General features: G+C 59.4%; 47 protein-coding genes (2 of these 47 running past the window's edge). 31 read left to right on the forward strand and 16 right to left on the reverse strand.

Annotation, left to right across the window (positions count from 1 at the left end; all coding sequences use genetic code 11):
• A protein-coding gene (locus tag ACRER8_RS17105) for a nitrite/sulfite reductase (RefSeq protein WP_431747403.1) crosses the window boundary here: on the forward strand, positions 1 to 766 show its final stretch. 893 nt of this gene lie to the left of the window's left edge; only the last 766 of its 1,659 coding nucleotides appear in the window; its start codon lies off the left edge, out of view; it ends in the stop codon at positions 764 to 766.
• Positions 750 to 1,244 carry a DUF934 domain-containing protein gene (locus tag ACRER8_RS17110; protein ID WP_431747404.1) on the forward strand — a complete coding sequence of 165 codons (495 nt, stop codon included), beginning with the start codon at positions 750 to 752 and terminating at the stop codon, positions 1,242 to 1,244. Before ACRER8_RS17105 ends, ACRER8_RS17110 begins: the two co-directional genes overlap by 17 nt.
• A 476-nt stretch (positions 1,245 to 1,720) precedes the next feature.
• Here the strand turns inward: ACRER8_RS17110 and sohB are convergent, their stop codons facing one another.
• The gene (gene sohB / locus ACRER8_RS17115) at positions 1,721 to 2,752 is read right to left on the reverse strand and encodes a protease SohB (protein ID WP_431747405.1); all 1,032 of its coding nucleotides are present in this window, start codon (positions 2,750 to 2,752) and stop codon (positions 1,721 to 1,723) included.
• Positions 2,753 to 2,956: 204 nt separating this feature from the next.
• Here sohB and ACRER8_RS17120 point away from each other — a divergent pair, with 204 nt between their 5' ends.
• From ACRER8_RS17120 to ACRER8_RS17145, 6 genes are all read left to right on the forward strand, one after another.
• Entirely contained in the window at positions 2,957 to 3,667 is a 711-nt protein-coding gene (locus ACRER8_RS17120) for a histidine phosphatase family protein (protein WP_431747406.1), read from the forward strand.
• A 57-nt stretch (positions 3,668 to 3,724) separates the two neighbouring features.
• On the forward strand, positions 3,725 to 4,039 hold the full coding sequence (locus ACRER8_RS17125; RefSeq protein ID WP_431747407.1) for an SCP2 sterol-binding domain-containing protein: 315 nt from the start codon (positions 3,725 to 3,727) through the stop codon (positions 4,037 to 4,039).
• A 314-nt stretch (positions 4,040 to 4,353) separates the two neighbouring features.
• Complete coding sequence (locus ACRER8_RS17130) at positions 4,354 to 5,421, forward strand: phosphotransferase family protein (protein WP_431747408.1); 1,068 nt, start codon at positions 4,354 to 4,356, stop codon at positions 5,419 to 5,421.
• A gap of 49 nt (positions 5,422 to 5,470) precedes the next feature.
• On the forward strand, positions 5,471 to 6,238 hold the full coding sequence (locus ACRER8_RS17135) for an SDR family oxidoreductase (RefSeq protein WP_431747409.1): 768 nt from the start codon (positions 5,471 to 5,473) through the stop codon (positions 6,236 to 6,238).
• A 226-nt stretch (positions 6,239 to 6,464) separates the two neighbouring features.
• A complete protein-coding gene (locus ACRER8_RS17140; RefSeq protein WP_431747410.1) occupies positions 6,465 to 7,604 on the forward strand; it encodes a Gfo/Idh/MocA family protein in 1,140 nt (379 codons plus the stop codon).
• A 437-nt stretch (positions 7,605 to 8,041) separates the two neighbouring features.
• Positions 8,042 to 8,821 carry a TSUP family transporter gene (locus ACRER8_RS17145; RefSeq protein ID WP_431747411.1) on the forward strand — a complete coding sequence of 260 codons (780 nt, stop codon included), beginning with the start codon at positions 8,042 to 8,044 and terminating at the stop codon, positions 8,819 to 8,821.
• On the opposite strand, the gene nudC is transcribed toward ACRER8_RS17145, so the two are convergent.
• Positions 8,777 to 9,625: an NAD(+) diphosphatase gene (gene nudC / locus ACRER8_RS17150; RefSeq protein WP_431747412.1), complete on the reverse strand. Its 849-nt coding sequence runs from the start codon at positions 9,623 to 9,625 to the stop codon at positions 8,777 to 8,779. The genes ACRER8_RS17145 and nudC overlap by 45 nt on opposite strands.
• A 105-nt stretch (positions 9,626 to 9,730) precedes the next feature.
• Complete coding sequence (locus ACRER8_RS17155) at positions 9,731 to 10,543, reverse strand: crotonase/enoyl-CoA hydratase family protein (protein WP_431747413.1); 813 nt, start codon at positions 10,541 to 10,543, stop codon at positions 9,731 to 9,733.
• Positions 10,544 to 10,839: 296 nt separating this feature from the next.
• On the opposite strand from ACRER8_RS17155, the gene ACRER8_RS17160 reads away from it, so the two are divergent.
• A complete protein-coding gene (locus ACRER8_RS17160; RefSeq protein ID WP_431747414.1) occupies positions 10,840 to 12,324 on the forward strand; it encodes an ATPase domain-containing protein in 1,485 nt (494 codons plus the stop codon).
• The gene (locus tag ACRER8_RS17165) at positions 12,321 to 14,351 is read left to right on the forward strand and encodes a response regulator (RefSeq protein WP_431747415.1); all 2,031 of its coding nucleotides are present in this window, start codon (positions 12,321 to 12,323) and stop codon (positions 14,349 to 14,351) included. Before ACRER8_RS17160 ends, ACRER8_RS17165 begins: the two co-directional genes overlap by 4 nt.
• 200 nt (positions 14,352 to 14,551) lie before the next feature.
• Here the strand turns inward: ACRER8_RS17165 and ACRER8_RS17170 are convergent, their stop codons facing one another.
• From ACRER8_RS17170 to ACRER8_RS17190, 5 genes are all read right to left on the reverse strand, one after another.
• Positions 14,552 to 14,929: a response regulator gene (locus tag ACRER8_RS17170; protein ID WP_431747416.1), complete on the reverse strand. Its 378-nt coding sequence runs from the start codon at positions 14,927 to 14,929 to the stop codon at positions 14,552 to 14,554.
• Between the two features lie 167 nt (positions 14,930 to 15,096).
• Positions 15,097 to 16,278, reverse strand: a complete 1,182-nt coding sequence (locus tag ACRER8_RS17175) for a hybrid sensor histidine kinase/response regulator (protein WP_431747417.1) — start codon at positions 16,276 to 16,278, stop codon at positions 15,097 to 15,099.
• The gene (locus ACRER8_RS17180) at positions 16,272 to 16,889 is read right to left on the reverse strand and encodes a chemotaxis protein CheB (RefSeq protein ID WP_431747418.1); all 618 of its coding nucleotides are present in this window, start codon (positions 16,887 to 16,889) and stop codon (positions 16,272 to 16,274) included. Before ACRER8_RS17180 ends, ACRER8_RS17175 begins: the two co-directional genes overlap by 7 nt.
• Positions 16,886 to 17,707, reverse strand: coding sequence for a CheR family methyltransferase (locus ACRER8_RS17185; protein ID WP_431747419.1), 822 nt, complete (start codon positions 17,705 to 17,707; stop codon positions 16,886 to 16,888). Before ACRER8_RS17185 ends, ACRER8_RS17180 begins: the two co-directional genes overlap by 4 nt.
• A 48-nt stretch (positions 17,708 to 17,755) precedes the next feature.
• Positions 17,756 to 21,262, reverse strand: a complete 3,507-nt coding sequence (locus ACRER8_RS17190) for a response regulator (RefSeq protein ID WP_431747420.1) — start codon at positions 21,260 to 21,262, stop codon at positions 17,756 to 17,758.
• A 273-nt stretch (positions 21,263 to 21,535) separates the two neighbouring features.
• Here ACRER8_RS17190 and ACRER8_RS17195 point away from each other — a divergent pair, with 273 nt between their 5' ends.
• Both ACRER8_RS17195 and ACRER8_RS17200 read left to right on the forward strand, forming a co-directional pair.
• A complete protein-coding gene (locus ACRER8_RS17195; protein WP_431747421.1) occupies positions 21,536 to 21,898 on the forward strand; it encodes a response regulator in 363 nt (120 codons plus the stop codon).
• Between the two features lie 79 nt (positions 21,899 to 21,977).
• Complete coding sequence (locus tag ACRER8_RS17200; protein WP_431747422.1) at positions 21,978 to 23,180, forward strand: glycosyltransferase; 1,203 nt, start codon at positions 21,978 to 21,980, stop codon at positions 23,178 to 23,180.
• A gap of 178 nt (positions 23,181 to 23,358) precedes the next feature.
• On the opposite strand, the gene cobF is transcribed toward ACRER8_RS17200, so the two are convergent.
• Positions 23,359 to 24,120, reverse strand: coding sequence for a precorrin-6A synthase (deacetylating) (cobF, locus tag ACRER8_RS17205; protein WP_431747423.1), 762 nt, complete (start codon positions 24,118 to 24,120; stop codon positions 23,359 to 23,361).
• A 115-nt stretch (positions 24,121 to 24,235) separates the two neighbouring features.
• Here cobF and ACRER8_RS17210 point away from each other — a divergent pair, with 115 nt between their 5' ends.
• The 10 genes from ACRER8_RS17210 to ACRER8_RS17255 all read left to right on the forward strand — a co-directional run bounded on the left by ACRER8_RS17210 (position 24,236) and on the right by ACRER8_RS17255 (position 34,570).
• On the forward strand, positions 24,236 to 24,604 hold the full coding sequence (locus ACRER8_RS17210; protein WP_431747424.1) for a type II toxin-antitoxin system RelE/ParE family toxin: 369 nt from the start codon (positions 24,236 to 24,238) through the stop codon (positions 24,602 to 24,604).
• Positions 24,597 to 24,917 (forward strand): helix-turn-helix domain-containing protein, encoded by a 321-nt coding sequence (locus ACRER8_RS17215; protein WP_431747425.1) that lies wholly within the window; start codon positions 24,597 to 24,599, stop codon positions 24,915 to 24,917. The genes ACRER8_RS17210 and ACRER8_RS17215 overlap by 8 nt, the downstream gene beginning before the upstream one ends.
• A gap of 72 nt (positions 24,918 to 24,989) precedes the next feature.
• Positions 24,990 to 25,895 (forward strand): AraC family transcriptional regulator, encoded by a 906-nt coding sequence (locus ACRER8_RS17220; RefSeq protein ID WP_431747426.1) that lies wholly within the window; start codon positions 24,990 to 24,992, stop codon positions 25,893 to 25,895.
• A 239-nt stretch (positions 25,896 to 26,134) separates the two neighbouring features.
• Positions 26,135 to 27,460 carry an ABC transporter substrate-binding protein gene (locus ACRER8_RS17225; RefSeq protein ID WP_110949755.1) on the forward strand — a complete coding sequence of 442 codons (1,326 nt, stop codon included), beginning with the start codon at positions 26,135 to 26,137 and terminating at the stop codon, positions 27,458 to 27,460.
• Positions 27,461 to 27,538: 78 nt separating this feature from the next.
• Positions 27,539 to 28,474, forward strand: a complete 936-nt coding sequence (locus tag ACRER8_RS17230; protein WP_431747427.1) for a carbohydrate ABC transporter permease — start codon at positions 27,539 to 27,541, stop codon at positions 28,472 to 28,474.
• 10 nt (positions 28,475 to 28,484) lie between these two features.
• Positions 28,485 to 29,318: a carbohydrate ABC transporter permease gene (locus ACRER8_RS17235; RefSeq protein ID WP_062381883.1), complete on the forward strand. Its 834-nt coding sequence runs from the start codon at positions 28,485 to 28,487 to the stop codon at positions 29,316 to 29,318.
• Between the two features lie 143 nt (positions 29,319 to 29,461).
• A complete protein-coding gene (locus ACRER8_RS17240; RefSeq protein WP_431747428.1) occupies positions 29,462 to 30,565 on the forward strand; it encodes an ABC transporter ATP-binding protein in 1,104 nt (367 codons plus the stop codon).
• A 33-nt stretch (positions 30,566 to 30,598) separates the two neighbouring features.
• The gene (locus tag ACRER8_RS17245) at positions 30,599 to 32,098 is read left to right on the forward strand and encodes a mannitol dehydrogenase family protein (RefSeq protein WP_431747429.1); all 1,500 of its coding nucleotides are present in this window, start codon (positions 30,599 to 30,601) and stop codon (positions 32,096 to 32,098) included.
• A gap of 7 nt (positions 32,099 to 32,105) precedes the next feature.
• A complete protein-coding gene (xylB, locus tag ACRER8_RS17250) occupies positions 32,106 to 33,587 on the forward strand; it encodes a xylulokinase (RefSeq protein ID WP_431747430.1) in 1,482 nt (493 codons plus the stop codon).
• 32 nt (positions 33,588 to 33,619) lie between these two features.
• Complete coding sequence (locus tag ACRER8_RS17255; RefSeq protein ID WP_431747431.1) at positions 33,620 to 34,570, forward strand: carbohydrate kinase family protein; 951 nt, start codon at positions 33,620 to 33,622, stop codon at positions 34,568 to 34,570.
• Between the two features lie 234 nt (positions 34,571 to 34,804).
• On the opposite strand, the gene ACRER8_RS17260 is transcribed toward ACRER8_RS17255, so the two are convergent.
• Both ACRER8_RS17260 and ACRER8_RS17265 read right to left on the reverse strand, forming a co-directional pair.
• Positions 34,805 to 35,164, reverse strand: coding sequence for a winged helix-turn-helix transcriptional regulator (locus ACRER8_RS17260; RefSeq protein ID WP_431747432.1), 360 nt, complete (start codon positions 35,162 to 35,164; stop codon positions 34,805 to 34,807).
• A gap of 67 nt (positions 35,165 to 35,231) precedes the next feature.
• Positions 35,232 to 38,021: a sensor domain-containing phosphodiesterase gene (locus ACRER8_RS17265; RefSeq protein ID WP_431747459.1), complete on the reverse strand. Its 2,790-nt coding sequence runs from the start codon at positions 38,019 to 38,021 to the stop codon at positions 35,232 to 35,234.
• A gap of 411 nt (positions 38,022 to 38,432) precedes the next feature.
• Here ACRER8_RS17265 and ACRER8_RS17270 point away from each other — a divergent pair, with 411 nt between their 5' ends.
• From ACRER8_RS17270 to ACRER8_RS17285, 4 genes are all read left to right on the forward strand, one after another.
• The gene (locus tag ACRER8_RS17270; RefSeq protein WP_431747433.1) at positions 38,433 to 39,497 is read left to right on the forward strand and encodes an NAD(P)-dependent alcohol dehydrogenase; all 1,065 of its coding nucleotides are present in this window, start codon (positions 38,433 to 38,435) and stop codon (positions 39,495 to 39,497) included.
• Positions 39,498 to 39,863: 366 nt separating this feature from the next.
• Positions 39,864 to 40,526 carry a 2Fe-2S iron-sulfur cluster-binding protein gene (locus ACRER8_RS17275; RefSeq protein WP_431747434.1) on the forward strand — a complete coding sequence of 221 codons (663 nt, stop codon included), beginning with the start codon at positions 39,864 to 39,866 and terminating at the stop codon, positions 40,524 to 40,526.
• The gene (locus tag ACRER8_RS17280; RefSeq protein ID WP_431747435.1) at positions 40,526 to 41,509 is read left to right on the forward strand and encodes an FAD binding domain-containing protein; all 984 of its coding nucleotides are present in this window, start codon (positions 40,526 to 40,528) and stop codon (positions 41,507 to 41,509) included. The genes ACRER8_RS17275 and ACRER8_RS17280 overlap by 1 nt, the downstream gene beginning before the upstream one ends.
• Positions 41,510 to 41,525: 16 nt before the next feature.
• Positions 41,526 to 43,760 (forward strand): xanthine dehydrogenase family protein molybdopterin-binding subunit, encoded by a 2,235-nt coding sequence (locus tag ACRER8_RS17285; RefSeq protein WP_431747436.1) that lies wholly within the window; start codon positions 41,526 to 41,528, stop codon positions 43,758 to 43,760.
• A 122-nt stretch (positions 43,761 to 43,882) separates the two neighbouring features.
• On the opposite strand, the gene ACRER8_RS17290 is transcribed toward ACRER8_RS17285, so the two are convergent.
• The gene (locus ACRER8_RS17290; RefSeq protein WP_431747437.1) at positions 43,883 to 45,886 is read right to left on the reverse strand and encodes a diguanylate cyclase; all 2,004 of its coding nucleotides are present in this window, start codon (positions 45,884 to 45,886) and stop codon (positions 43,883 to 43,885) included.
• A 159-nt stretch (positions 45,887 to 46,045) separates the two neighbouring features.
• Positions 46,046 to 48,316 (reverse strand): bifunctional 23S rRNA (guanine(2069)-N(7))-methyltransferase RlmK/23S rRNA (guanine(2445)-N(2))-methyltransferase RlmL, encoded by a 2,271-nt coding sequence (rlmKL, locus tag ACRER8_RS17295; protein WP_431747438.1) that lies wholly within the window; start codon positions 48,314 to 48,316, stop codon positions 46,046 to 46,048.
• 575 nt (positions 48,317 to 48,891) lie between these two features.
• On the opposite strand from rlmKL, the gene rmf reads away from it, so the two are divergent.
• On the forward strand, positions 48,892 to 49,107 hold the full coding sequence (rmf, locus tag ACRER8_RS17300; RefSeq protein ID WP_010223328.1) for a ribosome modulation factor: 216 nt from the start codon (positions 48,892 to 48,894) through the stop codon (positions 49,105 to 49,107).
• Between the two features lie 173 nt (positions 49,108 to 49,280).
• On the opposite strand, the gene ACRER8_RS17305 is transcribed toward rmf, so the two are convergent.
• Positions 49,281 to 50,303 (reverse strand): quinone-dependent dihydroorotate dehydrogenase, encoded by a 1,023-nt coding sequence (locus ACRER8_RS17305; RefSeq protein WP_431747439.1) that lies wholly within the window; start codon positions 50,301 to 50,303, stop codon positions 49,281 to 49,283.
• 276 nt (positions 50,304 to 50,579) lie between these two features.
• Between ACRER8_RS17305 and ACRER8_RS17310 the strand changes: the two genes are divergently transcribed.
• From ACRER8_RS17310 to ACRER8_RS17325, 4 genes are all read left to right on the forward strand, one after another.
• Positions 50,580 to 51,785, forward strand: coding sequence for a CmpA/NrtA family ABC transporter substrate-binding protein (locus ACRER8_RS17310; protein WP_431747440.1), 1,206 nt, complete (start codon positions 50,580 to 50,582; stop codon positions 51,783 to 51,785).
• A 16-nt stretch (positions 51,786 to 51,801) separates the two neighbouring features.
• On the forward strand, positions 51,802 to 52,377 hold the full coding sequence (locus tag ACRER8_RS17315; RefSeq protein ID WP_431747441.1) for an ANTAR domain-containing response regulator: 576 nt from the start codon (positions 51,802 to 51,804) through the stop codon (positions 52,375 to 52,377).
• 390 nt (positions 52,378 to 52,767) lie between these two features.
• Positions 52,768 to 53,979, forward strand: a complete 1,212-nt coding sequence (locus tag ACRER8_RS17320) for a nitrate/nitrite transporter (RefSeq protein WP_431747442.1) — start codon at positions 52,768 to 52,770, stop codon at positions 53,977 to 53,979.
• 18 nt (positions 53,980 to 53,997) lie between these two features.
• On the forward strand, positions 53,998 to 55,689 hold the full coding sequence (locus ACRER8_RS17325; protein ID WP_431747443.1) for a protein kinase domain-containing protein: 1,692 nt from the start codon (positions 53,998 to 54,000) through the stop codon (positions 55,687 to 55,689).
• A gap of 362 nt (positions 55,690 to 56,051) precedes the next feature.
• On the opposite strand, the gene ACRER8_RS17330 is transcribed toward ACRER8_RS17325, so the two are convergent.
• Together ACRER8_RS17330 and sigX are read right to left on the reverse strand one after the other, a co-directional pair.
• The gene (locus tag ACRER8_RS17330) at positions 56,052 to 57,086 is read right to left on the reverse strand and encodes an OmpA family protein (RefSeq protein ID WP_431747444.1); all 1,035 of its coding nucleotides are present in this window, start codon (positions 57,084 to 57,086) and stop codon (positions 56,052 to 56,054) included.
• Between the two features lie 106 nt (positions 57,087 to 57,192).
• On the reverse strand, positions 57,193 to 57,671 hold the 3' portion of the coding sequence (gene sigX / locus ACRER8_RS17335) for an RNA polymerase sigma factor SigX (RefSeq protein ID WP_431747445.1). The gene runs 112 nt beyond the window's last position; only the last 479 of its 591 coding nucleotides appear in the window; its start codon lies off the right edge, out of view; it ends in the stop codon at positions 57,193 to 57,195.

Consider the following 57,671-nt stretch of genomic DNA (forward strand, 5'->3'; position numbering starts at 1 on the left):
CAAGGTCCTGACTGACTACAGCGCAGAGCTGGCTCAGTTGGACAAGGAACATCCCGGTTTCGCCCGCTGGCGCGCGCGCAATGTGCTGGCTCACAAAAAGCCTGGTTATGCCGCTGTGACGCTGTCACTGAAACCGACCGGTGTTGCGCCGGGTGACGTCACTGACAAGCAACTGGACGGCATCGCCGATCTGGCCGAGCGCTACAGCTTCGGCCAGCTGCGCACGTCCCACGAGCAGAACGTGATCCTGGCTGACGTCGAGCAAAGCCTGTTGTTCACCCTGTGGGGTGAGTTGCGTGAACAAGGTTTCGCGACGCCGAACATTGGCCTGCTGACCGACATCATCTGCTGCCCTGGGGGTGATTTCTGCTCGCTGGCCAACGCCAAGTCGATTCCGATTGCCGAATCCATCCAGCGCCGCTTCGACGACCTGGATTACCTGTTCGACATCGGTGAGCTGGACCTGAACATCTCCGGCTGCATGAATGCCTGCGGTCACCACCACGTCGGCCATATCGGCATTCTGGGCGTGGACAAGAAAGGCGAAGAGTTCTATCAGGTTTCCCTGGGCGGCAGCGCCAGCCGGGATGCGAGCCTGGGCAAGATCCTTGGCCCGTCGTTCGCGCAGGACGCCATGCCGGATGTAATCGAGAAGCTGATCAACGTCTACGTCGAAACACGCAACGAAGACGAGCGCTTCATCGACACCTATCAGCGGATCGGCATCGACCCCTTCAAGGAGCGCGTCTATGCAGCGAATCATTAAGAACAACGAAGTCATCGACGAGACTTGGCACCTGCTGCCCAAGGACACTACCCTTGACGGCCTGTCCAACTGCGATGACCTGATCGTGCCGTTGGCTCTGTGGCGTGAACACGCCCACGCACTCAAGGCCCGCGACGGCGGTCTGGGCGTGTGGCTGGACAGCGACGAAGAAGCCGAGGAACTCGGTGATGACGCCAATCAATTCCAGGTCATTGCCCTGAACTTCCCGGCGTTCACCGATGGCCGCAGCTACTCCAATGCGCGCCTGCTGCGTGATCGCTATGGTTTCAAAGGCGAGTTGCGGGCAATTGGCGATGTATTGCGTGATCAGTTGTTCTACCTGCATCGCTGCGGTTTCGATGCCTTCGCGATCCGTGCCGACAAAGACCCGTACGAAGCACTGGAAAGCCTCAAGGATTTTTCGGTGACGTATCAGGCTGCAACCGACGAGCCACTGCCGTTGTTCCGTCGTCGTTGATTCGACACTGATCGACGCGCAACGAAAAGCCCCGGTTTCGTGAGAAGCCGGGGCTTTTTGTTTGGGCACTGTATATATCGCTGACGTCATACACACTGTAGGAACCGGCCTGCTGGCGAGCGCGGCAGACCAGCTACCTTGATGCTGGCTGACCCACCGCTTTCGCCAGCAAGCCGGCTCCTACAGAAACGCGGCAGAGCAGATACCTCGATGCTGGCTGATCCATCGCTTTCGCCAGCAACCCGGCTTCTACAGAAACGCGGCAGAGCAGATACCTCGATGGTGGCTGATCCACCGCTTTCGCCAGCAAGCCGGCTTCTACAGAAACGCGGCAGAGCAGATACCTCGATGGTGGCTGATCCACCGCTTTCGCCAGCAAGCCGGCTCCTACAGAAACGCGGCAGAGCAGATACCTCGATGTCGGCTGGCCCGCCGCATTCGCCAGCGTTCCTACAGCACGCCGCAGCGCGGGCGGGTCACCAAAAACGCTGCTGCATCAACTTGCTCCACCACCCTGTCACCAACCGATCCACCGAACTGCTGGCGGCCAACCCCACGCGCTCTTGCAGGCTCTTGCGCTCGGCATAGTGCAGGTGGAACACCTCGGCGGTCTTGGCTTTCTCGGACAGGTACTCATCGCTGGTCTTCAACTCGTCGACCAACTGTTTGTCCTTGGCCGCCATTCCCAGCCAGACCTCGCCGGTCGCCACTTCATCGATCTGCAACTGCGGCCGATAACTGGCGACGAAGTTCTTGAACAGTTCGTGGGTGATGTCCAGATCCTGCTGGAATTTCTCACGACCCTTTTCGGTGTTTTCACCAAACACGGTCAACGTGCGTTTGTATTCGCCGGCGGTCAACACTTCGAAATCGATATCGTGCTTTTTCAGCAGGCGATTGACGTTGGGCAGTTGCGCGACTACGCCGATAGAACCCAGCACGGCGAACGGCGCACTGATGATTCGCGTGCCAATGCAGGCCATCATGTATCCGCCGCTGGCTGCCACCTTGTCGATACAGATGGTCAGCGGAATGCCCGCCTGACGGATACGCGCCAGTTGCGAAGAGGCCAGCCCGTAGCTGTGCACCATGCCGCCGCCGCTCTCCAGGCGCAGTACCACCTCGTCCTTGTCCGTGGCCAGCGTCAGCAGCGCAGTGATCTCGTGCCGCATGCTCTCGGTGGCCGAGGCCTTGATATCACCGTCGAAATCCAGGACATAGACGCGAGGTTTGACCACCGCCTGGTTTTTGTCTTTCTTGTCCTTCTTCTGCTCCTTGGCCTGGGACTTGCGAAGGGCCTTTAGGCGCGCCTTGTCCAGCAGCGAACCCTCCAGACGATCACGCAGGCCCTTGTAGAAATCATTGAGCTTGGTCACGTGCAACTGACCGCCACCGCTGCGCCGGCCCCGACCACGCATCGAGGCGATGACCACCAGCACCACGACAATGGCGATCACCACGGTAACGGTTTTTGCCAGAAAGCTGGCGTAATCGAAAATAAACTCCACAGAAGCTCCTTACCTACACGTCAGATCCGAGACAGGATCGCGAATGGACCCAGCATACCGGCGCGCCTTGCGCCGAGCCAGCCAGACGACTGTCAAAGATCATGACAATCGAGCAATTCAAACAAGCGTATGTTTTTTTATTGACAGACCCTGCGCCGTCCTCATAACCTCGCATCACTTTCAACGTACCGGGATGACGTGGACGTGGGCAGCATCTACCTCATACGACATGGCCAAGCCTCCTTTGGTGCGGACGATTACGATGTCCTCTCGCCGACCGGTTATCGCCAGGCCGAAGTCCTCGGCGCACACCTGGCGCAACTGGGGTTGAGGTTCGATCGCTGCATCTGCGGCAGTCTATTTCGCCAGCGCCACACCGCCGAAACTGCCCTGGCGCAACTGGATGCCGCAGGCCTCGCGACGCCTATGCTCGAAACCGATTCCGCGTTCAACGAATTCGACGCCGAAGCCGTGATCCGCGCCCTGCTCCCGGCGATGTTGCCCGACGAGCCTGAAGCGCTGGAAGTCATGCGTAACGCCGCGCACAACCGCGCAGAATTTCAGCGTCTGTTCGCACTGATCATCGGACGCTGGCTGGGCGGGCAGCATGACACCCCGGCGCTGCAGAGCTGGCTCGCGTTCGTCGAGCAGGTACAAAGTGGCCTTGCGCGCATTCTGGACAGTGCCGGCCCGAGCGATCGCATCGCCGTGTTCACGTCGGGCGGCACCATCACCGCCCTGCTCCACCTCATCACTCAAATGCCAGCAACCCAGGCATTCGAACTCAACTGGCAAATCGTCAACACCTCGCTCAACCAACTGAAATTTCGTGGTCGTGAGGTGTCCCTGGCTTCCTTCAACAGTCACGCGCATCTGCAACTGATGAAGGCGCCGGAGCTCATCACCTACCGCTGAGCCCGGCCAACCGCACCCGCAAGGTGCCTGCAATCACTCATATAAAAGGATGACACCATGACCTCCGTAGCCGATGCCGTACAAGCGATGAAAGCCAAGTTCAACCCGGAAGCCGCTGCGGGCCTGGACCTGGTGTTCGGTTTCCGTATCGATGAAACCAAGAATTTCTCCCTGATCGTCAAGGACAAGACCTGCGAACTGCAGGAAGGCGAAAACCCGGATGCACAAGTCACCCTGGTGATGGACGGCGAAACCCTGGAAGGCATCGTCAGCGGCGAAACCGATGGCATGCAAGCGTTCATGAGCGGCAAGCTGCGCGCTGAAGGCGACATGATGCTGGCGATGAAATTGAGCGAGCTGTTTCCATCCTGATTTCACACCGCAGAGGCGTGAAGTTCGATCACCGATAACCTGTAGCAGTCCGGCTTGCCAGCGGCGGCGATTGAAAGTAAGCCAAAGCCGGCAGGTCATGCCGCGGCAGGCAAAGCAGTGTTTCGAACAGAAAAACCGAAGTCTTCAGGCTTCGGTTTTTTTTGCGCGATCGTCTGCCCGTTGCTTGAATCAAAGACGCTGATCGTTCCGTAACACGCTCGCCAATAAGGCAGCGCAACGCTTGTTCGACGTCCTGGACGCGCATTAGATTAGTCAATGATCGAGACCCACCAAAATAATCAGCAGGGATAAGCATGGCGCTAACCGACCAGTCCACCCAGGTTCGATCCGGCGAGGAACTCGATGCAGGGTTGATCGATCCTTACCTCAAAGCCCGGATTCCCGGCCTGAGCGGCACCGCGCAGATCAGCCAGTTTCCCGGCGGCGCCTCCAACCTCACGTACTTGCTCAAATATCCCGAGCAGGAACTGGTGCTGCGTCGGCCTCCATTCGGCCACAAAGCCAAAAGCGCCCACGACATGGGCCGTGAGTTTCGCATTCTCAACCAGCTCAGCGGTGCTTTCCCCTATTGCCCCAAAGCCTACGTGCACTGCACCGATGAATCGCTGATCGGCGCCGAGTTCTACGTCATGGAGCGGGTCAAGGGCATCATCCTGCGTTCCGAGCTGCCCACCGAGCTGAACTTCGATGTCGCGCAAACCGAAGCCCTGTGCAAAAGCTTCATCGACAAACTGGTCGACTTGCACCAGGTCGACTACAACGCCTGTGGTCTGGGCGATCTGGGCAAGCCGCAGGGCTATGTAGAGCGGCAGATTCGCGGCTGGACCGAGCGCTACGAGAAGGCGCGCACCCCGGACGCGCCAAGCTGGGAAAAAGTCGCGCGCTGGCTGGACGAGAAAAAACCGGCCGACCACCCGACCCCAAGCCTGGTGCACAACGACTATCGCTTCGACAACGTGATTCTGGACCCTGAAAATCCGATGCAGATCATCGGTGTGCTGGACTGGGAGCTCACCACGCTGGGCGACCCGCTGATGGACCTGGGCAACAGCCTGGCGTACTGGATACAGGCCGACGACCCAGCGCCCGTACAACTGATGCGCAGGCAGCCGAGCCATGCAACGGGCATGCTGACCCGCGAGCAGTTCGTGACCTATTACGCCGAACGCTCGGGCGTTCGCATCGACAACTTCGATTTTTACTACACCTACGGGCTGTTCCGCCTGGCCGGCATTGTTCAGCAGATCTACTACCGGTTCTTCCACGGACAGACTCGGGATAAGCGCTTCGCGCAGTTCATTCACATGAACAAACTGCTGGAACACATGGCTTTACAGGTGATCGACCGCTCCAGTCTCTGAGCTGTATGACCGCTGCTGACCCCGATTGCGACAGGATAAGGAAAACAACATGTCCAAGACTCAACTGTTCGACCTCGACGGCAAGATCGCCTTCGTTTCCGGCGCCAGCCGCGGCATCGGCGAGGCGATCGCCAGGCTCCTGGCCCAGCAAGGCGCTCACGTCATCGTGTCCAGCCGCAAGCTCGAAGGCTGCCAGCACGTTGCCGACGCGATCATTGCCGAGGGCGGCAAGGCCACCGCGATTGCTTGCCATATCGGCGAGATGGAGCAGATTACCGGCGTCTTTGCGCGCATCCGAGAAGAATTCGGTCGCCTCGACATTCTGGTGAACAACGCTGCGACCAATCCGCAGTTCTGCAATGTGCTGGACACTGACCTGGGGGCATTCCAGAAGACTGTGGACGTCAATATTCGCGGTTACTTTTTCATGTCCGTGGAAGCCGGCAAGCTGATGCGCGAACACGGCGGCGGCAGCATCATCAACGTGGCATCGATCAATGGTGTTTCACCGGGGATTTTTCAGGGCATTTACTCGGTGACCAAGGCGGCTGTGATCAACATGACCAAGGTGTTCGCCAAGGAGTGCGCGCAGTTCGGCATTCGCTGCAATGCACTGCTACCGGGCCTGACCGACACCAAGTTCGCCTCGGCGCTGGTCAGCAACGAGAAGATTCTCAACACCGCACTGGCACAGATTCCGCTCAACCGCGTCGCCGCGCCGGGCGAAATGGCTGGCACTGTGCTGTACCTGGCCAGCGATGCGTCGAGTTACACCACAGGTGTGGCGTTGAATGTGGATGGCGGTTTTTTGTCCTGAGCCACGCCCCTATCACTGTGGGAGCGAATTCATCCGCGAAAAATGGTTCAGGCGACATAGATACGTCGTCTGGAACGCCGTCTCGCGAATGAATTCGCTCCTACAGGTTTTGTATATACCTGAGGACTGAGGCGAATCTGAGGCTTATCTGATGGAATAAAAATTCCAACCAGATCACTCAGCGAATACATTTTCCGCACAACAACAATCCTTCAAGGACGCTGTCATGCGTGAATCATCGCTTCCTGATCTGGGTGTCGGCCTGATCGGCACAGGTTTCATGGGTCGGGCGCACGCTCTGGCTTTCCATAACGCGCGCACTGCCTTCGATCTCCCGGTCAACCTCAGACTCAGTGCGTTGGCCGACGCAGACTCCGCCCGCGCCGAGCACTGCGCGCGCGCCTGGGGTTTCGACCACAGCCACGACGACTGGGAACGCCTGATCAGCGATCCAACAGTCAATCTGGTCGCGATTACTACGCCCAATCACCTGCATTTCCCCATGGCGATGGCTGCCCTCGAGGCTGGCAAGGCGGTGTATTGCGAAAAGCCGCTTGCAGTCAGCCTTGAGCAAGCGCGGGCAATGCACAGCGCGGCCCTGAAAGCCGGCGTGGTGACCCGGGTTGGTTACAACTATCAGCACAATCCGATCATTGGCCTGGCCAGACAAATGATCGAAAGCGGTGAACTGGGACAGATCGTCAGTTTTCAGGGGGAGTTCAGCGAGGACTTCATGGCCGACCCGCAGTCGCCGTGGTGCTGGCGTTGCGAGCAGGCTCATGCCGGTGGCGCCTTGGCGGACCTCGGCAGTCACCTGCTGTCGATGGCTCGCTATCTGTTGGGCGATATCGAAGCGGTGTGCGCCGACTCGCAAACCGTGCATGGCCAGCGCCCGGCGTGCATCGGCAGTCAGGAGCAGCGCCAGATCGCCATCGATGACCAGACCTACGCACTGCTGCGTTTCGCCAATGGTACGCGCGGCACCTTCGGCAGCAGTTGGCTCAAGCATGGCTACAAGAATCATTTGAGCTTCGAGATCAGCGGCACCCAAGGCACGCTGTCGTTCGATCAGGAGCGCCTCAACGAGCTGCGCCTGTATCGTGCCGGTGCACCCGGTCGCGATGGCTTTCAGCGGATTCTGGCGGGACCGACGCAACCGGGTTATGCAGCGTTCTGCCCGGCGCCAGGGCATCAACTGGGGTACAACGAACTCAAGACCCTGGAAGTGCATGCGCTGATTCAGGCGCTGTGCGGAAAAAGCAGCGAAGGTCCGGACTTTGCCGAGGCGCTGGAAGTGGAGCGTCTGGCGACGGCGATTCGGGTGGCGGCCAAAGAGATGCGCTGGGTGAAGGTCTCGGATATTTGAACGGGGCGTTAATCGGCGCCACACCTGAATGATCCGCCGAATTTTATTTTCTGTGGGAGCGAATTCATTCGCAAAAAGTGGTTCAGGCGACATAGATACGTTGTCTGTAACGCCGCCTCGCGATTGAATTCGCTCCCACAGGGGGCGGGGTGATCTGAAGGCGTTGCGAAGAATCGAGACGGTCTCATTCGCGCGCCACCGAAGCTTCCGCCAGATCCGGAATCCAAAACTGTGAGAGCGAATTCATTCGCGAAAAATGGTTCAGGCGACATAGATACGTCGGCTGTAACCACGCTCCGCGAATGAGTTCGCTCACACAGGTACTTTGCTCTAACCGGCAAAGCCTTGGATTGGCCATGCAACGGTCTATGCCTTACAGGTAGAATGCCGCGCTTCCGGGCAGCCATTCTGCCTGTCTGCCAAGTAAGCCCTCTGCCATGCCGTTCGAACTCACCGTTGATCCCACCACGTTGGTAGTGCTCGCCCTTGTCGCTTTCGTTGCCGGTTTCATCGATGCCATTGCCGGTGGCGGCGGCCTGCTGACCACTCCTGCTTTGCTGACAGCCGGTCTGCCGCCGCATCTAGTGCTGGGCACCAACAAGCTCAGTTCGACCTTCGGCTCGGCTACCGCCGGCTTCACCTTCTACCGGCGCAAGCTGTTTCACCCAAGACACTGGACCCGCGCACTGGTCGGCACCGCTGTCGGCGCCCTGGTCGGGGCGGTGGTCGCGCACTACTTGCCCGCCGAGCTGCTGAACCAGATGCTCCCGGTGATCGTGTTCGGCTGCGGCCTGTACCTGCTGTTCGGCGGCACGCCCAAAGCGCCGCTGGACAGCGACGCGCCGATCAAGCGCAAATGGCAGCTGCCACAGGGACTCGCGCTGGGGTTTTACGACGGTGTGGCAGGCCCAGGCACTGGCGCGTTCTGGACGGTCAGCACCCTGCTGATGTATCCGGTCGATCTGGTCAAGGCCAGCGGCGTGGCGCGCAGCATGAATTTCGTCAGCAATGCGGCGGCCCTGACGATCTTTGCGATCAATGGCTCGGTGGACTGGGCTATCGGCCTGGCCATGGGCTCGGCGCTGATGGTGGGAGCGTTTCTGGGAGCGAGAACGGCGATTCAGGGCGGCGCCAAGTTCATCCGCCCTGTCTTTATCACCGTTGTTCTGGGCTTAACTGTCCGCCTGGCCTGGCAACACTGGTTCGGGGGCACCTGAGCGCTGGGCCAGATACAAGTCGATCAGATAACGTGCAATGGAGCGGCTGGCCGGTAACGGTGGCATGTCGTGGATGCTGAACCATTGCGCATCTTCGATCTCATCGGCCTGAGGCACGATCTCGCCACTTTCGTATTCCGCGTGAAAGCCCAGCATCATCGAGTGCGGGAACGGCCAGCACTGGCTGCCCTTGTACTGGATGTTTTTGACCTTGACCTGCACCTCCTCCATGACCTCGCGCCGTACGCAATCTTCGGCAGACTCGCCCGGCTCCGCGAACCCGGCCAGTGTGCTATAGACGCCGGTCACGAATCGCGGGGAACGGGCCAATAGCACTTCATCGCCGCGAGTGATGAGCACGATCATGCTCGGCGAGATGCGCGGATAGGCGCGCAGGTCGCAGTGCTTGCAATACATTGCCCGCTCACCCGGCACCTGCTGCATCGGCTGACCGCAGCTGCCGCAAAAACGATGCTCGCGCGCCCAGGTGCTAATCTGCGCGGCATAACCGAGCTTCTGAAAGATATCGGCATCGTTGTCCAGCATGAACTGGCGCAAGGTCTGCCAGCTCGCGCCCTCCAGGTCGACCGGATGCTTGAGGACTTGCACATAGACCGGCTCGCCATCGAAATGCCCGATGCCGTGCTCGCTGATCAGCGGCAAATCCTGCCGCTTGAGCCATTCCCGGGGGAACATCACTCCATTGCCGTCCAGCAAAAACCCCCGATCACTGTGTACCACGGCCCAGCCGCCGGATGCCTGGGTATCGAGCACGGCGGTGGTCCAACGCCTGGGGCGCGTCATGAAAGAACTCCTCTGGTGAGCGACCTGCGCCGCTCGACATCCCGGCGCCTCAAACGGGGCGCGGACACTCGGCGGCGCAAAGCGCGTGCGAAGCCAGCTTCGCAGTCAATTATCGAAGACCGGCTTCTGATTGCCCATGTGGGCGACCATTGCCAGCTTCAGGTCCGCCGATTGCAACATGGCAGCGTTCCAGGTGGCAACGTATTCAAGACCGTCGTCGACACTATGATCACGCATGTAAGCAATCATGCGCTTGCTGCCGCTAATGGCAATCGGGGATTTCGCAGCGATTTCACCAGCGATGGCGAACACACCTTCGAGCAACTGTTCATGACCGTCGAAAGTCCGGTTGACCAGACCGATGCGCTGCGCTTCATCCGCCTTGACGTTGCGGCCGGTGTAAGCCATCTCCCGCATCATGCCGTCGCCGATCAGCCTCGGCAGGCGTTGCAGCGTGCCGACGTCCGCCGCCATGCCCATATCGATTTCACGGATGGAAAACAGCGCATCGTCCGCCGCGTAACGCATGTCACAGGCGCTGATCAGGTCGATGGCGCCGCCGATGCAATAGCCCTGAACGGCCGCCAGTACCGGCTTGCTGCAACGGTCGACGACGCTGAAGGATTGTTGCATCTGCAGGATCTTGCGCCGTAGCAGTCGCGCGTTGCGGCCGACGTCCTTGCCCAGTTCATTGGCTACCGAGGCCAGCAACATCAGATCAATCCCTGACGAGAAATGCTTGCCTGCGCCACTGAGCACTACCACGCGAACGTCATCGGTGTCTTCGACCCACTGGAAAATGTCGATAATTTCGCTCCAGAATGCCGCGTTCATGGCATTGATCTTTTCCGGGCGATTGATTTGCACGTGGGCGATATGGTCGGTCAGCTCGACCTTGAAAGCGCTGTAGTCGGACACGGGCTTGTTCCTTGAATGGCTTGAATGACCGGTAGGCGAGTGAAGATCACTGACGCCGGACTATATCAAGGCGATCGGAACGCCGCAGGCAACGGTTGCGCCATTTGCCGGACCGCAAGCAGCTGGAAAGCACCTACCGGTATCCCCGTGCCGTCCAGAAAAACTGAACCGGCGACCAGGTGGATGGTCCAGAGACATGGCAGCGAAGATCCGCAATTACGCGTCGATCGCCGCTGCCCAGGGTGACCGATCGAACACTGGCACCCTATCTTTTTCAGGTCGCAAGAGGGCGATTTTTGAGTACATCAAAAGCGGCAACCGGCATAGTGGGCCTGGACGACATCCTTGCAGGAGGTCTTTCACGTAGTCATGTGTTTCTTCTCGAAGGGGAACCCGGAACCGGCAAGACCACCGTAGCCCTGCAGTTTCTGCTGGCGGGCGCCGCCGTGGGTGAACGCTGCCTTTACATCACGCTGTCCGAAACCGAGCGCGAGCTGCGCGACGGCGCACGCTCCCACGGCTGGGAGCTGGATGACCACATCGAGGTGTTCGAGCTGACCCCGCCCGAGGATCTGCTCAACGCCGAACATCAGCAGAGCCTGTTGTATTCGTCCGACCTTGAACTGGGCGAAGCGACCAAACAGATTTTCGAGATCGTTGAACGGGTCAGGCCCAAGCGCGTAGTCATCGACAGCCTTTCGGAAATCCGCCTGCTGGCACAGAGCTCTTTGCGTTATCGGCGGCAGATTCTGGCGATCAAGCACTACTTCGCGCGCTATGACGCCACCGTGATGCTGCTGGACGACCTGACCACCGAGGCGCTGGACAAGACCGTGCATAGCGTCGCCCACGGGGTAATTCGCCTGGAGGAACTGACTCCGTCCTATGGTGCCGAGCGCCGGCGTCTGCGAGTGGTCAAGTATCGCGGCCAGAAGTATCGCGGTGGGTATCACGACTTCAACATCATGGCCGACGGCATTCAGGTGTTCCCGCGGCTGGTGGCGGCCGAGCATCGCAACGGCTACCAGAGCACGCGGCTGAGCAGCGACATTCCTGAACTCGACGCCTTGCTTGGCGGGGGTATCGACAGCGGCTCCAGCACCTTGATTCTTGGCCCCGCCGGGACCGGCAAATCACTGATCTCGCTGGTGTTCGCCGCAGCGGCCGCAGCGCGTGGAGAAAAGGTCGGGCTGTTCATTTTCGACGAGGAATTGCGGCTCCTCTTCGAACGCATGAAGAAGGTCGGGATCGACCTCAAAGCATTGCAGGACACAGGCAATCTGCTGATCGAGCAGGTGGACGCCGCGGAGTTGTCCCCAGGCGAATTTTCGCATCGGGTACGCCACAGCGTGGACGAGAAGCAAATCCGCACGGTAGTCATCGACAGTCTCAATGGCTACCAAGCGGCGATGCCGGAAGAGAACGCTCTGGTGCTGCACATGCATGAGCTGCTGCTCTACCTCAACCGTCAAGGCGCCTCGACGTTCATGACAGTCGCACAGCACGGCCTGGTCGGCGACATGCGCGCCCCGGTGGATATCACCTATCTGGCCGACACGGTGATTCTGTTGCGTTATTTCGAAGCGCTAGGCAAAGTCCGTCGCGCCATCTCCATTATCAAGAAACGCACTGGATCCCATGAATCGACCATCCGCGAATACCGCATCAGTGGCTCTGGAATGAAAATCGGCGATCCGCTGGAAGCGTTTCAAGGCGTGCTGCGCGGCGTGCCTCACTATTTTGGCGAAAGCAACCCGTTGCTGCGGGATGAAGACGCGTGAGTACGCCGGGGCAACTGTCAGAGCGCGCAATCATCCTGGCCCCGCAAGGCCGAGACAGCCAGATTGCCTTGCGAATCCTGCAAGAAGCAGGCTTCCCGGCGCTCATTACCCACGACCTGACGGGCCTGTGCAAGGAGCTGGTGTCTGGCGCCGGTCTCGCCATCGTCGCCGACGAGGCATTGCGCGGAGCCGACCTCAATCCGTTGCTCAACCTGTTGAGCCATCAACCCGCCTGGTCGGACCTGCCGATTGTGCTGCTGACCCACCATGGCGGGCCAGAGCAGAATCCGTCGGCGCGGCTGGGCAAGATGCTCGGCAACGTGACCTTCCTCGAGCGCCCGTTTCACCCGGCGACGCTGGTCAGCTTGGTGACCACGGCGGTACGCGGACGCCGAAGGCAATATGAAGCGCGAAGCCGCATGGAAGACCTGCTCGAAAGTGAGCAGCGCCTGCAGCATGCACTCAAGGCCGGACGACTTGGGTCGTGGCAACTGGAGGCCGAATTCCTAGAACTGGACAGTTCGGACATCAGCAAATCGCATTATGGACGCGATGAACATGCGCCCTTCACCTATCACCAATGGCTGGATTCGGTGTATCCCACCGACCAGCCACGCATGCAGTCAGCGTTGCAAAACAGCCTCGATACCGGCGATGACTTCATCATCGAGTTTCGTAATGTCTGGCCTGACGGCTCGCTGCACTGGGTCGACGTGCGCGCCCGTGCCATTCGCGCGCGCAATGGTCGAGTCAGTCTGCTGGCCGGGGTGACGTCCGACATCACCGAACGCAAGCAGGCCGAGACTCAGTTGCGCCAGCTTAACGAAACCCTGGAACAACAAGTCGAGGAACGCACATCGCAACTGCGTCACAACGAAGAAGTGCTGCGCCAGTCGCAGAAGATGGAAGCCGTCGGCCAACTCACCGGCGGTATCGCCCACGACTTCAACAACATGCTGACCGGCATCATCGGTAGCCTCGAATTACTCAGACGCCGCGTGGCACGTGGCCGTACCGAAGACCTCGACGGGCTGATCGATCTGGGTGTGACCTCAGCCAACCGCGCCGCAGCACTGACTCATCGCCTGCTGGCATTTTCCCGCCGCCAGTCGCTGGACTCCAAGCCGGTGGAGATGAACGAGCTGGTCAATTCCATGGGTGAGCTGCTGCATCGCAGCGTCAACGAGAGCGTGCGCCTGGACATGCGTCTGGAGCCGCAACTCTGGACCGCGGAAGCCGACCCCAACCAGCTGGAAAGCGCTCTGCTCAATCTGGTGCTCAACGCCCGGGACGCCATGCCCGACGGCGGCATGCTGATGATCGAAACCTTCAATCGCAAGCTCGACCGCGATTTTACCAATGCCTATGAAAATCTGCTTCCCGGCGACTACGTAGTGCTTAGCGTCACCGACACCGGTATCGGCATGCCGGAGAATGTCATCAATCGGGCATTCGACCCGTTCTTCACCACCAAACCGATCGGTCAGGGTACGGGACTCGGACTGTCGATGATCTACGGTTTCACCAAACAGTCCCACGGCCACGTTTCCATCGAAAGCCAGGTCGGTCACGGCACCACCGTGCAGCTGTTCCTGCCGCGCTTCAAGGGCAACAAGGACGTGGAAGACATCAGCATCGATCGCCAGGCGATCGAAGCCCGCGCCGGTGAAACCATTCTGATCGTGGAAGATGATCCCGCCGTGCGCGCGCTGGTCAGCCAGGTGCTGAGCGAGTTGGGGTATGCCTATCTGGAGGCTGGTGACGCGGTGGGCGCGGTGCCCATTCTCGAATCCGGGCAGCGCATCGACTTGATGATCAGTGACGTCGGATTACCCGGCATGAACGGTCGGCAGCTGGCGGATATCGGTCGGCAACTGCGCCCGGAGCTACGAGTGCTGTTCATCACCGGCTACGCGGAAAACGCCGCGACTCGCGCGGGGTTCCTCGAAGAAGGCATGCAGATGATCACCAAGCCGTTCGCGTTCGATCAGTTGACCGCCAAGGTGCGGGAGATGATTGAGGGGTGATCTGCGTGTGCTGTAGTGAATAATGCCCCGCAGACGGCGCTGACCAATACCTGTAGCACACGGCTTGCTGGCGTTGGCGGCTTCAAAAGTCTCCCCCGGCTAGCCGTGCTTCTCGTGCTGCTTTCTCTTGCTGCCATGAGTGCGCGAACCAGTTCATTGCCCTACCCTCATCACCGGCAAACGCGCCCCAGAAGATGCGATCAGTTCAACAAACTCTGAATCTTTGAATGCAGGGTTTCCATCGTGAACGGCTTGGCCAGTATCGGCGCCTTGCGGGCAATCGGGCTGCCGGATTCAACTATTTCCGCCGGGTATCCACTGATGAAAATGACTTTCAACTCCGGTCGCAGCTTGACGGCAGGTTCGGCGATCATCACCCCGGATACCCCACCCGGCAGGCGATAGTCGGTGATCATCAGGTCCAGGTGCGGCTTGGTCGCGAGAATTTCGAAAGCCTGCTCGCCGTTTTCCGCCTGCAATACGCGATAACCCTCTCCCGACAGATAGTCGGACAGCAGCATCAGGATCAGCGGCTCGTCTTCGACGATCAGTACGACATTTTCAGCATCAGAGCTCATTGGCACGCCTTCAATCTTATAAATAGCTGCCATTACGACCATGGCCCGCTCTAGAGGTTGCGCAGAAAAATCAGATATTTACCTGGGCGGTCAATGCAGATTGAACATGACTGCCCTGACCTTTAAACACAACGCCCAGGCCTGCGGCTGACGGGCCTCGCAGGCATTCAAAGAGGCAGGCTGACGCGAAACATCGAACCGCAGCCCTCTTCGCTTTCGACCGTGATCGAGCCACCGTGGGCCGCCACGATCTGATCGGAAATGAACAGCCCCAGCCCAAGTCCGGATACTGCGTGACTGGCCGATACCCGTTCGAACTGCTGAAAGATGCGTTTCTGGTTTTCCGCGCTGATGCCGATGCCCTGATCCTTCACTTCCACCCGCGCTTCGTTACCTTCGCTATAGACCCGTACCTCGATGGGTTTATGAGCGCCATAGCGCAAAGCGTTGGTCAGCATGTTCGCCATGACCTGCTCGATGCGGAATTCATCCCAGACGCCAATCACAGGCGCGCTGGCGTGCAACGTCACGACGCTCTCGGCGGCGGCGATCTGCGCGGCGTAGCTTTCCACCAGATTGGCAACCAGCTCGGCCAAATCGAACGCGCTGGTGCGGATCGACAGTTTGCCGGTGCGGATCCTCGACACGTCGAGCATGTCTTCGATCAGGCGAATCAGGCTCTGAATCTGCCGCTCGTCACGCTCGACCATGGCCTTGAGCTTGTCCATCGTGAACGCGGAAGCGTTGTCCTTGGCCAGGTGCAACTTGCGCAGCTGGGTTTCCAGGATCAAACCGTTGAGCGGCGTACGCACCTCGTGAGACACGATCGACATGAAGTCGTCGCGCATACGGATCGCGTGTTCCAGCTCGTTCTGCGTGGACTTGAGCTCACGCAACAGCGCCTCCTGCTCCTGCCGACTGCGCTCGAGCTCTTCGACCTGCTGCTTCATGGCTTTGCGCTGGCGATACAGGTCGACGAAGACATTGACCTTGCTCTTCACCGCATGAATGTCCAGCGGCTTGTGCAGAAAGTCCACCGCGCCGCTTTCATAGCCTTTGAAGGCGTAGTTCAGCTCACGTCCGGCGGCGCTGACGAAGACGATGGGGATGTTTTTGGTTTTCTCGGTGCCACGCATCATCTCGGCCAGCTCGAAGCCGTTCATGCCCGGCATCTGCACGTCGAGAATCGCCATGGCGAACTCATGCTCCAGCAGCAGCGATAACGCTTCATCGGCCGACAGCGCCTTGAACACCTGTCGGTCCTCGCGCTTGATCAATGCTTCAAGCGCGAGCAGGTTTTCCGGCAGATCGTCGACGATCAGCAACTTGGCTTTTATTTCACTCAGCATGCAATTCGTTCCAGCTCGACAAGCAACAGGCCAATATCGGGCAAAGGCAGGAGAAAGTCCGGTGTGTGCAGGGCCAACGCAGCGTCGGGCATGGTGCGCGCCAACGCCTGGGCGGGGTCCTGGACCACGGTAAGACCACCGTATTCCTTGATTCGTGCCATTCCCTTGGCACCATCGTTGTTAGCACCGGTCAACAGCACTCCGGCAAGCTTTGCATCATAAGCGTCAGCGGCGGATTCAAAGAGGATGTCGATGCTGGGGCGCGAGTGATACACCCGCTCCTCCTGGCTGAACGACAGCGTCAGGTCCGCTTCCACCGACAGGTGATATCCGGGCGCGGCAAAGTACAGCGTGCCGGGCGCAATCACTTCCTTGTCGTCCGCTTCCTTCACGGGGATCTCCAGATGCGAGCCAAATACCTCGGCCAACAGACTACGGCGCTCGTCAGGCACATGCAGTACCGCGATGATCGGTAACTTGAAGCCCTTGCGCAGCGGCCGAAAAATTTTCAGCAACGCCTCGACGCCGCCCGCCGAAGCACCAACGACGATTGCATCGACCCTCGGTAACGTAGGCTGGTCCAGCTTGGCACCGGGAAAGGACGTCCTCATGATTTACGATAGATCCGCTCTTGTTTGACCAGAGGCTCGAATCGATCCTTGAAACCGGAAAATTCCAGGGTTTCCTTACTGCCCAGCACCAGAAATCCGCGATGACACAACGACTCGTGGAACAGTCCGAAGGCCCGGTCCTGCAGCTTCTTGTTGAAGTAGATCAGCACATTGCGACAGGAGATCAGGTGGGTTTCGGAAAACACGCTGTCGGTCGCCAGACTGTGGTCGGCGAACGTGACATTCTCCCGCAGGGTCTTGTCGAAGATCGCGTAATCGTAGGCGGCCGTGTAGTAGTCGGAAAACAGCCGCTTGCCGCCCGCCTTCAAGTAGTTTTCGTTATAGCCGCGAATGTTTTCCATCGAGAAAATCCCCTGCTTGGCTTTCTCCAGCGAGCGTGGATTGATATCGGTGGCATAGATAATCGTGCGGTCCAGCAGCCCTTCCTCGCGCAGCAGAATCGCCATCGAGTAAACCTCCTCCCCGGTGCTGCATCCGGCTATCCAGATCTTTAGCGAAGGGTAGGTCTTGAGCAGCGGCACGACTTCCTGCCGAATGGCCAGAAAGTGCGACGGGTCTCGAAACATCTCGCTGACCGGGATCGTCAGGAACTGCAACAGCTGCATGAACGCCGACGGATCGTGCAGCACGCGTTCCTGCAGCGCGGAGATGGTTTTCAACTCGAACTGACGCAGCGCATGAGCGACACGCCGTTTTACCGACGCGCCCGAATAATCGCGAAAATCATAGCTGTACTTCAGATAAATCGCCTCGATCAACAAGCGCAATTCGATCTCGGTGTTTCGCTCATGGGCCATCAATAAAACCTGGTGCTTCTGCAAGGGTGCTCAATTGATCCGATCCAGTCATATACGTTCCATTTTTGGCAGCCATACGCGGATCAACGAGAACAGCCGATCAAGGTCAATGGGCTTGGCCAGATAATCGTTGGAGCCGGCCTGCAGACAGCGTTCCTGATCATCTTTCATGGCCTTGGCGGTAACGGCGATGATCGGCAGCTTGCGCCAGCGTGGATCCTTGCGGATCTGCGCAGTGGCTTCAAAACCGTCCATTTCCGGCATCATCACGTCCATCAGCACCAGGTCGATGTCCTCGACGGTCTTGAGCTTTTCGATGGCTTCGAAGCCATTGCGGCCGACCTCGACGATCGCGCCCTTGTGCTCCAGCGCGCTGGTGAGCGCGAAGATGTTACGCACATCGTCATCGACTACGAGGATCTTGCGCCCCTCGAACACACGATCCCGGCTGCGCGCGGTCTTGAGCATCTTCTGCCGCTCGTTCGACAACTGCGACTCGACCTTGTGCAGGAACAGCGTCACCTCGTCCAGCAGTCGTTCCGGCGAGCGCGCGCCCTTGATGATGATGGTGCGCGAGTACTTGAGCAGCTCGGCCTCTTCATCACGGGTCAGGTTGCGGCCGGTGTAGACGATGACCGGCGGGAACGCGCAGATTTCGTCGGTGGACATGCGCTTGAGCAGATCATTGCCAAGCATGTCCGGCAGCTTCAGGTCGATGATCATGCAGTCGTAGGCATTGTCGCGCAGTAGCTCCAGGGCGTCCTGAGCGAAACCGACGGCAGTGATTTCGATGTCGTCGTCGCCGATCAGCCGCGCAATGCTGTCGCGCTGCAAGGCGTCGTCTTCGACCAGCAACACGCGCTTCACTTTCTGCGTGAGCTTGGCCTCGAGACGGGCGAACACATCCTTGAGCTCTTCACGGGTAGTCGGCTTGACCGCATAGCCGATCGCACCCATCTGCAAGGCGGCTTCCTGACGATCTTCCACGGAAATGACGTGCACCGGGATGTGCCGGGTGGCGGGCATCTCTTTCAGCCGCTGCAGTACCGTCAGCCCCGAATGATCTGGAAGGCGCATGTCCAGCAGAATGGCGTCGGGCAAAAAGTTCGTGGCCAGATCGAAGCCTTCGTCGGCGGCATGAGCGACCAGGCAGTTATAGCCGAGCTCATGGGCCAGATCGAAGAGGATATGGGCGAAACGCACCTCGTCCTCGATCACGAGAATGCAGCGATTGCTGAACGGCGCATTTTCCCGGTCATCGGCAAAACTGGCGACGGGCGCGCTGAGCTGAGCCGGTTTGGCAGCGATTACCGCAGCGGGAACCGGGGCTGGTAACGCGGCTGGCACGGCCTGCACGGCCACCGGCGGTTCTTCGCCGAACGGCGCCTGCTCGACGTACTCTTCCGGCAACACCAGGGTGAAGATGCTGCCCTGCTCCGGCGCGCTGGTGACCGAAATCGAACCGCCCAACAGGTGAGCCAGGTCCCGGGAGATCGACAGGCCCAGTCCTGTACCGCCGTAGCGTCGGTTGGTGGTGCCGTCCGCCTGGCGGAACGCTTCGAAGATGCTTTTCTGCTGATCCTCGGAAATGCCGATCCCGGAGTCGCGCACGGTAAAGACGATGCCTTCGCTTGGCTGACGCGAGACTGTAAGGCTGACCGAACCGCTTTCGGTGAATTTGATGGCGTTGGACAGCAGATTCTTGAGGATCTGCTCCAGGCGCTGGCGGTCGGTGTAAAGCGAAACCGGCGCCCCAGGCTGAACCTCGACGGAGAACTCCAGGTGTTTGTCGGCGGCCAGCGGCTGGAAGGTCATACGCAGGCTGTCGACAAGGCGGCTGACACTGCTGTTTTCCGGGCGCATGTCCAACTTGCCCGCCTCGACTTTGGAAATATCGAGAATGTCGTTGATCAGATTGAGCAGATCGTTGCCGGCGGAGTAGATCGACTCGGCGAACGTCACCTGTTCTTTGGTCAGGTTGTCCTGCGGATTCTCGGCCAGCAACTTGGCCAGAATCAACGAGCTGTTCAGCGGCGTACGCAGCTCGTGAGACATGTTGGCGAGGAATTCGGACTTGTACTTGCTCGAGCGCTGCAAGTCGTCGGCGCGGGCCTCCAGTTCGACCTGGGCAATGTGCAGTTCTTCGTTATTGCGGTCCAGGGCATCGCGCTGATCGGCCAGCGCCTTGCTTTGCTCGGCCAGTTGTTCGTTGGTCTGTTCCAGTTCGGCCTGCTGGGTTTCCAGATGGGCCTGGGACTCTTTGAGGATCCGCGACTGCTCTTCCAGTTCTTCGTTGGCGGTGCGCAGTTCTTCCTGCTGAACCTGCAACTCTTCGTTGAGCTGCTGGGTTTCAGCCAGGACTTCCTGAAGGCGCTGGCGATAGCGTGCGGCTTCGATGGAAGTCCCGACGTTCTCGGCCACCAGTTCGAGGAACTCGATGTCGCGTTCGGTCAGCTCGCGCAGGAAGCCCAGCTCGATGACGCCGTTGACCTGATCATCGTTGCTGGTCGGCACCACGACCACGCTGCGCGGTGAGCCTTCGCCCAGCCCCGAGGTGACCTTGAAATAGTCCAGGGACACATCATTCAGGGTGATGATCTGGTCTTGCTCGGCCGCCTTGCCGACCACGCCTTCACCACTGAAGATCGATTGCTCCTGCAACTCCTGCTGACGCGAAAAACCATAAGATGCCACGCGCACCAGCCCACCGTGCTCCTGGCGCACATAAACGGCGGCGACCACTGTCCCCAGGTAATGAGCGAAGAACTGGAGCACATTGCGGCCCAGCAGGTTCAGGGTCAGCTGCCCGATCACTTGCTCGGCCAGCGCGCTCTGGCCATTGCGCAGCCAGGCGACATGGGCCAGGCGCTCGGCGTCCTCCTGCTGAGCCTTGAGGTTGGCGGCATATGTGGATGACAGCGCGGTCATGTCACGACGTCCAACCCAGGCGAGGATGCCGCTTACGATCACGATAAAGACGATGTACAAGGACACCGACAAAACGGTGGTGCGAGTGACCTCGGTGTTGCGCGTCAGACGCAACTGATGCTCGATGTTCACCGCTTGGTCGTACTGATCGCGAATTTCGTCTGTCAGACGCTTGCCACGGGCGTTTTGAATGGGCGTCACATAATCGCCATTGGTGCGACGCAGGGTAATCATTTCCTGTGCGAACTGATTCCACGATTCCTGCATCGTCGCCAACCGTTTGAAACGGTCGACCTGATCGGGGTTGTCCGCGACCAGCTCCTCCAGGCTATTCAACTCGGCGATAATGCCCGGCCTGGCAACTTCATAGGGATCGAGGAAATGCTCATCACCGGTCAACAGGAACCCGCGCATACCAGTTTCCATGTCGACTGACAGCTTCAGCGAGCGGTTGATGTTGTTGATCACCCGGTCGGTGTGCTCAACCCACTGCACCACCGAAAGCAGATAAGTGATCAGAATGACGAAAAATGCAGCGCTGAGGACGCCAACTGCCAAGGGTAAACCGACGTTGCGGCTCAGAAGTTTGCGGAAACGTTGCTCATCGACTGCAGAGGTTTGGATCATCGCAAGGGCCCAGGGTGGATTTGGCTAAGCCACGGAGTTTGCCGCAAAGCTCAGGAAAAAACTCCACGTTCTGACATATACAGCTGAATTTTCAGACTTTAGTCAGCGAACGACACCATGCGTACTATACGTTCGAGTGATTAGGCGGCAGCATCACACTCAAATGAATTGTGTTTTTGCCGCCCGGAACTTGTCACAATCACTGGCTCATTTTTTAGCAGACCGGGCGGAACATGCCCGCTGCAGATTTCGCCCATTTGAAGGAAATTTTCAATGTCCGACCCAACCAGCACGATTCTGGTGGTTGAAGATGACAGCATCGTCCGGATGCTGATCGTCGACGTGCTCGAAGAACTCGAGTACCAGGTGCTCGAAGCCGCGGATGGTAGCGAGGCCCTGGTCTTTCTGCAGAACGAAAGCGCAACGATCGATCTGCTGATGACCGACAAGGGCTTGCCGGATATGGACGGCACCGAACTGGCGAAGAAAGCGGCCGAATTACGCCCTTCGCTGCCGATTCTTTTCGCCAGTGGCTATGCCGAGAACATCGACGTGCCTGCAGGCATGCATTCGATCGGCAAGCCGTTCTCCATCGATCAACTGCGTGACAAGGTCAAAGACATACTTGCCCAGTGAAGCGAGGCGCGATGTTCACGTTCTGATCATCGGCTATGTCTGGCCCGAACCTCGGTCATCGGCGGCCAGCGGCCACATCATGCAACTGATTGACTGCTTTCTTGAGCAAGGCTGGCAGATCACCTTCGCCAGTGCCGCCAGCGAGGGCGAACGCAGGGCCGACCTGAAGGCGCTGGGTGTCCGCGAGGCAGCCATCGAGTTGAACAGCAGCAGTTTCGACACCTTCGTCAGCGAACTGCAGCCTGATGTAGTGCTGTTCGATCAATTCCTGATGGAAGAACAGTTCGGCTGGCGCGTGGAAAAACACGCTCCACAGGCGTTGCGACTGCTGGAATCCTGCGACCTTCAGAGCCTGCGGCATACCCGACACCAACTGCTAAAGGATTTGCTCAAGGATGGCAGTGAGCATTACGAGGAACTGTTCTCGGGGCCCGACGCGACGCTGTTCAGCCGCATGGCCGTGACGGACCTGGCACAGCGTGAAGTGGCGTCGTTCTACCGCTGCGACCTCAGCCTGGTGGTGTCCGACGTCGAAATCGAGCTGTTGACCCACTATTTCCGGGTGCCAGATACCTTACTGCACTGGTGCCCGCTGATGCTGCGCAATATCCCCGACAGCGGCGCAGGCTTCAACGATCGCGCGCATTTCGTGACCATTGGCAATTTTCGGCATGCGCCCAACTGGGATGCGGTGCTGTGGCTGAAAACCACGCTGTGGCCGATGATCCGCCAGCAGTTGCCTGGCGCGCAGTTGCACGTCTACGGTGCCTACACCCCGCCCAAGGCGACGGCGCTGCATAATGCTGCCCAGGGTTTTCACATCATGGATTGGGCCGAGGATGCGCTTGAAGTGATGTCGAATGCCCGGGTTGCGCTGGCGCCGTTGCGTTTCGGCGCAGGGATCAAGGGCAAGGTGATGGATGCGATGGCCTGTGGCACGCCGACGGTCACCACGCCTGTTGGCGCCGAAGCCATGCACGGCGATCTGCCGTTTGCCGGGGCTATTGCCAGTGATGCGCAAGGGCTGGCGGACGCAGCGGTTCGGCTTTATAAGGATCAGGCGCTTTGGGAGGCCGCTCAATGTGCGGGCTGGAAGGTGCTGCAGGCGCGATTCCGGCATGAGCAGCATTGCGCGACATTGATCGCGCGGATTCAGGAATTGCTTGAAGATTTGCCGAGGCATCGGGCGGCGAATTTCACTGGGGCGATGCTGCGACATCATCAGCACAAGAGCACGCAGTACATGTCGCAGTGGATTGAGGCGAAGAACCGCAGCAACTGAGCGGCTTGGAGGATGTGGGCCGGGACTGGGAATACGTCCGTGATTGGCGCCAGCGCATCGTGTGATTCAGGACGTCAATCCTGGATACGCAGCCCCGCTCCTGTAGTAGCCCGGCTTGCCGGCGGTGACGCCGCTGAAACTGTGGATGAGAGTGTATCGACGATCGATGTTCTGCATTTCAATCCACAGCGCGACGCAACAGGTAGGTATCCATGATCCAGCCCTTCTCCGCCCGCGCCGCCGCGCGAACCTCCTTGATCCGCTCGCTAACCTCCTTCAAAGACCCTGAAATCAGAATCTCATCAGCGGTTCCCAGATAAGCGCCCCAGTAAATGTGCAGATCCTGCTCGACGAACCGCTCGAAGGTGCAATGGGCGTCCAACATCACCACCACATTGTCGATATCGCCACCCTGCTCTTGAGCCAGACGTCGACCCGTAGTGATCCGAATCGGCTCGCCAATACGATTCAATGGGACACGATGCCGCGCCACCAACGCTTGCACGCTGGTGATACCCGGAATGACCTCATACTCGAAGAACTCGCGGCCCCGTGCCAACACCCGATCGAGAATGCGCAGAGTGCTGTCATACAGCGCCGGATCCCCCCACACCAGAAATCCGCCAGTCTCACCGTCCTGCACCTCGTCGGCAATCAACTGCTCGAACAGCGCCGCACGCTGCTCGTGCCAGTGTTCGATACCGCTCTGATACGACCGCGGATCGTCTTCCCGCCGGGGGTCGCGGACCTGAACCAGCCGGTAATCCTCGCCCTCGATATAACGCTCGCAAATCTCCCGACGCAGACGCAGCAGATCATCATCGGCGTAGCCCTTGTCGAGGATGAAAAACACCTTCGCGCGGTTCAACGCCTTGATGGCCTGAACCGTGATCTGTTCGGGGTTGCCGGCTCCGATGCCGATGACGAGGATTTTTTTCATGAGGTAACAGTTCCGTGATAGCAAAAGCAGTGATCGCTCAGGATAGTGACCGGCCCGGGCTGTCGTTGCAAAGACGACAGGTTGACTTGATACCCATACAGGTATAATTTCCGCCATGTCATACGGAATTGAAAAGCCGCTTTTCTGGGTGGCCAGCAGTAGGAAGGACCTCATCAGCATGCCAGCAGAGGTACAGGACACCTTCGGCTATGCCCTGTATCTGGCCCAAACCGGTGGCAAGCATTCGGACGCCAAACCGCTGAAGGGCTTTGGCCATACCGGAGTACTCGAGATTGTGGAGGATCATCGCGGCAATACCTACAGAGCGATCTATGCCTTGCGCTTTGGTAACGCCGTTTACGTGCTTCACTGCTTCCAGAAAAAGTCCATAAGAAGTATCCAGACGCCCCTTCACGACATCGCCATGATCAAGACCCGACTCATGGCCGCCGAATCTCATTGGAAAGGATTGCTACATGACTGAAATCGAACACGGCAGCGGCAACGTCTACGCCGATCTGGCACTCCCAGACGCTGGAGAAATGCTGGTTAAGGCGCAATTGGCCGCAAAGATCGGCAGCATTCTCAAAGCACGGCATCTGACCCAGGCACAGGCGTCCGAAATCCTTGGCATGCCACAACCCAAAGTATCGGAAATGCTGCGAGGGAAGTTCCGCGGCATCAGCGAGACCAAAATGATCGATTGCCTGGCCCGCCTTGGCCGTGACGTACAGATCGTAGTCAAGGCAGCCCCACGCTCACGCAAGGAAGGCCGGGTGGAAGTGGTGTTCGTTTAAGGGGTGCCGCTGTATTCGCCAGGGTAAATAGTGCACATTAACCCCACGCCACTCTCCAGACCCGGCAACAGCATGAGCAAAACAACAAAAATCTCCGACCCTTCCTACGAGCTGATGGACGACCATAATGGCCTGTCGATCATCTACCGCGAACACGGTTTTCCCTGCCCCCTGGTGCGTTGGCATTTCCACAAGGAATACGAGCTGCACCTGATCGTCGCCAGTTCCGGTAAGGTGTTCGTCGGCGATTACATCGGCAATTTCTATCCGGGTACGCTGTTCCTCACCGGCCCCAATCTGCCGCATAACTGGATCAGTCAGGTCGAGGAAGATGAGGTCGTGCCCAAGCGCGACATGCTGGTGAACTTTACCGAGGAATTGCTGGAAAGCGGCAATCAGGTGTTCGCCGAGCTGAAGACCCTGGCACCACTGTTGGAGCGCGCGCAATACGGCATCGAGTTTCGCTGCAAGCGTACTGTCCGTCAGGCCATGAAGCTGATGCAGAAGATCGCCGATTCCAGCGGCATGACCCGCCTCGGGCATTTTTTCATTCTGTTTGAGTTGCTGGCCGCCAGCGACGATTACCAACTGTTGTCCGGGACAACGGCGTCTCAGCTGTCGGACGATCATGCGGTCGAGCGCACCAACAAGGCGGTGGAGTACATCTTCACCCACTACGCACGGGAACTGCCGCTGGAAGAAGTGGCTGATTATCTGGGCATGAAACCTACGTATTTCTCCCGCGTGTTCAAGCAGGCCACCGGACGCTGCTTCGTCGAATTCGTCAACCGCCTGCGCATCAGCAAGTCTTGCGAGCTGCTCGCCGATGGCGACAAACCAGTGACAGATGTCTGTTTCGAGTCCGGCTTCAACAACATCTCCAACTTCAACCGGCGCTTCCAGAAGCTCAAGGGCATGACGCCCTCACACTACCGGCGCCTTGCCGTACAGCGCCTGACCGAACAGAACCTGTACTGATTCACCCCCTTCCCGCTGCATCTACTACGCTGGAATTGCCCCGCAGCCTCTCGCAACGCTGTTTCGGTGCGCTGCCGCTTGAACTCTCAGTGCAAGAAAGTATCAGTTCAAGTGCGTCGCAGGATTTGTCATCGCCCCTGCAGACCGTTGTAATCAACTGACATTCTTCCTGGTCTCCGGAAGGAACAAAAACAATAACCAAGCTTCTATCGCCTCCCGGCGAAGAAGAGGAGTGATAAATGAAGACCTCTGCAAAAGTTCTCCTTGCTGGAACCTGTCTGACCCTCACCCTGACCCTCTGCAACAGTGCCAGCGCGGGCGACGTCACCATCGCCACCGTCAACAACAGCGACATGATCCGCATGCAGCGGCTGTCCAAGACCTTCGAAGAACAGCATCCCGATATCAAACTCAAATGGGTTGTCCTGGAAGAAAACGTCCTGCGCCAACGCCTGACCACTGACATCGCCACCAAGGGCGGTCAGTTCGATGTGTTGACCATCGGCATGTACGAAGCCTCACTCTGGGGCGCCAAGGGCTGGCTGAAAGAAATGGACAACCTGCCAGCGTCCTACGCGCTGGACGACGTGTTCCCATCGGTGCGTGATGGCCTGTCGGTCGACGGCAAACTGTTCGCCCTGCCGTTCTACGCAGAAAGCTCGATCACCTACTACCGCAAGGATCTGTTCCAGGCAGCCGGGCTGACCATGCCAGAGCGTCCGACCTGGACGCAGATTTCCGAATTTGCCGACAAACTCACCGACAAATCGAAAGAACAGTACGGCATCTGTCTTCGCGGCAAAGCCGGCTGGGGTGAGAACATGGCGCTGATCAGCACCGTGGCCAACTCCTTCGGCGCCCGCTGGTTCGACGAGCAGTGGAAACCGCAGTTCGACCAGCCAGAGTGGAAGGATGCTCTGAACTTCTACGTCAACGTGATGAAGAAAGACGGCCCTCCTGGCGCATCGAGCAACGGCTTCAACGAAAACCTGGCGCTGTTCAACAGCGGCAAGTGCGCCATCTGGGTCGACGCCAGCGTCGCTGGCTCCTTCGTTACCGACAAGTCTCAGAGCAAAGTGGCCGACAGCGTAGGCTTCACTTACGCCCCGCACGAAGTCACTGATAAAGGTTCGGCGTGGCTGTATTCGTGGGCTTTGGCGATTCCGACCAGCGCCAAGAACGACAAGGACGCTCGCGCCTTCACCGAGTGGGCGACCTCCAAGGAGTACGCCGCGCTGGTCGCCAAGACTGATGGCGTGTCCAACGTACCGCCTGGCACTCGCGCCTCGACCTACACCGACGAGTACAAGAAGGCAGCGCCGTTTGCCAACATCACCCTGGAATCGCTCAAGGCCGTTACGCCCAAGGCGCCGACCCTCAAGCCAGTGCCTTACGTGGGCATCCAGTTGGTGACCATCCCTGAGTTCCAGCAGATCGGCACCAACGTGGGTCAGCAGTTCTCTGCGGCCCTGGTCGGCTCTACCACGGTCGATGCAGCACTGACTCAGGCGCAAAGCGCAACCGTGCGCGACATGAAGCGTGCGGGTTACCCGAAAAAGGGTTGATCCCGTTCGTTTTCAGGCAGCAGACGGCTCCCCGCCGCTGCTGCCCCGCTTACGCTCTTGCCCCGGTTCGGAGTCATCATGAACACCTCAACCATTCCTCCTCGTACGGTTTCGACCGACGATAACGACCATCAGAAGAAAGGCAGTGTCACCAAACCCGGCTGGTTTCTGGTCAGCCCTTCGGTGCTGTTGCTGTTGGTCTGGATGATCGTCCCGCTGGGCATGACCATCTATTTCTCGCTGATTCGCTACAACCTGCTCAATCCGGGCGAGAACGAATTCGTCGGCCTGGAAAACTTCGAGTTCTTCGTCACCGATTCGGGCTTCTTCCCAGGCGCCATGAACACCCTGTTGCTGGTCGGCAGCGTACTGGCCATCAGCGTAATCCTTGGTGTGTTGATCTCGGCGCTGCTGGAAGCCAGTGAATTCCTGGGTCGCGGAATCGTCCGGGTACTGCTGATTTCACCTTTCTTCATCATGCCCACCGTGAGTGCGCTGATCTGGAAGAACCTGATTTTCCATCCTGTGTCGGGAATACTGGCCTCGGTCTGGAAGCTATTTGGGGCGCAACCGATCGACTGGCTGGCCAACTACCCGATGCTGTCGATCATCATCATCGTCTCCTGGCAGTGGCTGCCGTTCGCGATCTTGATTCTGATGACGGCCATGCAATCTCTGGATCAGGAGCAGAAAGAAGCCGCGCGTCTGGACGGCGCGGGCCCCATCGCCATCTTCTGGCACCTGACCCTGCCGCACTTGGCGCGTCCTATCGCGGTGGTGGTGATGATCGAGACCATCTTCCTGCTGTCGGTGTTCGCCGAAATCTTCACCACTACCAACGGCGGCCCGGGCTTCGCTTCGACCAACCTTGCGTATCTGATCTACAACCAGGCGCTGTTGCAATTCGACGTGGGCATGGCATCGGCGGGCGGCTTGATTGCCGTGGTCATCGCCAACATTGCCGCCATCATCCTGATCCGGATGATCGGCAAAAACCTCACCGACAAGTCTTGAGGGCAAGGTCATGATGACGCTCAAACAATCCCGTCGCCTGCAAAGCGTGCTGCTCGGCACTTTGTCGTGGGTGATCGCGGCGCTGATTTTCTTCCCGATCTTCTGGATGGTCCTGACCAGCTTCAAGACCGAGATCGACGCGTTCGCCACACCGCCACAGTTCATCTTCACGCCGACCCTGGAAAACTATCTGCACATCCAGGAGCGCAGTGATTACTTCCACTTCGCCTGGAACTCGATCCTGATCTCGTTCAGCGCCACGATTCTGTGCCTGCTGATTGCGGTGCCCGCGGCATACTCGATGGCGTTCTTCGAGACAAAACGCACCAAGAGCACGCTGCTGTGGATGCTCTCGACCAAGATGCTGCCACCGGTGGGTGTGCTGATGCCGATCTACCTGCTGGCCAAGACCTTCGGCCTTTTGGACTCGCGCATTGCGCTGATCGTGATCTACACCCTGATCAACCTGCCGATCGTGGTCTGGATGATTTACACCTACTTCAAGGATATCCCCGGCGAAATCCTCGAGGCCTCGCGGCTGGACGGCGCCACCACACGCCAGGAAATCTTCAAGGTGCTGATTCCGATCTGCAAAGGCGGCCTGGCCTCCACTGCCTTGCTGTCGCTGATTCTGTGCTGGAACGAGGCCTTCTGGTCATTGAACCTGACCTCATCCAACGCCGCGCCGCTGACGGCGCTGATCGCTTCGTACTCAAGCCCTGAGGGTCTGTTCTGGGCCAAGTTGTCAGCGGTATCGACCCTGGCTTGTGCGCCGATTCTGATCTTCGGCTGGATCAGCCAGAAACAACTGGTCCGTGGCCTGTCGTTTGGTGCCGTTAAATAACGGTAATTGGAACCCGATCTGTAGGAGCCGCGTTGCTGGCGAATGTGGTTTATCAGGCACTGTCGATGTGATTGACCTGATGCTTGCGCCGCCAAGCCGGCTCCTACAACTGATGTTTTTGAAGAATAAGACTGGAGCCCACTATGGCTAACCTGACAATCAGAAATCTGCAAAAAGGCTTCGACGGCCACCAGATCATCAAAGGCATCGACCTGGACGTCAAAGACCGTGAATTCGTGGTCTTCGTCGGGCCGTCCGGCTGCGGAAAATCCACGCTGCTGCGCCTGATCGCAGGCCTTGAAGACGTCACCAGTGGCAGCATCGAACTCGACGGCCGCGAGATCACCCAGGTCACCCCGGCCAAGCGCGACCTGGCGATGGTGTTCCAGACCTACGCCCTGTACCCGCACATGACCGTGGGCAAGAACCTGTCCTTCGCCCTGGACCTGGCCGGCACACCGAAAGCTGAAGTCGAGAAGAAAGTCGCCGAAGCGGCGCGCATCCTGGAGCTTGGCCCGCTGCTGGAACGCAAGCCCAAGCAGCTGTCGGGCGGTCAGCGCCAGCGTGTGGCGATCGGCCGGGCCATCGTGCGCAATCCGAAAATCTTCCTGTTCGACGAACCGCTGTCCAACCTCGACGCCGCCTTGCGCGTGCAGACCCGTCTGGAGTTGTCGCGCCTGCATAAAGAGCTGGAAGCGACGATGATCTACGTCACTCACGATCAGGTCGAAGCCATGACTCTGGCCGACAAGGTGGTGGTACTCAACGGTGGCCGCGTGGAACAGGTCGGCTCGCCGCTTGAGCTTTATCACCACCCGGCCAATCTGTTTGTCGCAGGCTTCCTTGGCACGCCAAAGATGGGCTTCCTCAAGGGCAAGGTCAGCCGCGTGGATGCCACTGGCTGCGAAGTCACCCTGGATGCCGGGACCAAAATCAACTTGCCCTTCACCAACGCGCAACAGAGTGTCGGCGATGCCGTGACCCTGGGCATTCGGCCGGAGCACCTGGAACTGGCCAAAGACGGCGACTGCCAGTTGCAGGTGGTTGCCGATGTCAGCGAACGTCTGGGCAGCGACACCTTTTGCCACGTACGCACCGCCTCCGGCGAGGCGCTGACCATGCGTATCCGCGGGGACCTGGCCAGCCAGTACGGCGAAACCTTGAACCTGTACCTGGACAGCGCTCACTGCCACTTATTCGACGCCCAGGGCCAGGTCATTCGCAAAGCCTTGCAGGCCGCCGCCTGAATTGGCGGCCATCACAGAATCGGGAATGTAGTCATGAAACTGAACAAACAGAATCTGTCGAACCTGGGCGCCGGCATTGCCCTGCCCGCCTACACCCTTGACGATCGTCGCCAAGGCATCGTGCACATCGGCGTTGGCGGTTTTCACCGCGCGCACCAGGCGTTCTATACCGACGCCTTAATGAACAAAGGTGAGGGTCTGGACTGGGCCATTTGCGGCGTCAGTCTGCGCGAAGAAGACCGCAACAACTTCGAGGCCCTTAAAGGTCAGGACTTCCTTTATACCCTGTTCGAGCTGGGCGACACACCGGACACTGAAACCCGCGTCATCGGCGCCATGAGTCAGATGCTGATGTCCACCGACAACGATCTGGCCCTGATCGACAAGCTCGCCAGCCCCGAGATCCGCATCGTCTCGCTGACCATTACCGAAGGCGGCTACTGCATCGACGACAGCACCGGTGAGTTCATGAGCCACCTGCCGCAGATCCAGCACGACCTTGAGCATCCGGCCACACCGAAAACCGTGTTCGGCTACCTGTGCGCCGCGCTGGCCAAACGCCGCGCCGAGGGCACCCCTGCCTTCACGCTGATGTCCTGCGATAACCTGCCGCACAACGGCGCGGTTACCCGCAAGGCGCTGCTGACGTTCGCCAAACTGCGCGATGCCGAACTGCACGACTGGATCGCTGCCAACGTCAGTTTCCCCAACGCCATGGTCGACCGCATCACGCCCATGACCAGCACTGCCCACCGTCTGCAATTGCATGACGAAAAAGGCATCGACGACGCTTGGCCGGTGGTCTGCGAGCCGTTCGTGCAGTGGGTGTTGGAGGACAAGTTCGTCAACGGCCGTCCCGCATGGGAAAAGGTCGGCGTGCAGTTCACCGACGACGTCACACCCTACGAGGAGATGAAGATCAAGCTGCTCAATGGCAGCCACCTGGCACTGACCTATCTCGGCGCGCTGAAGGGCTATCGCTTCGTTCATGAAACGATGAACGACCCGCTGTTTGTCGACTACATCCGTACCTACATGGATCTGGACGTGACGCCGCAACTGGCGCCGGTGCCGGGCATCGACCTGACCGAGTACAAACAGACGCTGATCGACCGATTCTCCAACCAGGCGATTGCCGACCAACTGGAGCGCGTGTGCTCTGATGGCTCGTCGAAATTCCCGAAATTCACCGTGCCGACCATCAACCGGCTGATCGTCGACAGCGGCAACATGGATCGTGCGTCGCTGGTGGTCGCCGCGTGGGCGCTGTACCTGCAAGGCAATACGACCGGCGATTTCAAGGGCGAGAATGGCGTCGATTACAAGGTGGTGGACCCGCGTGCCGACTTCTGCAAGGCGCTGGTGGCCGATGACGTGCTGGTTACCCAACGCCTGCTCGAAGTCGAGGAAATCTTCGGCGCGGCGATCCCGAAATCCGCCGAGTTCGTCGCCTCGTTCGAAAAAAACCTGAACAGCCTGAAGCAACTGGGCGTCAGCAAAACACTGGAAAACCTGTTGGCGAAAACAGTCTGAGGTGAGCATGTTTCTTGGTATCGACTGCGGCACCCAAGGCACCAAGGCGATTGTGCTTGATGCCGTCAGCGGCAAGGTTCTGGGCGAAGGGTCCGGCGCGCATCACATGATCAGCGGCGCCCACGGACGTCGCGAGCAGGATGTGCAGGAGTGGCTCAAGGCATTCGAGCAGGCCACAGCGGCCGCCTTGAAACAGGCAGGCATCAGCGGTGCCGAGATTCAGGCCATCGGCGTGTCGGGCCAGCAACATGGCCTGGTGATGATCGACGAGCTGGGGCATGTGTTGCGTCCGGCCAAGCTCTGGTGCGACACCGAATCAGCCCCCGAGAATGACCGCCTGCTCGATTATCTGGGCGGCGAAGCGGGTTCGCTCGATCGTCTGGGCATCGCCATCGCACCGGGTTACACGGTGTCGAAACTGCTCTGGACCAAAGAGCAGTTCCCGGAGCTGTTCGCCAGGATCGACAAGATTCTGCTACCCCACGACTTCCTCAATTACTGGCTGACCGGGCGCTGCTGCAGCGAGTTCGGCGATGCGTCCGGGACCGGTTATTTCAACGTCCGCAGCCGCGAGTGGGACCTCGACATTCTGCAACACATCGACCCGAGCGGCCGATTGGTAAAGGCGTTACCGGAGTTGCTTGAAGCCCATCAAGCCGTTGGCACCATCCTTCCGGCGATTGCACAGCGTCTGGGCATCAACCCCAACGCGATCGTTTCCAGCGGCGGTGGCGACAACATGATGGGCGCCATCGGTACCGGCAACATCGCGCCGGGTTCGATCACCATGAGCCTGGGTTCATCCGGCACGGTGTACGCTTTCGCCGATGCGGGCAATGTCAGTGCGCAACCATCCGTAGCGACGTTCTGTTCGTCGTCCGGTGGCTGGTTGCCGCTGATCTGCACCATGAATCTGACCAACGCCACCAGTACCATTCGCGAACTGTTCGCGCTGGACATCGGCGCGTTCAATGCTGCCATTGCCTCGTCACCCATTGGTGCGCAAGGGGTGCTGATGCTGCCATTCCTCAACGGTGAACGGGTGCCCGCCCTGCCCCACGCCACCGGCAGCATTCTGGGGCTGGACAGCACCAACCTGAATCAGGCCAACTTGTGCCGCGCAGTGGTCGAGGGCACCACCTTCGGCCTGCGCTACGGGCTGGACCTGCTGCGCGACAGCGGCATCAAGAGCGCTAACATTCGGCTGATCGGCGGGGGCGCGAAAAGCGCGGTCTGGCGGCAGATCGTCGCCGACATCATGGATACTCCGGTCGTCTGTACCACCGGCAGTGAAGCCGCGGCCCTGGGCGCAGCGATCCAGGCTGCCTGGTGTCATGCCCATGCCGAGGGTGACGGCGAGTCGCTACAGGCGCTGTGCGAGCGTTGCGTAAGCCTCGACGCCAGCAGCGAAACACAGCCGGTGGCCGAGCATGTGGCGGCGTATCAGTCGGTTTATCAGCGTTATCGCAATCAATTGCAGGGCATTTGACGCAACGACCGTCGGCCCTTAACGGAGCACCTATGTATCTGGTCTGTGGCGAAGCACTGTTCGACTTTTTCAGTCAGCCGGACAGCAGCGGGGCTAATCAAAAACACAGCAACAAACTGGGCTTTCAGGCCATTGCCGGCGGCTCGCCGTTCAACGTTGCAGTGGGTTTGCGTCGGCTTGGCGTCGACGCAGGTTTCTTCGCCGGCATTTCCACCGATTATCTGGGCAAACGCCTGGCGACCGTGCTGGAAGAGGAAGGCGTGCGCGATGATTTCCTGATTCACGTCGACGCGCCGACGACCCTGGCGATGGTTGCCGTCGGTGCCGACGGTTCGCCGCACTACAGCTTTCGCGGAGAAGGTTGCGCCGATCGTTTGCTGACCGTGGAGCAACTGCCTACCCTGGACGACAGCGTTCGCGGCCTGCATGTGGGGTCGTTTTCGCTGGTGGTTCAGCCGGTCGCCGACGCTCTGCTGAGCCTGGTGCAACGGGAAAGCGGCAAACGCCTGATCACCTTCGATCCCAACGTGCGCCTGAACCCTGCGCCGAGCATCGACCTGTGGCGCAGCCAGGTGGCGAAATTCGCCGAGCATGCACACATCATTAAAGTCAGCGATGAAGACCTGGACCTGCTGTACCCCGACATCGACGCTGATACCGTGGCCAAAGGCTGGCTCAAGCACAACTGCCAATTGGTGGTCATGACCCGCGGCCGTCAAGGCGCTACTGTCTTCACCCGCGAACTCGGCCAATGGTCGGTGCCTTCCCGCGAGGTCAAAACCGCCGATACCGTAGGGGCAGGCGACACCTTCCAAGCCGCGTTGATCACCTTCCTCACCGAACGCGAACTCGACACCCCCGCCAGCTTGCCAACCCTCAGCCGCGAAACACTGACCGAAATGCTCAATTTCGCCGTGGCAGCGGCTGCGGTGACCTGCACGCGAGTGGGGCCGGATCTGCCGTATCGGGATCAGGTGATTTAAAGTCGCTTCGATCCTCTAGGAGCCGGCTTGCTGGCGAACCGGATCCGTCTGACAAATTCGTTGTGACAGATCTGACTCGTTCGCCAGCAAGCCGGCTCCTACACATGTGCTCCGGGCGCAATCCCCAGCTGTAAGGCGCAGCCCGCAAGGGTTGTGAGGAAATCGGGGAGGCGCCGCCTGCGGCAGTGTCGGCCTGCATTCGTCAAGAGCGGCAGGCAGTCACCGCATTGCCGATCAGTCCGGCGGACCCTGCTCCTGCAGGCGCAAGCCCCAATCGCGCAGTGATGCGACCACCGGCCCGACTTCACGGCCCTTGGCGGTCAGCAGGTAATCCAGGCGCGGTGGATGTTGCTCGTACAGGCGACGTTCGATCAGACCATTGGCTTCGAGCGCTTTGAGCCGGGTCGACAGCGTGCTTGGCGCACAGCCCTTGAGCGAGTCTTGCAGGTCTTGGAACCGCCGGGTCGGATTATGCAGCAGATCGCGCAGGATAAGGATCACCCAGCGCTCGCCGATCAGCTCAAGCGCGGTGATCACCGGGCAGAAGGCGTAGGTCGGAACGGGGGCCGGGGTTTTGGGATTGATGTCTGACATGAGCGCGAGTCTAGCAAGGGGATCCCACGCTGGGTAGGGTGCCCGTCCACGGGCCTCTACGTCCCTATCAACCCAACCCGCTCAAATCCAGCTTGTCCTGCGGCAACGGCATGGAGAAGTAGTAACCCTGCGCCTGGCCCGCACCCATCTCCCTGAGCAATTGCAAGGTTTCAGCGTCTTCCACGCCCTCGGCGACCACCGTCAAACCCAGCGACTCGGCCATGCGCACGATCGCCCGGACGATGGCGCGGCTGCGCGAACTGGTGCTCAATTCGAGGGTGAAGGATTTGTCGATCTTCAACCCGCTGAAGTGATACTGATGCACGTAACTGAGGGACGAGAAACCTGCGCCAAAATCGTCCAGCACCGTCGACACGCCGTGATCGGCCAAATGCTTCATCGCCTGACGCGCCAGTTCAGGTTCTGCTACCAGCGCGCCCTCGGTCAGCTCCAGGCAGATGCGCGAAGGCGCCACGCCATGTTGGGCCAGCAGGCTCAGCACCTCACTGGCGAACTCCGGCCGGCTGATGCTGTAACTCGAACAGTTGACGTGCACGGTCGGCCAATGGGCGTGGCTTGGCTGGGCCAGCATCGTCACCACTTGCTGCAGCATGTAGAAGTCCAGCCTGCCGATCAGGCGCAGCCCTTCCAGGGCTGGCAGAAAGTGACCGGGAGCGATCACCCGCCCGTCGGCCTGTCGCCAGCGAATCAGCGCTTCGAGAGCCAGGATCTTGCCCGTGGCCACGTCGATGATCGGCTGGAAATACGGCAGCAATTCGTCGGTGCGCTTGAGGGCGTTACGTAGCGCTCCCTCCTGCTCCATTTGGTCGGAGACCTCGCGTCGGACTTCCTGGTTGAACACCGCATAACTGTCACGCCCGGCATTCTTGACCCGGTACATCGCCGTGTCGGCATCGCGCAGCAGGTCCGCGGGCTCCTTGTGAAACTGCAAATCAGCGCCTACCACACCGATGCTGCACGAGGAGAACACGGCATGCCCGTCGATATAGAACGGCACGTCGAATGCCAGCAGAATGCGTTCGGCGATGGCTACCGTAATGTCCGGCGGTGCCGCATAGGCCAGGACCGCAAACTCGTCCCCTCCCAACCGTGCCAGCAGATCGGTGTCGCGCATACAGCTGCGCAGGCGATCCGCGGCCTGGACCAACAGCAAGTCGCCGGAGTGATGACCCAGGCTGTCGTTGACCATCTTGAAGCGGTCCAGGTCGATGAACATCACCACCAGTTCCTGACCGTGGTTGCAGAAATCCTCCCAGGCCACTTGCAGACGCTGTTGCAGATGGCTGCGATTGGGCAGTCCGGTCAGCGCGTCATGGGCGTTTTCGTGCTGCAACTTGGCGTTGGCGTAATCCAGTTCGCGAGTACGGTCCTGCACCCTGGCCTCCAGCCGCAGATTTGCGGTATGAATGGCGTCGGCAGCGCTGCGCCGGGACAGCGCGGTATCGATGTGCCGCGACACGAAGGTCAACAGGTCCTGGTCGCGCAGGGAGTAGCTGACGTGAGGCGAATAACTCTGCACCGCCAGCACGCCGCGCACCACATCGCCGTCGAACAGTGGTATGCCCAGCCAGGAACAGGAGCGGTTGATGTCGTTCTGGATGGTGATTTCGCCGGAGCTTTCCAGGCGTCGGGCCTCGACACTGTCGATCAGACACGGGCGCCGCTGGCGGATGACATATTCGGTGAATCCGCGCTCGCCACGGCGCGGGTCGGGGCGTCGAGTCAGGCGTTCGTCGACGTAATACGGGAACGTTACCTCGCCGGTCGCGTCATCGAACAATGCGATATAGAAGTTCAGCGCAAACAGTAGCTCGCCGACGATGCCATGCAAGCTCTTGAACAAATCAGTCATGTCCCCCGGCTGACTGGAAAGCTCGGCGATCTGGAACAGCGCGCTCTGCAAATGCTCGGCGCGCTCGCGGTCGGCAATCTCGTTCCTCAGGGCATCGTTGAGCCGGGACAGTTCCAGCGTCCGGCGCGCCACGGTTTCCTCCAGCTGCGCGCGGTGCAGGATGCGATCCAGCGCCATGGCCACGTGGCGCGCGACCACCAGAAACAACTCCTGATCCTCGACGCTGTATACCCGCGAAACGTCGTAGACCTGCATGGCAAGCATGCCGAATACGTCGTCCGAGGCGTTCTTCAGCGGTGCGCCCATCCAGAATTCGGGACGGTGGCCCAAGCAATGAAAGCGCTCCGCCGCCTGCGCGCGCTCGATGGCGGCGGCGTCGACGAACAGCGGTTGCTCGGTGGTCAGCACGTAACCGGTCATCGATAGCCGCTGCGGGTCGATAAACTCATGGGTCTCGGCCTCGAGGGCGTCCACATCGGTAATGTCGATGTAATACGGATAGGTGACCCTGCCGCTTTGGCTCTCGTACAGCGCCATATAGAAGTTTTCCGCATCGATCAGCGTCGACAGCTGCTGATGCACGCCCTGCAGGAACGCCGAGCGATCACGGGTCGAACTGGCAAGATAGGTAATTTCGTACAACACCCGTTGCGTAGCTTGGGCGCGTACCAGTGCGTCGCTCTGCAGACGCAACCCCAGTTTGCTCGCCAACGCCAACAGAAACGGGTTGTCCGACTCACGCTCCGGGGCCAGCAACCAGCCCAGCGGCGCCTCGCCGTGACCGGTGACCCAACGCTGCAAGCCATGGTCGCGGCAGAAGCCTTCGAAAGTTTCCCGGGAAATATGCCGGGGCCATTCGGTCGAGGCATCGCCCTGCCCCAGCAAGTGCATATGCTGGTTGGCGCGGTAGGCAGCCCAACACAGGCCGGGAGCGGCAAGCGCCGCCGCCCTGAGCAATGCTTCCACGGAGTTCTCGTCGGCCATCGATGACGCGTTTTCCGATCCGTCACGTATCTGATGCAACGTCTTCTCCTCAGCAGCCGGCGGGCGCTGAGAGGGGTTTAAGACATGAGAAGTCATAGGCGCTCCATTGCCAGTGTGGGACTGAACTATCTTCATGGGGTCTGACAGATGGTTGCAAGCGCCATATTCGTTTTAGCTGCCTATAAACGACGGAAAAACGGGATTTCACGACATTTCACGTGCATCTCACGTACTTGTCACATGAGACTCGCATCTATATCGGCATACCGCGCTTGAAATGAAAGATTTTCGGCGCTTGCTGATCAGACCGAACGACCTCGATGAATCGTCGCCATCATTGACCTTTGACGGTTCTCGCGTGTCTCTGAATGCTGTTACCGATAACCTTTGCCCACTGGAGATGATCGCAAAATGATCAAGACTTACAGCTATGCCGCGCAAAAATCCACGGACAAACTGGCGCCGTTTCAGATCGAACGCCGCGATCCAGGTGCTGACGACGTGCAGATCGACATTCTGTTCTGCGGTGTCTGTCACTCCGACCTGCACACCGCGCGCAACGAATGGAACAACACCCTGTACCCGTCGGTGCCTGGCCATGAAATCGTCGGCAAGGTCACGGCGGTAGGCGCCAACGTCAAGAACTTCAAGGTCGGCGACCTGGCCGGCGTCGGCTGCATGGTCGACAGTTGCCAGCATTGCGCCTCCTGCGCCGAAGGCGACGAGCAATATTGCGAAAACGGCTTTACCGGCACCTACAACGGCCCGGTCTTCGGTGGCGAAAATACGTTTGGCGGTTACTCCGACAAGATCGTGGTGAAAGAGAAATTCGTGCTGAAGATCTCCCACAGCGACAACCTGGCAGCGGTCGCTCCGCTGCTCTGCGCCGGTATCACCACCTACTCGCCGCTGCACCACTGGAAAGTCGGCCCTGGCAAGAAAGTCGGCGTGGTCGGCCTTGGCGGCCTTGGCCACATGGCGGTGAAGATTGCCCACGCCATGGGCGCCCATGTGGTGCTGTTTACTACCTCGCCGAACAAGCGCGAAGACGGCCTGCGTCTGGGTGCCGATGAAGTCATCGTGTCGAAAAACCCGGAGGAAATGGCGACCCAGGCCAACAAGCTGGATTTCATCCTCAACACCGTGGCTGCACCGCACGATCTGGACGCCTTTCTCAACCTGCTCAAACGTGACGGCACCATGACCCTGGTCGGCGCGCCGGACAGCCCGCATCCTTCTCCGTCGGTGTTCAACCTGATCTTCAAACGCCGCAGCATCGCGGGCTCGCTGATTGGTGGCATCAGGGAAACCCAGGAGATGCTGGATTTCTGCGCTAAACACGGCATCGTTTCCGACATCGAAATGATCCACATGAAGGACATCAACGAAGCGTACGAACGCATGGTCAAGGGCGACGTGAAGTACCGCTTCGTCATCGATATGGCAACACTCAAGGAACAAGCCTCGGCGGCCTGACTGCAATGCACCGGGCCCAACGGAAGCACGCCGTTTGGCCCGGACTCTTCGTAACATTCTGTGTTTCAGCGTAGAAAAAAATCCGCAACCAAGCGCATCGCGGTTGGTCACAACCCTTGCTATGGCTGCCCTGCCATCACGTGCAGTCCCCGGATTTCCTCACCTCCAGCAAGACGCCACGACTGCTCGCCATAAGCGCGTCATGGATTAGAGAGAAATGCTCAAAAGTGTATGCAGTTATTCAAAGCAATGCGCAGGCAGCGCATTGGTTATCGTAGACCGCTTGATGCTTTTACTGCCGCACACGCCTGCGCGCCGCCCACCGTCGGGGCCGGGCATGACTCAATGCTGACGAGGAACCTGTCCATGACCGATCAGCCTGATAAAAAAGAACCCACCTCAGATCTTTCGGCCTTTACCGTGCCGTCGCGACGAAACTTCCTCAAATCCATGGGCGTGTCTGGTCTCGCCGCCGCCACGGCGCCAATGTGGGCGCAGGCGCTGGAAGCCCAGGCCGCCGTGCCCGACGACACCGACGCACCGGCCAAAGACGAGCGGCGCATGACGCTCAAGGTCAACGGCCAGGCACACACGCTGAACCTTCCTGCCAACGCCGCGCTGCTGGATGTGCTGCGCGATCGCCTGCAACTGACCGGCACCAAGAAAGGCTGTGACCATGGCCAGTGCGGCGCTTGCACCGTGCATGTCAACGGCGCGGCCATCAATTCCTGTCTTTCCCTTGCAGCCATGCACGAAGGCGACGAAATCACCACCGTCGAAGGTCTGGCGAAGAATGGCAAATTGCATCCCGTGCAAGAGGCCTTCTGGGAACACGATGCCTATCAGTGCGGCTATTGCACCAGCGGCCAGATCATGAGCGCCGTGGCCATGCTGCAGGACAAGAACATCGGCAGCGACGACCAGAGCGTGCGCGAAGCCATGAGCGGTAACATCTGCCGCTGTGGCGCCTACAAGAACATTCTCACGGCGATACAGAGCGCGAGAATCAAGTTGCAGGAGGTGACCTGATGAGAGCCCTGGATTATGTCCGCGCCGGCAGCGTCGAGCAGGCCGTCGCCACCCATTCGAAAAGCCAGACAGCGTTTTTCCTCGCCGGCGGCACCACGCTGCTGGATCTGGTGAAACTCGACGTGATGCCTGCCGATCAGGTCATCGACGTCAACCACCTGGCCCTGAATCAGGTCGAGGTGCAGAAAGATGGCAGCGTGCGTATCGGCGCGCTGGTAAGCAACACCGCCCTCGCCCACCACGACTACATCGTCGAGCATTATCCGGTGCTGTCTCAGGCGCTGCTGTCGGGCGCAACCACGCAGTTGCGCAACAAGGCGACCACTGCCGGTAACGTGATGCAGCGGGTGCGCTGCAACTATTTCCGTGATGGCTACTCGCCGTGCAACAAGCGCGAACCCGGCTCCGGCTGTGCGGCCATCGACGGCCACAACCGCAGTGTGCACGCGGTGCTCGGCACCAGCGATCAATGCATCGCCACCCATCCGTCGGACATGTGCGTGGCCATGGCGGCGATTGGCGCCAGGGTCGAAGTTCAGGGAGCGAAAGGAAAACGCAGCATCGACTTCCTCGACTTCCACCTGCTGCCCGGCTCGACGCCGTGGAAAGAACATGCCTTGCAGGACGACGAGCTAATCACCCACGTGGTGCTGGACGCGCCCCTCGCTAACAGCAAGTCGGGCTATTTGAAACTGCGTGACCGCGCCTCGTATCAGTTCGCTCTGGCGTCCAGCGCAGTGATTCTGGTGATGGATGGCGACACTGTCCGCGACGCCCGCATCGCCATGGGTGGTGTCGGCACCCGACCCTGGCGAGCACTGGAGGCCGAGCGCGCGCTCAAGGGCGCGACACTGACCCCGCAGAACATGGAAAAGGCCGCTGCCATCGCCATGCAGGGCGCCAAACCCTATCGTCACAACGCCTACAAGATTGCCCTTGGGCAGCAGGCAATCGTGCGCAATCTGAGCACTCTGACGGCCTGACCGAGAGGATCGAGAAATGACGGATTCAAGCATGATCGGCTCAGCGCCGCGCCGAATCGATGGCCGGCGTAAAGTCACCGGAGGCGCGATGTACGCTTCCGATCACCATCCGCAAAACATGGCTTACGGCTACGGCGTTTTCAGCACCGTCGCCAGCGGCAAGATCACCGCGCTGGACCTGGACGCTGCACGCAAGTCGCCCGGCGTACTGGAGATCTTCCATCACGGCAACTTTCCGCAGCTGTACCACAACTCCGCGCTGCCGATGTCCTTCGCGCAGATTCTCAAGGCGGCCAAGTCTGACGAGAGCCGTCTGCCATTCGAAGACGAGACGGTATACTACGCCGGGCAGTTCGTCGCGTTGGTGGTGGCTGACACTTTTGAACACGCGCGAGCCGCCGCTTACAAGATCAAGGTCAGTTATAGCAAGAACACTGCCGTGGCCAATCTCGATCAGGGCATGAAGGCCGGCAAGCCGCAGGACGGCAGCCCCAATCACAACCGTGGTGACGCAGCCGCGGCATTCGACAGCGCCACCCACAGCATCGACGCGACCTACACCACGCCGGTGGAAACCCATAACCCGATGGAAATGCACGCCACCGTCGCCAGTTGGGAAGACGGCCGACTGATCGTCTACGAGGCCAGTCAGGGCGTGGTCGCGCACCGCAATTCGCTGGCGAAGATTTTCGGTCTGATTCCAGAGAAGGTCGAAGTGCGCGCGCCGTTCATTGGCTCGGGGTTCGGCAGCAAGTTGTGGATCTGGCCGCATTCGGTGGCCGCCTGCGGTGCTGCCAAGGTGCTCAACCGGCCGGTGCAACTGGTCGTGCCACGGCAGCAGATGTTCACTACCACCGGGCATCGTCCGGAAACCCGGCAGCGCATGCGTCTGGCCACCGACGACAAGGGCAAGCTGGTGTCGGTGCGCCATGAATCGATCAACAGCACGTCTTTCACCGATCCTTACAAGGAAAATTGCGGCACTTCGACCAAGAGCCTCTACAGCTGCGCGAATGTGTCAGTGACCCATAAAACGATCGAGGTCAATCGCGGCACCCCAACCTCCATGCGTGCCCCCGGCGCTGCTCCTGGGCTGTTCGCGCTGGAATCGGCGATGGATGAAATGGCCGACAGGATCGGCATGGACCCGCTGGCGTTTCGCAAACTCAATGTGTCCGAACGTGACGAGAGCCAGAATCTGCCGTGGTCGAGCAATCATCTGCAGGAGTGCATCGATCAGGCGGCCGAGCGCTTTGGCTGGAGCAAACGCGATCCCAAGCCGGAGTCGATGAAGGATGGCAACGAAATCATTGGTTACGGCATGGCAGCGTGTAACTGGGACGCCTATCGCACGCCTGCCGAGGCGCAGGTTTCGCTGCGCGCCGATGGCACAGCCTATGCGATCTGTGGCGTTCAGGACATCGGCACCGGCACCTACACCATCGTTGCGCAAGTGGTGAGCAGCATCACCGGAATCCCGCTGGACAAGATCGAAGTCGAACTGGGCAACTCGTCCTTCCCGCCTGCCCCGGTTTCCGGCGGCTCTTGGGCCACTGCCAGCGTCTTGCCAGCGATCGCCGAGGCCACGCGTCAGGCGATCGAGCAATTGAAAGCCTTCTCTACCGCACCAAAAGGCGTGTTTGCCGGGACCAAGGCCGAGCAGGTCAGCTTCGAACAGGGGCAACTCAAGAGCGGCGAGAAAACCTTCGCCATCACCGATGTGCTCAAGGCGCAGAAACAAGGCAGCGCCTTCGGTGAAGCCAAGACCGGGATGAACGACACCAGCAAGCATTCGTTCCGCTCGTTCGGGGTGCATTTCGTCGAAGTGCGCTGGGATCCGGGTATTTCGCGGCTGCGGGTTGCGCGAGTGGTCAGTGCCATTGATGTAGGCAAGGTGATCAATCACAAGACCTCGCTCAATCAGGTCGAGGGGGCGATCGTCATGGGGGTGGGCATGGCGCTGTTCGAAGCCTCCGACTTCGACGAACGCAACGGCATGCCAGTCAATAACAATTACGCCGAATATGTGGTGCCGGTGCATGCGGATCAGCCGGAAATCGACGTGATCCTGCTGGACTACCCCGACTATGAACTCAACGAGTTCGGCGCGCGCGGGGTCGGCGAGATCGGCATCACCGGACTGGCGGCGGCGGTGGCCAATGCGGTGTCGCATGCCACGGGTAAACGGATTCGTGATCTGCCAATCACCCTCGACAAGCTGATGGACTTGCCGCCGACGATGAGTGCTTGAACAAACGCGCTTCACCTCTGTAGCACGGCTTGCCGACAGTGGCGTTCCCTAAAACGCTGTCGCCGGCAAGCCGTGTTGCCAGGAGATGAGCAGAATATGGAGATTGGGACTCCGGATTCTGCTCACACCAACTCCGGCTCAATCCGGTCCCGCCCGCCCATTTTCGCGGCATACACCCCGGAATCAGCCCGCAGCAGCAATTCATCCCCGGTCTCGCCCTTGCGCCAACTGGCAACGCCGAAACTGGCGGTCACACGGCCCACGCCGTCTATCGCTTCATCCCGCAACGCCGTCCACAACTGCGCGGCCAGTTCATAGGCCTGGACCCCGTCGGTGTCCGGGCACAGGACCATGAATTCCTCACCGCCCAGCCGACAGAACACATCGCTGCGCCGCAGCCGAAGGCAAAGCCGCTCGCAGATCGCCTGCAGCACATGATCGCCCACCGCATGACCCATCTGGTCGTTAATGCATTTGAAATGATCGATATCCAGCATCACAACGGCAAAGATCGCTCCGTGGCGCTGCGCCCGTGCCAACTCGGTCTGCAGACGCTCCTGAAAATACCGACGGTTGTAGATGCCGGTCAGCGCATCGGTCACCGACATGGTCCGCAACTCTTCCTCCACGCGTTTGCGCTCGGTGATGTCCAGGCACACCGCCAGATAACCGATCCACTGATTATGTTCGTCGAGCACAGGGCTGACCCGCATATTGACGCGCAAGTGATTGCCATCGTGACGCACGAACGTCCAGTCATTGGCCTGATGACCATGCTCCTGAACCGCTTCGACTAGCATCACCTCAGAGGCATCGATCGGACGACCATAGCGCTGGCTCAATTCAATGACGCGTTCGGCGAGTTCCGAGGACAAATGCAGCTGTCGCAAGGGCCATGCCCCGCACACCTGTGCACTGCGGTAGCCCAGCATCTTCTCGGCGCCGATGTTGAAGGTGGTGATCAACCCTTCCCGATCGGTGGCAATGATCGCCACATGCGTCGCAGCGTCCAGTACGTTGCGCAATTGGCTATGGGCACTGCGCAACTGCTGCTCGCGCTGACGCAATAGTGCCGTGCGTTGCTCCACCAGCTTCAGTGCCCGCTGACGCTGGCTGATCAGGGCATACAGCAATGCGCTGAGCATCAAGCTGAGCAAGGCACCGAGCACCACTACACTGTCGCTCGAAGACGGGTTGGCGCCGATGAACACCGCCGTTGGGCGCACCTGAAGCAGGTAGCTGCGCCCGGCGAAATTCAGCGTTTTCGTGGACAGCAAGTCACTGGTTACCGCCTCGACTGGCGACTGATAGAGCACCTGTGGCGCCTGCACCGATGTAATGTCCTCAAGCTTGAGCGTCAGGTTGTCCTCAGCGCTCAAAGGCAGCCCCTCGGTCAGCATTTTTCGCACGCTGATAACGCCCAACACAAATCCTTGCAGGGCGGGGACAGTTCCTGACTGAGGACGTGACTGAACCGGCGCAACCAATAGCACACCCATACGGTTTTCGGCTTCCAGTCCAACCAGTTCCATGCGCGGAGAAGCGGCCATCTCACCCGACCCTATCGCTCTCTCAAGAGTTTCCTGGCGCATACGCTCCGAATTCACATCGAAGCCCAGCGGCAATTCAAGGGTGCTGCGACTCTGGGTGAATCGCACCGGGTAATACACCGGACGCTGACTGGCGACCTTGAGGCCGCGGTCATCGTCGAGCTCGCGCACGGAAAAACCGTCGATTCCCGATTCACGAGCCTGTTGCTCGAATGACCGACGCTCGCCATCGCGCACTTTCGGCGCCCATGAATATGCTTGAGTGAAGGTCAACAGAGGACGGGAGAAACCATTGAATTCGTCTTCGGAGACTTCATCGGAATAGATGAAAAAGCGCCGCAGGCTGTCCAGCCCGCGAATCTGGCCTTCGAGACGATCCTTGATGTGGCTCACACGTTCGGCAGCGAGCAGCTCGAAGCGCTGACGCAACTGCCGTTGATGCAAGCCGGCATTGGTCAAGGCCAGTAGCCCGGTCAATACGGCACCCGCGGAAAACACCGTCACGGCAACCAGCCATGACGAGGCATCTTCGCTGATGAAACCAAGGATCTTGACGCTGGACCGATTAGACGACATACGCAGAACTCATGACGCCACCGTGTTGGCGCGACACGTGGTCGAGGATCACTTATAGCTATTCGCCACTAGTTTGCCTAGTGCTGCATGTCGCTCGGTTTATAGCCGGGCAGTGGCGCCGTCTCAGGTCGAAACGACGCCGCCTGCAACGGAATCGGTTCAGCGTGCGGTAATTTTCCAGGCGCGGTGGATTTTGCCATTGCGGGTGAAGTCCGGGTCAATGGTCTGCTGGGTGATTTCTTCCACCGCGTAGCGCTCGGCCAGGTTCTCTTCGAGCTGGAACTTGCGGAAGTTGTTGGAGAAATACAGCACCCCGCCGCTGGCCAGGCGCGCCATCGCCAGGTCGATCAGCTGCACGTGGTCGCGCTGCACGTCAAACACCCCCTCCATGCGCTTGGAGTTGGAGAAGGTTGGCGGGTCGATGAAGATCAGATCGTATTCATCACGGCTGGATTCCATCCAAGCCATCACATCACCTTGCTCCAGGCGGTTCTTGTCGGAGAAGCCGTTGAGCGACAGATTACGTCGCGCCCAGTCCAGATAGGTTTTCGACAGATCGACACTGGTCGTGCTGCGCGCCCCGCCTTTGGCGGCATGTACGCTAGCAGTGGCGGTGTAACAGAACAGGTTGAGAAAACGCTTGCCCGCCGCTTCACGCTGGATGCGCATACGCATCGGGCGATGATCGAGAAACAGGCCAGTGTCCAAGTAGTCGGTCAGGTTGACCAGCAGCTTGACGCCGCCCTCGTTGACTTCATTGAACTTGCCTTGAGCGCTCTGGCGCTCGTACTGCTTGGTGCCGCTCTGGCGCTCGCGGCGTTTGACCACCACCCGGCTCTTGTCGATGTTCAGCGCCTGGGGAATGGCCGCCAGCGCATCAAACATGCGAATCGAGGCTTTTTCCGGGTCAATGGACTTCGGCGCTGCGTATTCCTGAACGTGGACCCAGTCGTGGTACAGGTCGATGGCCATCGCATATTCCGGCATGTCGGCGTCATACACGCGGTAGCAATCAATACCTTCTCGCTTGACCCACTTGCCCAGGGCCTTGAGGTTCTTTTGCAGGCGGTTGGCGAACATCTGCCCGCCCTCGCTCAGACGTGGCTGCTCAATCGCCGGTGCCGGAGCTGGCGTCGGCTTGATCGGGTTGCCGTTCTTGTTGAATTTGCGCTCCTGCGGCTCATCCGGAGTCTGATCGTAGGCCGCCTGCTCGCGCTCGGCCTGACGCTGCTCGGGGGTGCGGCGCTCGCCGGTGACGAATTGATCCGGCTGCACCTTGATCAGCAGCAGCTTGCACGGCAAGGCGCCGTTCCAGAACGCGTATTGCTTGTGGCTGCGAATGCCCATGCGCTTGCCCAGGTCCGGCGCGCCGGTGAACACCGCGGCCTCCCAGTTCAGACAGGCCTGACGCAGTCGCTCGCCGAGGTTCTGATAGAGGTACAACAGGCTCGCTTCGTCGCCCAAACGCTCGCCATAGGGCGGGTTGCAGATCACCAGGCCTTTCTGGTTCTGGTCCGGACGTGGCTCGAACGTCGCGACTTCGCCCTGATAGATCTTGATCCAGTCGGACAGGCCGGCGCGTTCGACGTTATTGCGGCCCGGCTGAATCAACCGTGGGTCGGCTTCATAACCGCGAATCCACAACGGCGGTTTAGCCAGACCGGTTTCGGCGCGCGCCAAGGCTTCGTCATGCAGCTTGCGCCACAGCGCCGGAACATGACCCAGCCAGGCCGAGAAACCCCAGCGTTCACGCTTGAGGTTCGGCGCGATGTCGGCGGCAATCATGGCCGCTTCCACCAGGAAGGTGCCCACACCGCACATCGGGTCAGCCAGCGCCCCGCCCTCGGCAGCAATACGCGGCCAGCCGGAACGGATGAGAATCGCCGCCGCGAGGTTCTCCTTCAGCGGAGCCGCACCTTGCTGCAGGCGATAGCCGCGCTGGTGCAGGCTGTGCCCGGACAGGTCCAGCGACAGAATTGCTTCGCCACGGTCCAGACGCAGGTGGACGCGCAAGTCTGGGTTGAGCTTGTCGATCGACGGGCGCGAACCATCGGCCGTGCGCAGCCGGTCGACGATGGCGTCCTTGACCTTCAACGCGCCGAAGTGAGTGTTGTCGATGCCCGAGCCATGACCGCTGAATTCCACTGCCAGGGTGCCATCCGGTTCAAGGTGGTCGGCCCACTCGATGTCGTGCACGCCGTGGTAGAGGTCTTCGGCATCCTTCATCGGGAAGCGTTTGAGCACCAGCAGCACGCGGTTCGCCAGACGGGACCACAGGCACAGCCGGTAGGCGGTTTCCATGTCGGCGCTGCCACGGATGGTCGAGGTATGCTCGCGAGTGTCCTGAAGGCCAAGGGCAGTGGCTTCCTCAGCGAGCAGGCCTTCGAGGCCTTTGGGACAGGTGAGGAAAAGTTCGTAACGGTCCGACATGGGTATTCCAGAGCCTCAGGCTTGAGCGGCGGGACAACGCATTGTCCGACCCGATTGCAACAGACGTCTTTCTTGGAGAACGCCTGCGTGGCACATAAGTTGTGCCGGTCCGCCGCAACGATGTATTTCGAATGCGGCAGTTATGCCCGCCGGAAAAATCCGGCCAACGTTTTGATATTAAAAAACCGGTATTCAGCCCGACGACGGCAGTAATAAAAAGTCACATGACTGACCCTTCGTCGTTTTAAATCTGACGTCAAACAGCCATCAGCGTTACTTGAGAACGACTCGCAAAATTCATGAAGACCCACGTATCAGGGCGCCTCGTAAAAAAAACGTACGCGAAATGCGGCGACCCTTATGGTCTTAATGCCTCAACAATTACGTTCTTATGACAAAACGGTCATTCACAGCGCCCGGTGCATTGGTTAGAAATCACCTCAGGCCGTCGTCGCAACGACGATGGCATCAGCGCTCGCGACGCCGGCAGCGGGCATTCAAAGGCAGAAGATTTCTGCCCGGCCTCGACATGAGGTCTCCAGGGACAAACAGTCAACAAACGAGGGCAACACCCTATGAGAAGACTTAAGCGTGATCCGTTGGAAAGAGCATTTTCGCGCGGATATCAATACGGCGTAACTGGTAAATCCCGTGAGCTTTGCCCATTTACTCTACCGTCGGTGCGCCAAGCCTGGATCAATGGCTGGCGGGAAGGACGCGGCGACAACTGGGACGGTATGACCGGCACTGCGGGTATACACAGGCTCAACGAACTTCACGCAGTCGGCTGACACTCAAATTATCAAAGGTACATTCCGACTCAATAAGATTTCTTCGAAAGAATCGACAATCTGCGTCGTAAACACCTAAACATGCACGCCCCACCCGGGCGGCGGGCCAAAAGCCCAAGAGGGGTTCCATTACGGAACCCCTCTTTTTGCCCGAGGCATTTTACCGCCTCGTTTCAGCGAGGCATGGCAGCAATGGCGTCCACCGCTTCACGGATCAGCGCCGGCCCCTTATAAATGAAGCCCGAATAGACCTGCACCAGACTCGCACCCGCAGCGATCTTCTCGGCCGCGTGCTTGCCCTCGGTGATGCCCCCCGCAGCGATGATCGGCAGTTTCCCGCCCAGCTCACCGGCCAGTACCTTGACGATGTGGGTACTCTTCTCGCGCACCGGCGCACCCGACAGACCACCCGCCTCATCGGCATGGGGCAGACCTTCGACGCCTTGACGGCTGAGGGTCGTGTTGGTCGCGATCACTGCGTCCATTCCCGATTCCAGCAGCGCACTGGCCACCAGTACGGTTTCTTCATCGCTCATGTCCGGTGCGATCTTGATTGCCAGCGGGACACGCTTGCCATGGGTCAGGGTCAGCGCCTCCTGACGCACACGCAGGGCTTCGAGCAACTGCTTGAGCGAATCACCAAATTGCAAACTGCGCAGCCCGGGCGTGTTCGGCGAACTGACGTTGACGGTGATGTAGCTGGCGTGGGCGTACACCTTGTCCAGGCAGATCAGGTAGTCGTCGACGGCGCGCTCGACCGGCGTGTCGACATTCTTGCCGATATTGATACCGAGCACGCCGTTGTACTTGGCCGCCTGTACGCGACTGACCAGGTGGTCGACGCCCAAGTTGTTGAAGCCCATGCGGTTGATGACGGCTTCGGCGTGAGGCAGGCGAAAAATCCGTGGTTTTGGATTGCCTGGCTGTGGACGAGGGGTCACGGTGCCGATTTCAACGAAGCCGAAGCCAAGCTGGGCAAACCCGTCGATGGCCGCGCCGTTCTTGTCCAGGCCGGCAGCAAGGCCCACCGGGTTGGGAAACTGCAAGCCCATGACCGTCACAGGCAGCCGCGCGGGCGCCTTGTTGAACAGGCCATTGAGTCCCAGTCGTCCGCCTGCGCCGATCAGGTCAATAGACAGATCGTGGGAGGTTTCCGGGGAGAGTTTGAACAGTAACTGGCGGGCCAGGTTATACATGGGCGGGCGCGGCTCGTTTGCGGCTGAAGTCAGCGGCGGATTATAGACGGGCACGCGGGTCGAGCGCGAGGCATGTCGCAAACTTCGCCCGGCGCCCGACAGACCGCTGGCATATGGCTTGCTTGAGAGTCTGCAAAGATCGCGATCCAACGGCGGATCGGGAATCGGACAATGACGTCGCTACCGTCCCGGCCCTGGCCCGGGCGGTGCGACGTTTTTTTATGGAAGGCCGGCAGGCCATCACCCACCCGCCACCTTCAAGCGGAAACGAAACCCATGAATGACATGCTCAACTCGCCGCTCGCCTGGGTCAACGGCAGCGACGCGCCAGAACTGAACAGCATCGACGCTGGCTTCATGGCCCTCACCGACAGTGCCTCGCTGATCGTCGCCGCTACCCAGGGTTTCGCTCAGCCTTACGGCCTGAACATTAATCTGCATCGCCAGCATTCCTGGGCCAGCCTGCGTGACAAGCTGGTCAATGGCGAACTGCACGCCGCGCACAGCCTTTATGGCCTGGTCTATGCCGCACATCTGGGAATTGGCGGTCAGGCCAAAGATATGGCCGTGCTCATGGGGCTCAATCAGAACGGCCAGAGCATCAATCTCTCAGCGGCGCTACAGAGCGCCGGGGTGATCACTCCTGGAGCGCTGGATCGGCGCACGCACCAAAGCGGGACAAAACTGACCTTCGCCCAGACACTGCCCACCGGCAACCATGCGCTGTGGTTGTATTACTGGCTTGCCAGTCAAGGCATTCACCCTCTTCTGGATGTCGAAAGCGTGGTCGTGCCGCCACCGCAGATGGTCGAGCATCTCAAGGCCGGGCGCATCGATGGTTTTTGCGTGGGTGAACCCTGGGGCGCCCGCGCCGTCAGCCAGAATCTTGGATTCACCCTGGCAACAACCCAGGCCATCTGGCCGGATCATCCGGAAAAAGTGCTCGGCTGCAGCCTGGAATTCGTCCAGCAATACCCCAACACCGCGCGGGCGTTGGTCATGGCGGTGCTGGAGGCCAGTCGTTTCATTGAAGAAAGCCTGGACAATCGCCGCAGCGCCGCGCAGATGCTCAGTGGCAGCGAATACGTCAACGCCCCCGTCGAAGACATCGAGGCGCGTCTGCTCGGGGAATATTCCGATGGCTTGGGCAACCACTGGCAGGATCATCACGCCGTGAGTTTTCATCGCAAAGGCGAGGTAAACATGCCTTATCTGTCCGACGGCATGTGGTTCATGACCCAGTTCCGCCGCTGGGGCCTGCTGCGTGAAGACCCGGATTATCTGGGCGTCGCCCGCCAGGTTCAGCAGCTGGATCTCTATCGCGAGGCCGCCGAGGCATTGGCTATCAGCGTCCCGCCCTCCCCGATGCGCAGCAGCCAGTTGATCGACGGCAAAATCTGGGATGGCAGTGACCCGGCAGGCTACGCCCGCAGCTTCAAACTCCACGCACTGGCCGATACCGCGCCCGTCACTGACCACTGATAAAGGAGACGCGAACATGCTGCGAATCCTGCTGATCAATGACACACCAAAGAAAGTCGGGCGATTGAAGGCCGCACTCAGTGAAGCGGGTTTCGAGGTCATCGACGAATCAGGTTTGATCATCGACCTGCCTGAGCGCGTACAGGCTGTACGCCCGGACGTGATCCTGATCGACACCGAATCGCCAGGCCGCGATGTGATGGAACAGGTGGTGCTGGTGACTCGCGATCTGCCACGTCCGATCGTGATGTTCACCGATGAACACGACCCGGACGTCATGCGTCGTGCGATCAAATCCGGGGTCAGCGCCTATATCGTCGAAGGCATTCACGCCCAGCGTTTGCAGCCGATCCTCGACGTGGCCATGGCCCGTTTCGAAAGCGATCAGGATCTGCGCGCCCAGCTTCATGCTCGCGATCAGCAACTGGCCGAGCGCAAACGCATCGAGACCGCCAAGGGCCTGCTGATGAAGATGAAGCAGTGCAATGAGGAAGAGGCCTACACCCTTATGCGCAGGCAGGCAATGAGTCGGCAGCAGAAGCTGATTCAGGTCGCCGAGCAGATCATTGCGATGAGCGAGTTGTTGGGGTAAGCACCTGCGTTCGGTCAGCGCCGTAAGCGATATTGATGTTTACCGCGCCCCTTGTATGGGGCGGCTTTGCTGGTGAACAACGCCAGAGCCGACGCTGCAGTACCGAATCCCACCCCCCCTGCATGTTTTGCAGGACTCGACATCAATGGATCTGGCCCACTCCTTGCTTGATCAGTCAAACAGGTAGCCAACGGCGGTTGCCCCACTTACGACAAAGACGTCGCACACCCTTCGCCCAGGCGCGAATAGGGTTGCGACGTTTTTTCGTTTTGGACCCGCGAAAAACGGGCCGGGTGGAGCACCGCCGTGGTGCCTCACCTCCCAAGACCTAACCGCAACGGTGCAGGCCGCATTCGCACCGGTGATGATTTTCTGCAGATGAGGTGTCAGATGAATACAAGTTTCTGGAAGGCGGGCCATAAACCCACGTTGTTCGCAGCGTTCCTCTATTTCGACCTGAGCTTCATGGTCTGGTACCTGCTGGGGCCGCTGGCCGTACAGATTGCCGCCGACCTGCACCTGACCACCCAGCAACGTGGGCTGGTGGTTGCCACGCCGATTCTGGCCGGTGCGTTCCTGCGCTTTCTGATGGGTATGCTGGCCGATCAACTGTCACCCAAAACCGCAGGCATCATCGGCCAAGTGATCGTCATCGGCGCCCTGTTGTGCGCCTGGCAGCTGGGTATTCACAGCTATGAGCAGGCTCTGCTGCTGGGCGTGTTCCTCGGCATGGCGGGTGCGTCCTTCGCCGTCGCCCTGCCGCTGGCCTCGCAATGGTACCCACCGCAGCATCAGGGCAAAGCCATGGGCATTGCCGGCGCTGGCAACTCGGGCACCGTATTCGCCGCACTGATCGCTCCGGTGCTTGCCGCGAGCTTCGGCTGGAGCAATGTGTTCGGCTTCGCCGCGCTGCCACTGGTACTGACTCTGATCGCCTTCTGGCTGATGGCCCGCAACGCACCCGAGCGTCCACAACCCAAGTCCATGGGTGATTACTTCAAGGCGCTGGGCGATCGCGACAGCTGGTGGTTCATGTTCTTCTACAGCGTCACGTTCGGCGGCTTCATCGGCCTGGCTAGCGCACTGCCGGGCTACTTCAATGACCAGTACGGTCTGAGCCCGGTGACCGCGGGTTATTACACCGCGGCCTGCGTATTCGGCGGCAGCATGATGCGCCCTCTGGGTGGAGCGCTGGCTGACCGCTTCGGCGGTATCAGGACACTGTCGGGCATGTACGCAGTGGCCGCCATCTGCATCGCCGCCGTGGGCTTCAACCTACCAAACTCGTGGGCTGCGCTGGCGTTGTTCGTCGCCGCCATGCTCGGCCTTGGTGCCGGCAACGGCGCAGTGTTTCAACTGGTGCCGCAACGTTTTCGCAAGGAAATCGGAGTAATGACCGGGCTGATCGGCATGGCCGGTGGCATAGGCGGTTTTCTTCTGGCGGCAGGTCTCGGGGCGATCAAACAGAACACTGGCGACTATCAGCTGGGTCTGTGGCTGTTTGCGCTGCTTGGTGTGCTTGCCTGGTTCGGCCTGATGAACGTCAAGCGCCGCTGGAGAACCACTTGGGGCTCGGCCGCGGTTACTGCCGCGCGTGTCTGATTACCCGGGAGCGTGGCGATGAATCAGCCCCTGACAGTCAAACCGGCAAACGCGGGGCTGCAATTGCGTTTCGCCGAGTTCAGCGCCAGCGGGCCCCGGACCGAAAATCAGGACGCCACGCGCCTGGTCACTCCCGCTCCGCCACTGGCGGCGAGCAAAGGCTATTTGTTCGCCCTGGCCGACGGCGTCAGTCAATGCGTCGATGGCGGTCTGGCCTCCCGTTCGACGCTTCAGGCCCTGGCGCTGGATTACTATTCAACGCCCGAGACCTGGGGCGTGGCGCAAGCGCTTGATCGCCTGCTGGTGGCACATAATCGCTGGCTGCAAGCCAATGGACTGCTGACCACCCTCAGTGCCATCGTCCTGCGTGGGCGTCGTTTCACCCTCGCCCATGTCGGCGACTGTCGGGCCTATCGGTGGCTAGACGGAACGCTGCAACGCGTCAGTGACGACCACGTCTGGGAGCAGCCGGACATGCAACATGTGCTCAAGCGCGCGCTGGGTCTGGATCAGTACCTGGTCATGGACTATCTCGACGGCGAGCTGCGTCAAGGTGAGCGCCTGTTGCTGGTCAGCGACGGGGTATGGGCGACGCTCGGTGATAGCCGTATTCGTTCGATTCTGGATGAGCAAGAAGACCTCGACGACGCAGTGCGTACACTGGTGAATGCCGCGCATCTGGCAGGCAGTCAGGACAACGCCACCGCCCTGCTGATCCAGGTGGACCAGCTGGGCGCCGACACGTTGGGCGACACGCTCTTTCAACTGCAGCAGTGGCCCTTGCCTCCTATGCTTAAGGCTGGGCAGTGGTTTGAGGGCTGGCATATCGAAGACCTTCAGAGCGACTCCCGGCAGTCAACGCTGTACCGCGTACAAGACTCGCAGCAACGCCGCTGGCTGCTGAAAACCTTACCCCACGCACGACAGGAAGAAACCGGTGCCGGGCAGGCGCTGTTGCTGGAAGAGTGGTTTCTGCGCCGCGTGGCCGGGCGTTTCTTTCCCGAGATTCACCCGCTGCCGGATCGTCAGCACCTGTATTACGTCATGCGTGAATATCCGGGACAGACCCTTGCGCAGATTTTTGCGCAGCAAGGGCCGATGGAGTTGTCGCGCTGGTTCGACCTGGCGCGTGACTTACTGGCAGCCATCGGTTTGCTGCACCGCCGCAATATCGTGCATCGAGACATCAAGCCGGAAAACCTGCTCATTGATGACAAGGGCGATTTGCATGTGCTGGATTTCGGCCTGGCATTCTGCCCAGGACTGTCAGCCGACGCACCAGGCGAGGTGCCGGGGACACCGAGTTTCATCGCGCCGGAAGCCTTCGCAGGCGCGGAGCCAGCCCCGGCGCTGGATTTGTACGCTGCCAGCGTTACCCTGTACTTCCTGCTAACGGGGCATTACCCCTACGGCGAGATAGAAGCCTTTCAACACCGCCGTTTCGCTAATCCCGTCCCCGCCAGTCGCTATCGCCCTGATACGCCCGAGTGGCTTGATCGGCATTTGGAAAAGGCCCTGCAGGCCGATCCTGCCAGACGCTTCGAAACTGCCGAGCAGTGGCTGCTGCAACTGCGACAGGGCGAACTGGGCACCGCAAACGCCCGACCCAGACCGTTGCTGGAGCGTGAGCCCATGAAGGTATGGCGAGCAATCGCGCTCATGTCGTTGCTGCTGAACCTACTGCTGTGGATCTGGCTGCTCAGGCACTGATATCCCTCAGCCAGCGCTGACATGCCGTTCAATAGCACTCAACGGACAGCGTTAGCCTGCCAGATTCGAATCTGTCGATTGCGGCGTCGATGAAGGGCGGTGGGGCATCGCTGGACGACGAATAGTTCGTCAACTTGCAGAATGATCGGATGCGTGGGGGGTGTGGTATTGCAGTTGGTCCTATCGCTTCGGATAAAGACCTATAAAAGTGTGCGAATAATTTAAGATATTAAATTGCCAGTTCCAACCCAATTACTCGGTATCAGAACGGATACACGATCGCTACCTTACGCAAGATTTATCAAAAGGCAGAAAAAGAAAAACCCGGCCGAGGCCGGGTTTTTCTGCAAAGCGCGGGCTAATTACTTAGCTTGAGCTTCGACTTGTGCTTCTACGCGACGGTTTACAGCGCGGCCAGCGTCAGTTGCGTTGTCAGCAACTGGACGAGTTTCGCCGTAGCCAACCGAGTTCACGCGGTCAGCACCAACACCGTACTGGTTAACCAGAACTTGTTTAACGGCGTTTGCACGACGCTCGGACAGTTTCTGGTTGTAAGCGTCAGGACCGACGGAGTCAGTGTGACCTTCAACAGTGGTGGTGGTTTGTGGGTATTGCTTCATGAAGTCAGCCAGGTTTTTGATGTCACCGTAGCTGTTTGGCTTGACGACCGACTTGTCGAAGTCGAATTTCACGTCCAGCTCAACACGTACGACTTCAGCAACAGCCGGGCAACCGTTGGCATCAACGGTAACGTTGGCCGGGGTATCTGGGCACTTGTCGACGTTGTCGCAAACGCCGTCGTTGTCGCTGTCGGAGCACACTTCAGCTACTGGAGCTGGTGCTGCTTCAACTTTCTTCGAACCGCCACCGAAGTTTACGCCGATACCGACGCTAGGAGCCCACTCGGTGTCGCCTTGGTCGATGTTGTACTGAGCTTCAACGCCGGCACGGGCGTAGAAGTTATCGGTGAAGTACAGCTTGGCACCACCGCCGATGTTGGCGAAGGTGGAACGGTTACGACCGCCGCTGCCATTCTGACCGATGCTCTGATCGGAGAAACCAGCCGAGACGTACGGACGCAGCATGTCGCCCGGGTTGTTGAAGTGGTACAGAGCGTCCAGAGCGGTGTTAGCGCCCTTGATGTTCTTGCCGTCGTCGCTGCGAACGTTGTGCACTTCGTCGTAGCCCAGACGCAATTCAACGTCGTCGGTCAGGAAGTAGCCAACAGAACCGCCGAACAGGTTGCCGTCATTTTTGAAATTACGAGCGCTGTCGAACTGTTCTTTCTTGGCGAAGCCTTCGATTTCGACTGCGCCTTGGCCTTGTGCCAGAGCGCCGAACGAAGTTGCGGCAACAATAGTACCAATGGCCAAGCCCAAGGTGTTTTTCAGTTTCATCCGTTAAATCCCCATCTGGTGATTGTAAAGCAGTCCCCTTATCGAGGGACAACTCATCGGCAAGTCTATCAGAACTTGCCTGCCCGTTAGAGATATTTGCTCCGAGTTAAGTTTCGGTGATGCCTGCAAATTTCTCACGTAATTTATCAAGTGCCCGCTTGTACCGCATTTTCGTCGCACTCAGGCCCATATGCATTATGTCTGCGATCTCCTGAAATTCCAGCTCTGCGACAAATCGAAGCACCAGAATTTCCCTGTCGATCGGGTTCACATGCACCAGCCAACGATCGAGTCCGCCCTTTTCTTCTGGTTTTGGCGTCTTGTCTTCAGACGCTTCCTCGAGTGGGTCGAGACTCAAAGCATCCATCAACCGACGCTTGCGACGCTCCTTTCTGTACTGCGTAATACATTCGTTATAGGTGATGCTGTAGAGCCAGGTTTTGAATTTCGATTTTCCCTCGAAATTTTTCAATCCATACAACACCTTAAGCATCACCTCCTGACAGACATCGTCAGCATCGCGATCGTTCCCTAAATAGCGTGCGCAGACATTAAAAAGTGTCCGCTGGTAGCGACGCATCAGCT

Source organism: Pseudomonas sp. (assembly GCF_050739935.1).
GTDB lineage: Bacteria > Pseudomonadota > Gammaproteobacteria > Pseudomonadales > Pseudomonadaceae > Aquipseudomonas.

Coding starts and splice junctions, on each gene's coding strand:
- ACRER8_RS17110 (WP_431747404.1), top strand. CDS start 750: ATGCAGCGAATCATTAAGAACAACGAAGTCATCGACGAGACTTGGCAC.
- ACRER8_RS17125 (WP_431747407.1), top strand. CDS start 3,725: ATGACCTCCGTAGCCGATGCCGTACAAGCGATGAAAGCCAAGTTCAAC.
- ACRER8_RS17130 (WP_431747408.1), top strand. CDS start 4,354: ATGGCGCTAACCGACCAGTCCACCCAGGTTCGATCCGGCGAGGAACTC.
- ACRER8_RS17135 (WP_431747409.1), top strand. CDS start 5,471: ATGTCCAAGACTCAACTGTTCGACCTCGACGGCAAGATCGCCTTCGTT.
- ACRER8_RS17140 (WP_431747410.1), top strand. CDS start 6,465: ATGCGTGAATCATCGCTTCCTGATCTGGGTGTCGGCCTGATCGGCACA.
- ACRER8_RS17145 (WP_431747411.1), top strand. CDS start 8,042: ATGCCGTTCGAACTCACCGTTGATCCCACCACGTTGGTAGTGCTCGCC.
- nudC (WP_431747412.1), bottom strand. CDS start 9,625: ATGACGCGCCCCAGGCGTTGGACCACCGCCGTGCTCGATACCCAGGCA.
- ACRER8_RS17170 (WP_431747416.1), bottom strand. CDS start 14,929: ATGAGCTCTGATGCTGAAAATGTCGTACTGATCGTCGAAGACGAGCCG.
- ACRER8_RS17175 (WP_431747417.1), bottom strand. CDS start 16,278: ATGCTGAGTGAAATAAAAGCCAAGTTGCTGATCGTCGACGATCTGCCG.
- ACRER8_RS17180 (WP_431747418.1), bottom strand. CDS start 16,889: ATGAGGACGTCCTTTCCCGGTGCCAAGCTGGACCAGCCTACGTTACCG.
- ACRER8_RS17185 (WP_431747419.1), bottom strand. CDS start 17,707: ATGGCCCATGAGCGAAACACCGAGATCGAATTGCGCTTGTTGATCGAG.
- ACRER8_RS17190 (WP_431747420.1), bottom strand. CDS start 21,262: ATGATCCAAACCTCTGCAGTCGATGAGCAACGTTTCCGCAAACTTCTG.
- ACRER8_RS17195 (WP_431747421.1), top strand. CDS start 21,536: ATGTCCGACCCAACCAGCACGATTCTGGTGGTTGAAGATGACAGCATC.
- ACRER8_RS17200 (WP_431747422.1), top strand. CDS start 21,978: ATGCAACTGATTGACTGCTTTCTTGAGCAAGGCTGGCAGATCACCTTC.
- cobF (WP_431747423.1), bottom strand. CDS start 24,120: ATGAAAAAAATCCTCGTCATCGGCATCGGAGCCGGCAACCCCGAACAG.
- ACRER8_RS17210 (WP_431747424.1), top strand. CDS start 24,236: ATGTCATACGGAATTGAAAAGCCGCTTTTCTGGGTGGCCAGCAGTAGG.
- ACRER8_RS17215 (WP_431747425.1), top strand. CDS start 24,597: ATGACTGAAATCGAACACGGCAGCGGCAACGTCTACGCCGATCTGGCA.
- ACRER8_RS17220 (WP_431747426.1), top strand. CDS start 24,990: ATGAGCAAAACAACAAAAATCTCCGACCCTTCCTACGAGCTGATGGAC.
- ACRER8_RS17225 (WP_110949755.1), top strand. CDS start 26,135: ATGAAGACCTCTGCAAAAGTTCTCCTTGCTGGAACCTGTCTGACCCTC.
- ACRER8_RS17230 (WP_431747427.1), top strand. CDS start 27,539: ATGAACACCTCAACCATTCCTCCTCGTACGGTTTCGACCGACGATAAC.
- ACRER8_RS17235 (WP_062381883.1), top strand. CDS start 28,485: ATGATGACGCTCAAACAATCCCGTCGCCTGCAAAGCGTGCTGCTCGGC.
- ACRER8_RS17240 (WP_431747428.1), top strand. CDS start 29,462: ATGGCTAACCTGACAATCAGAAATCTGCAAAAAGGCTTCGACGGCCAC.
- ACRER8_RS17245 (WP_431747429.1), top strand. CDS start 30,599: ATGAAACTGAACAAACAGAATCTGTCGAACCTGGGCGCCGGCATTGCC.
- xylB (WP_431747430.1), top strand. CDS start 32,106: ATGTTTCTTGGTATCGACTGCGGCACCCAAGGCACCAAGGCGATTGTG.
- ACRER8_RS17255 (WP_431747431.1), top strand. CDS start 33,620: ATGTATCTGGTCTGTGGCGAAGCACTGTTCGACTTTTTCAGTCAGCCG.
- ACRER8_RS17260 (WP_431747432.1), bottom strand. CDS start 35,164: ATGTCAGACATCAATCCCAAAACCCCGGCCCCCGTTCCGACCTACGCC.
- ACRER8_RS17265 (WP_431747459.1), bottom strand. CDS start 38,021: ATGGCCGACGAGAACTCCGTGGAAGCATTGCTCAGGGCGGCGGCGCTT.
- ACRER8_RS17270 (WP_431747433.1), top strand. CDS start 38,433: ATGATCAAGACTTACAGCTATGCCGCGCAAAAATCCACGGACAAACTG.
- ACRER8_RS17275 (WP_431747434.1), top strand. CDS start 39,864: ATGACCGATCAGCCTGATAAAAAAGAACCCACCTCAGATCTTTCGGCC.
- ACRER8_RS17280 (WP_431747435.1), top strand. CDS start 40,526: ATGAGAGCCCTGGATTATGTCCGCGCCGGCAGCGTCGAGCAGGCCGTC.
- ACRER8_RS17285 (WP_431747436.1), top strand. CDS start 41,526: ATGACGGATTCAAGCATGATCGGCTCAGCGCCGCGCCGAATCGATGGC.
- ACRER8_RS17290 (WP_431747437.1), bottom strand. CDS start 45,886: ATGTCGTCTAATCGGTCCAGCGTCAAGATCCTTGGTTTCATCAGCGAA.
- rlmKL (WP_431747438.1), bottom strand. CDS start 48,316: ATGTCGGACCGTTACGAACTTTTCCTCACCTGTCCCAAAGGCCTCGAA.
- rmf (WP_010223328.1), top strand. CDS start 48,892: ATGAGAAGACTTAAGCGTGATCCGTTGGAAAGAGCATTTTCGCGCGGA.
- ACRER8_RS17305 (WP_431747439.1), bottom strand. CDS start 50,303: ATGTATAACCTGGCCCGCCAGTTACTGTTCAAACTCTCCCCGGAAACC.
- ACRER8_RS17310 (WP_431747440.1), top strand. CDS start 50,580: ATGAATGACATGCTCAACTCGCCGCTCGCCTGGGTCAACGGCAGCGAC.
- ACRER8_RS17315 (WP_431747441.1), top strand. CDS start 51,802: ATGCTGCGAATCCTGCTGATCAATGACACACCAAAGAAAGTCGGGCGA.
- ACRER8_RS17320 (WP_431747442.1), top strand. CDS start 52,768: ATGAATACAAGTTTCTGGAAGGCGGGCCATAAACCCACGTTGTTCGCA.
- ACRER8_RS17325 (WP_431747443.1), top strand. CDS start 53,998: ATGAATCAGCCCCTGACAGTCAAACCGGCAAACGCGGGGCTGCAATTG.
- ACRER8_RS17330 (WP_431747444.1), bottom strand. CDS start 57,086: ATGAAACTGAAAAACACCTTGGGCTTGGCCATTGGTACTATTGTTGCC.